Here is a 57,671-nt window from a genome sequence, read left to right on the forward strand (position 1 = left end):
TACAAAATGTGCCGAACTAGCCAATAAATTAGGACTTGGTGTTAATGCAGGACATGATTTATCCTTAGATAACATACAATACTTTAAACAAAATATGCCTGGATTACTAGAAGTATCCATAGGTCATGCTTTAGTTTCTGAAAGTTTATATTTAGGAATAGAAAACGTGGTTAACATGTATAAAAATAAACTAAAATAAATCCATATGCTCTTACACTCAAATATTATTGGAGAAGGAAAACCATTTGTAATACTACATGGCTTTTTAGGCATGAGTGATAATTGGAAAACTTTAGGTAATCAATTTGCTGAGCATTTTCAAGTCCATCTTGTAGACCAACGTAATCATGGTAGAAGTTTTCATGACGACAATTTTTATTATGAAGCTTTAGCTGAAGATTTAAAACATTATTTTGACGCTAATAATATAAAGGATGCCATATTATTAGGACATTCCATGGGCGGAAAAACAGCTATGCTTTTTGCAACGCAATATCCAAAACTTGTAAGCAAACTTATAATAGCAGACATATCACCACGTTTTTACCCAATACATCATGACGCTATACTAGAAGGTTTGAATAGCCTAGACTTAAATGTCATAAAAAGCAGAGGTCAAGCCGACAAACAACTAGCAAACTATGTGTCAGATTCTGGGACAAGACAGTTTTTATTAAAAAATCTATATTGGATTGAAAAAGGAAAATTAGCACTAAGGATGAATTTAGATGTTTTAACCGAAAACGTATCCGAAGTTGGAGAGGCATTACCAATACACGCTAAATTTGAAGGAGACACACTGTTTTTAAGAGGTGATAAAAGCGAATATATAGGCAATCAAGACCAAGCAATTATTAAAAATCACTTTCCAGAAGCCAATATTATTACCATCAGTAATGCTGGACATTGGTTACATGCAGAAAACCCAGAAGATTTTTATAATGCTGTAACAAATTTTGTAAATTAAGGTCTAATAACTAAAACATAAATTATGAATTTAATTTTAAGATTACTACTTAACGCTATAGCTGTATTTGTTTTAGCACATATATTAAACGGAGTTGTGGTAGAAAGCTATCTAACTGCAGTAATTGTTGCCATAGTATTATCTATTTTAAACCTATTAATCAAACCTATACTTGTAATACTAACCTTTCCTATAACCATCTTAACCTTAGGGTTATTTTTATTTGTTATTAATGGTTTAATAATACTATTAGCAGACAAATTTATTGATGGCTTTGCTGTATCAAGTATTTGGACAGCCATATTATTTAGTATTCTACTATCAATTTTACAATCCCTATTACAATCCTTTTTAAAATCAGATACTAAAACTAAGTAAAACTTAAAAATAGTCTGTAACACAACATGTTAAAAACTTTGCAATACTATAAAAAAGTAGTACTTTTGCACACCTTTTTAATTAAAAAAAACTAGTGTTAAATGCCCTTTTAGGGCTTTATATCATTTATAAATGAATATTACAAGAGAAAACATTGATGCATTAAATGCTGTAGTAAAAGTAGAAATCGTTAAAGAAGATTATAACGATAAGGTTGAAAAAATCTTAGTAGACTACAGAAAAACAGCTAACATCCCAGGATTTAGAAAAGGTCAAGTACCAATGGGAATGGTAAAAAAACAATACGGTAAAGCAGTATTAGTTGATGAAGTAAACAAATTACTTCAAGATGCATTAAACAAATATTTAACTGAAGAAAAATTAGATGTATTAGGGCAACCATTACCTAAGCAGCAAGAAGAAATAAACTGGGAATCTGATTCTTTTTCATTTGAATTTGAATTAGGTCTAGCTCCAGAATTTAATGTTGATTTAAAAAGCAAAACAGCCATTACACATTACAACATCGTTGCAGATGACAAAATGATTGATGAGCAAGTTGAACGTATCCAAAAACAATACGGTAAAATCACACCTGAAACGGAAGTTACAAAGGATAGCGAAATCACTGGTACTTTTAAAAACGAAGAAAAAGAAATAGATAACACAGTTACTATTACTTTAGATAAGTTTAAAGGAAAAGCAACAGAAAAGAAATTTATTGGTGCTAAAGTTGGTGATGTAATTACATTAAAAACTAAAGGATTATACGAAGACGATCATGAATTAATGAACGCTTTAAAAATCCAACACGATGATGCTCACGGATTAGATATAGAAGTTACTTTTACTATAACAGAAATAAACAGACGTGAATTAGCAGATTTAGACCAAGATTTATTTGATAAACTTTTTGGAAAAGACGCAGTTAAATCAGCATCAGAACTTAAAGCTAAAATCAAAGAAGATGCAGAAAAGCAATTTGTACAACAATCTGATCAAAAGTTATTAAACGACGTAACAGAATACTTAGTTGACAACACTAAATTTGATTTACCAGCAGCATTCCTAACAAAATGGATGCAATCTGCAGGTGAAAAAGAAATGGATGAAGCAACAGCTAAAGAAGAATACGAAAAGTCAGAAAAAAGCTTACGTTACCAACTTATCGAAGGTAAATTAATGTCGGACAACGACCTTAAAGTAGACTTTGAAGACGTTAAAACAAATGCCAAAAACATGATTAAAATGCAAATGGCACAGTTTGGACAATTAAATCCTTCTGAAAAAGAATTAGATGACATCGCAGCACGTGTATTAGGAAACCAAGACGAAGTAAGACGTATTTCTGAGCAAGTAGTAAGTCAAAAATTACTGGACCTTTACAAAGAAAAAGCAAACATCAAGACTAAAGAAATGTCTTATGATGCTTTTGTTAAAGAAGTGTATGGTGATAAATAATAAATCTTCCCAAATATTTTTATCAATTTGATAAGAATGTATTAGGAACGGTTTAACAAAATAATCATTATCTTTAGGCGTTGTTTAGCAAGACTAAACAGCGCCTAATTTTTTCAATTAAAATAACATTTAAGCAGACTATGGATTACGGAAAAGAATTCGAAAAATTCGCTATAAAAGATCAAGGTATAAGTAGTACGTATTACAACAAAATTATAAGTAGTATGTATCCTACTAACTTAACGCCTAATATTATTGAAGAGCGTCAAATGAACATTGCTATATTTGATGTGTTTTCGCGTTTAATGATGGATAGAATTATATTTTTAGGAACAGGTATCAATGATCAAGTTGCTAATATTATTCAAGCGCAATTATTATTTTTAGAAAGTACAGATGCTAACAAAGACATCCAAATATACATTAACTCTCCAGGAGGAAGTGTTTATGCAGGATTAGGTATCTACGACACCATGCAATTTATTAAACCAGATGTTGCTACAATTTGTACAGGTATGGCAGCCTCAATGGGAGCAGTATTATTATGTGCAGGAGAAAAAGGTAAACGTAGTGGTTTAACGCACTCTCGCGTAATGATCCACCAACCTTTAGGTGGTGCACAAGGTCAAGCTAGTGATATAGAAATTACTGCGCGTGAAATTTTAATCCTAAAAGAAGAGCTTTATAAGATTATTAGTAAGCATTCTGGACAAGATTATGATAAAGTGTACGAAGACAGTGATAGAGATTACTGGATGAAAGCTGATAAAGCTAAGGAATACGGAATGATTGACGAGATTTTAGCTCGTAACTAAATATTTAAATTAAAGGGTCATGTTAATTATAAGTTTTAAATCAATTTATAACTTATAATTAACCTTTGGCTTTTAAACAAAAAAAATGGCAAAGGAAGAATTAGAATGTTCGTTTTGTGGTAGGAAAAAGCCAGAAACCAATTTATTAATTGCTGGTTTAGATGCACACATCTGTGATAGATGTATTGAGCAAGCACATGGTATTGTTGTTGAAGAATCTAAAGAAGAAGACACTAAAGATCTTTCAGCAGAATTAATGCTGAAGAAACCGCAAAAAATAAACAGCTTTTTAGATCAGTATATTATAGGGCAAGAATATACCAAAAAAGTAATGTCTGTAGCAGTTTACAACCACTACAAACGTTTATTACAACCGCCAACTAATGATGATATTGAAATTCAAAAATCAAACATTATAATGGTTGGGCAAACAGGTACAGGTAAAACATTAATGGCTAAAACCATTGCAAAAATGTTAAACGTACCTTTAGCTATCGTAGATGCAACTGTATTAACAGAAGCTGGTTACGTTGGTGAAGATGTAGAAAGTATTTTAACACGATTATTACAAGCTGCAGATTACAATTTAGATAAAGCACAAAAAGGAATTGTGTTTATAGACGAAATTGATAAAATAGCACGTAAAAGCGATAATCCATCAATTACAAGAGATGTCTCAGGAGAAGGTGTACAACAAGCTTTACTAAAACTTTTAGAAGGTACTGTAGTTAACGTTCCGCCAAAAGGTGGTCGTAAACATCCTGACCAAAAGTTTATTGAAGTCGATACCGAAAATATTTTATTTATTGCTGGTGGTGCTTTTGATGGTATTGAGCGTGTCATATCTAAACGATTAAATATGCAAGCTGTAGGATATAGCGCTTCTATAAAAGAAGATGTTGTAGACCATAATAATTTATTACAATACATTATCCCAAAAGACTTAAAAGACTTTGGTTTAATACCAGAAATTATTGGACGTCTACCTGTTTTAACTTACATGGATCCTCTTGACGGCAAAACGTTAAGAGCTATTTTAACAGAGCCTAAAAACGCCATAATCAAACAATATAAAAAGCTGTTTGAAATGGACGAAATAGAGCTGAGTATGACTGATGGTGCATTAGACTTTATTGTTGACAAAGCTATAGAGTATAAACTTGGTGCTCGTGGATTAAGAAGCTTATGCGAAGAAATCCTTACGGACGCTATGTTTGAACTTCCTGGTAGCGATACTAAAAAACTAAACGTAACAAAAGCTTACGCTGAACAAAAATTAAGCAAGACTACTATTAAAAAATTAAAAGCAGTCTCATAAATTATAGTTTACGCAATTAAAAAAAGCCACTTTAGACAGTTGTTTAAAGTGGATTTTTCTTATAAATTTAATATTTAATTATAGGGTCTCAGTTTTAGTGCAATTACTATTTGATATTTTACACTCTGTACAATAACCGTCTCCACTACTATCGCGTTTTGGATTACAACCTCGTCGACATCCTGCACATACTACACTAGATATAGGATCTTCTACTCTATAACTATAACCCTTTTCAAGTTTTAAAAGATCAAGTCCAACGCTTAAGACCTCTTTTGATTGATTACAATAGCCTTTAACTATTAACATTGGATAACCATTATTATCGTTAGCTTTTAGTAAATCAAATTCAGAAATCACAATATCATAACCTGTGAGTAGTCCCACACGTTTAGTTTGAAGAGAAATTAGTTCTTTAATGTTTTCATCTTTAAAAACAAAACCATTATTGTCTTGACCTATTATTAAGTCATTACTTAATTCTAATTTTTTTTCGTTCTTAAAATTTTTAATTTTAATATCTAAATCTTTAAGAGCTTCTCTAAATAAAAATTTAGATTGTATTTCATTACTATCAATGATATCGGTTGGTGCTGTCTTTGTTTCGTGTTCTGAGGAACAAGCAAAAAACAACATTGCTAATAATAGATAAGTAACTTTTCTTAGCAGAGTCATAATGTTTTGATTTTTAATTAATTACTCTAAATTAAAATTATACAAATTTTTTATACATTTATTTTAATAATCTAACTTTGTAATAAATAAAAACCACTTTAGACAAATCGTTTAAAGTGGTTTTTCTTGATTAAATTCAATATGACTTCCCTTAAAGCCAGATTAATAGCAATACTAATATATGTTTTATTTGTTTGATAACCAAATAAATAGACTGATTTATTTAAACTATGATAATTACAAAATAGACATTAGCTAAAAAGAACAGCACATAACGCCAACTATTACCTATGTATTTAAAAGTATTAGCTCGTCCATATATTGACGCGTATTAGATAGTCTTGGGACTTTGTGTTGGCCTCCAAGCTTATTATTTTGCTTTAACCAATCATAAAACAACTGCTCTCTAGCTATGTGTATTTTTGGTTTATTTAATGTCATATTATTATAACGTTTAGCTTCATAGTCTGAGTTTAGACTTTTAAGTGCATTATCAAACAGCTCATTAAAATAATTAATATCCTTAGGAGGCGTTTTAAACTCGATTAACCACTCATGCGCACCTTTTTCTTTACCATCCATAAATATTGGAGCTGCTGTGTAATCTACAATTTCTGACTTAGTCTTTTTACATACTTTTTTTAAAGCATCTTCAGCGTTTTCAATAATCAACTCTTCGCCAAAAACATTAATATGGTGTTTTGTGCGTCCTGACACTTTTATACGATATGGACTGATAGACACAAACCTTACGGTATCACCTATCATATAACGCCAAAGCCCAGCATTAGTTGTAATTACAACTGCATAGTTTTTATTAAGTTGTACCTCACTTAATGGTATTACTTTTTGGTCTTTAGTCCCAAATGTATCCATTGGGATAAACTCGTAAAAAATACCATAGTCTAACATTAACAATAAATCTCCAGAGTAATTTTGATCTTGGATTGCAAAAAACCCTTCCGATGCATTATAAATTTCGTAATATTTAAAATCTTTTTTTGGTAGTATATTTCGATATTGCTCGATATACGGATTAAAGCTTACACCTCCATGAAAATACACTTCTAGGTTAGGCCAAACGTCAAATAAACTTGTTTTATCAGTTTTATCCAATACGTTATTAAGTAAAACTAACATCCAACTTGGTACACCTGCAAGACTGGTAACATTCTCGTTTATAGTCTCATTAACTATAGCAGCCATTTTGGTTTCCCAATCACTCATTAAACTAACCTTACTACTTGGTGTACTACTAAACTCTGCCCAGAAAGGCATATTATCTATTAAAATAGCGCTTAAATCTCCAAATGCTGTTCCGTTTTCTTTGTACAGTTCTTTACTACCTCCCAACCTTAAGCTTTTACCCGTAAATAATTGCGAATCTTCATTATTATTAAGGTACATACATAATAGGTCTTTACTTGCTGCATAATGACAATCCTCTAGACTGTCAAAACTAACAGGAATAAACTTACTTTTAGCACTAGTTGTTCCGCTAGATTTTGCAAACCACTTGATTGGTTTTGGCCAAAAAATATTATTTACACCTTGTCTTGAGCGTTCAATACTATCCTGTAAATCCTCGTAAGTAGATATAGGTACACGATCCGCAAAGGTTGCATAGTTTTTTATTGAAGCAAATTCGTGCTTTTTACCAACCTCAGTGTCTTTAGCAATATCTAGTAAACTAAATAATAGCTCTTGCTGCACCTCATTTGGATACTTTAAAAACAACTCTATTTGATGAAAACGCTTCTTCAAAAACCATGAAGCAATAGAATTAACAAGAGGAATTGGCATAGTTATTTGTATCTTTAAGTTTTAAAAATAATACTTTTTTTTATGACCTACCAAGGTGTGTTGACAAAAATGCAAACCGAGTTTTCTAAACCTATAAATTACTATATGGTTTTTAAAAATGACTTTATTAATATTAACCAATTATTAGACAAAACCTTAACGTTTAGTTTTGTAAAATACGAGTGTCTAAATTGCCATTTAGATAAGCCTATTTACCGTCAAGGTTTTTGCAAAAGTTGCTTTTTTGAGATTCCGCAAGCAGCAGATTGGATCATGAAACCCGAGTTAAGTCAAGCCCATTTGGATATTGAAGAGCGCGATTTAGCCTATGAAAAGCAAGTACAACTACAACCACACATTGTCTATTTGGCCAATTCTAGCAGTGTAAAAGTTGGTGTTACCAGAAAAGGTCAAGTCCCAACGCGTTGGATTGATCAAGGTGCACATGAAGCTATTGAGATTGTTGAAGTCCCTAACAGGTATCTAGCTGGAATTACAGAGGTTGCTTTGAAGGATTATGTTGGTGATAAAACTAATTGGCGTACCATGCTTAAAAATGATATTAAGGATGAAAATTTAATTGAATGGCGTGATAAGCTAAAACAGTATATTCCTGATGAAGCAAAACAATATTTTATTGAAGACAATCAGGAAACTAATATTGAATTTCCGGTATTACAATATCCAACAAAACCAAAGTCTTTAAATTTTACAAAGACACCACATTACACAGGTGTTTTAAAAGGTATCAAAGGACAATATTTAATTTTTGAAGATAATACCGTTTGTAATATTAGAAGTAATGAAGGTTTGGTTGTAAACATTAGTATTACTTAATTTTATAAATAAATTAACGAGTCGCATAAAACATATCTCTCTAGTTTTTAGTAAATTGTAAATAAAAAATTATGAAAACGCCTGCAATGTTTTGGGTGGCTATTACCACCTTGTTGTTAATTACTGTTACCATTATGGTAGCAATGAATATGTCTTTTAGTTGGGTCTTTTACCTAACTGTTATTGGTCAAGTATTTGTTGCTATTATGGTTTACAAGGTATTAAAAGACCATTACTTTACGGATAAAACATTTGAACATTTTTACGAAGACAAACCTTTTAATTACAGAAAGTAATTATTTTAATTGTTTTACGACTTAGTGTATATGACTACACTAGTATTTGTTTATAATGCCAAATCAGGTTTTAAAAACCTAGCACTAGATATTGCGCATAAATTATTTAGCCCTAAAACTTACGCTTGTAATTTATGCGCTTTAACGTTTAATACCTTTACAGAAAACACAATTTGGAAAGATTTTAGAAACAGAACTCCTTTAGATATTGAATTTTTACATAGTGATGCGTTTGAAGCAAAATTTAAAGCTAAAAATTTTAGTTATCCAATTATATTATCCAAAACCAATAACACGTTACAACCCTTTTTGTCAAGCAAAGCTATTGCGTCCTTAACATCTGTGGAAGAACTAATTCTTACCATTGAGTCTAAGTCTTGCGATAGGTTGCGTTAGCGGTAGTAATGACATCCTTTTTTTGCTGCCATATATGGCAAAAAAAGATATAATGGATGACGCGACCCTTGTGGTAACGCCCAAAAATTACTCTTTAAACCAGCCTGAGTATTTAACGTAATTATCGGCAATACGATTTATTTCGCCATGTATTAACTCTTCGCTAATGTCTTTCACTTTTTTTGCTGGCACACCTGCATAAATGCTTCCTGATTGGACTATTGTATTTTGGGTTACGACAGCTCCTGCTGCTACAATGCTGTTACTTTCTACTACGCAATTATCCATTACGATGCTTCCCATACCAATTAACACGTTGTCGTGAATTGTGCATCCATGGACTATAGCATTGTGACCAATGGATACATTATTACCTATTATGGTTGGGTATTTTTGATAGGTACAATGTACGACTGCTCCATCTTGGACATTGACTTTGTCTCCTAATTTTATATAATTTACGTCACCACGTAGCACTGCATTAAACCAAATGCTGCATTGTTTGCCTATTTGAACATCTCCTACTATGGTAGCGTTTTCTGCTATGTAACAGTCTGCTGTAATTTGTGGTGCTTTACCATTTACTGGTTTTATTATTGGCATGTGTTGTTTATTTTTAAATTTTTTGCTAGTTTCTCTAAAACTTCCGAATAGAGGTATTGGGTTATTTAAAGTAAGATAATAAATCTGATTTTTTTGAAGCAGACACCATAATTTCTTGTCCGTTACTAAGTATAACACTTCCTCCTTTTCCTTTAACGTATTTAACGACTTCGCTTACATTAATTAGGTAGCTTTTGTGTACACGAGCAAATCCTGATGGTGTTAAAGCGTCTTCAAAATATTTTAGTGTCTTACTGACTACTTTCTTTTTATTGTTGTTTAAATAGATCTCAGTATAATTATCATCTGCTTTACAATACAAAATATCTTTAGTATTTAACACCTCAAAACCGTCTTGCTGTGGTATGGTTATTTTACCTGCTACATTATTGGTTTTAGGTATTAATACTTGGTCTTGTAATGCGTCTTCTTTTAACTTAATTTCGGATACATAGTCAACTGCTTTAATGAGCTCGTCAATATCTATTGGTTTCATTAAATAATAAGATGCGTGTGCATTTAGGGCATCCATTGCGTAATTGTTATATGCGGTTACAAAAATGGTTTCGAAATCACGATCACCAACTTTGTCTAATAAATCAAATGCGTTACCATATGGCATCTCTACATCTAAAAACACTAGGTCTAAATCTAAGGTGCGTATTAACTCTAAGGCTTCGTTTATGTTTTCTGCCTCGCCAATTATATTAACTTTTGGACAGTATTTAGTTAAGTAGTTTTTTAATATGGCTCTACTTTGTGCTTCGTCTTCTACTAATATTGCGTTTAGTTTCATATACTATTATATTTTTAGTCTTCCTTTAAAGTTAATCGACTTTTTTTTAATTTCCATTGACCACAAATGGTAGAATAAATAATTAATACTCTTTTACGCTTTCCATTTATCTCTGGAGCGTTTGGATCTTTTACAGATTGTGCACTTACTATTTTATTTTTACTATTATTAAATATTAATTTTTCCACAAGGTCCTGACTTGCTACTTTCCCATCTAACACAATTATACTTATTTCGCGTTTATCGTTTTCAGCAGTAACTAACTCTGTGAAAGAATTAATATTTAGAGGTGATTTATTAATTATATTTTTACATGGCTCTTCAATTTTAGAAGATTTACAACTTAAAATCAATACTAAAAATACTAAGCTAGCCAAAATGGATTTCATTTTTAATCTTTTTTGATTGTCAATACTACTTTTGTCCCTACATCTCCTTCTGTTCCATTATCGTCTATAAACACATCAACTTTGTCTTTATACATTTGGTTTAAAATAGAGACTCGCTTTTTAATATTTCCTAATCCTTTAGAGTTATGTTTTTGTTGATTTTGGGTCTTTAAACTTTTAGATTTAGTACGTCCAATACCATTATCTGCAATTGTTATTGCTATCACTCCTTTTTGTTTTTTGGTTATTGAAATTTCTAACAATCCCATATCATTTTTATAACGTAGTCCATGCCATACTGCATTTTCTATGTAGGGTTGTAGTAACATAGGCGGAATCTGATAGGCTTCGATATCTATAGTTTTGTCTATATTAATGGTGTATTCAAACTTATCCTTAAACCTGAAATGCTCCAACTTTGTGTATAATTCTATAAGTTCAATTTCTTTTTGAAGCGGAATAAAATCTTCTTCAGAATTCTCTAAAACTGCACGCATTAATTTAGAAAAATCGGATAGGTATTTGTTTGCAGTCCTCTCGTCATTAGTCGCAATAAAACTGTTTACCGAGTTTAGTGCATTGAAAATAAAATGTGGATTCATTTGACTACGTAAAGACTTTAATGCCAATAAATTGTTTGCCAATTTTTGTTGTTTTATATATTTAAACATTAAATAAGCTGCTACTGCCAACAGGAATAAACCACCTATTAATGAGTATATTATTAGCTGTTGACTTTTATTTTTTTCTTCAGATAATTCAACTTGACTTAGCGTTAACTTTCGGTCTGTTTCTAGAGTTGTGATTCGGTTTTGCTTTTCGGCTATACTTTTATTAAATCGTGCTGCTTGCGATATTTCTTGCTCTTTTTTAATGTATAGTTGATCAACGGTTTTCACATACTCGTCAAACATTAATTTAGCTTCGCTAAAATTACCAGACTCGACATACACATCTGTTAGTTTTTTAGTCGCATCTTTTTTTACTATTAAATCTTCTTTTTTATCTGCTTCTTCAATACTTTTTTCTAGGTATGGAATGGCTTCTTTATATTCCTTTTGAAGGAAATACGCATTACCAATTTTATAGTTTTGTTTTTGCTTAGTTATGTTACTCTCGTTAGCTATTATGGAGTCTTTTTCAATAACAGCTATATCTTTAATGATCTCTTTTCTGGTTTTAATTTCTTGATCGTAAGATTGATTGACATTTTGAAAATCTGCAAACTTAATTTTTTGTTCTACCTCTCTTGTTTTATTTTCTTGAGCAGCAAGCGCTACAGAGTTTTCTAGTAAAACTTCGGCTTTAGCCTTTTTACCTTCTGAATTGTAAACCTCTCCTAGTTTAGAATTTAAGTCTGTAACTTTAGGCAAAATTTGATTAGTAGTTGCTTCTTTTAATCCTTCTGTATAAGCTTGCGTTGCTTTACTGTTTTGATTGATTTGAGCATACACATCACCTAATCCTTCGTAACGTATTACGTTTTGCCAATTAGACAAATCGCTATTTTTTAAACTATTATAAATGGCTAAACTCTCCTGGTGGTTTTTGTTTTTAAAATAGGCTTTAGCTAATTTTAAATTAACGTCTGTTGAGTTTACATTATTTAAACTTATACGATAGTTTGTTACCGCTAAATCGTATTGTTTCCAATACATATAGATGTCTGCTAAGACCTCAAAAGCTTCGGCATTTTGCTTAACAGATGTACTTTTTGGAATACTTTCAGTTATAAACTGTATACTTTTTTCTGCTGAAATTTTCTTGTAAAAAACAGCTGAATCAATGGTACTTTTAAAAGTATTAGATTTGGTTTTTATCTTTTTAACATAGGCATCCTCGATTAAGGCATGGACTTCTACGGTTATATCGTCATCGGATTTTACGGTGTAATAAATAGTCTCAAAATCCTTGTGACTAATCATAATCTCATCTCCTATTTTTACATTAATTCTAAATTCGCCACTTAAACTGGTACTAGTGTAAGATCCTCCATTAACTTGGATGTTAACATCAACTATTGGATTATAAGTATCCACCTCTCTAACTAACCCTTTTACAGTAAAAGTAGCCTCTTCAGATTTATTTAACTGATGTTGCGCTTGCATGATTTGCTGTGCTGTTAGACACAACAAAATAGTTAGTAGTATGCGTAGGTTTTTCATTTATTAAATTATAGAATATAAACTTACGCACTTTAGCCCATTAAATAAAATGTACTTTTTTCAATTTGATAAGTAAAATAACCAAAATTATAGTCTTAACTCATTTATATACCAAACTGACTCATTTATGTTGTTAGTTTACTCAATCTAGCTTTTGTTTTAAATATGTTGCCTATAGGTTTACCAAAATTAAAACTTAAAGCAATTATGAAATATTCAAAATTATTTGCCCTATTCACTTTACTATCTATTAACATCCAAGCACAACACATGGGAAATCTTAATCAAGGCATTTCCAGACAAAATATAACTAGCGGAAATGCTATTGCTTATGGTAACTCACTTAGACAAGTTACACCTAATTTAAATCCTAACAGTACTATTATAATTGACGTTAGAGCGTTGCAAAATGTAAAAGCAACTACCTACACTGCTATTTTTAATGTTACTCAAATTGGAGAAACTGCTGAAATCACTAATACCCTTTTAAATGATCGTATTGCAAATATCAAAACAGAGTTAACGTCAATTGGAATTTTAGAAAAGGATATTGCTATTGACGTGATATCGTTTGTTCCTGTTTATGAGGTAGAGGTCACTAAAAAGCTATTTAGCAAAACGTATACTGAAGTCCCTAAAGGATTTGAGCTGCAACAAAACATACACATCCAATTTACTAAGACACAACAATTTGAAAAAATTCTTACTGCTTGTGCTAAAAATGAAATTTATAACTTGGTAAAAGTGGATTATTATATTGAAAACATTGCTGATGTGTATAAGAATCTACAAACTAAACTTTTAAATTTAATTACCGAAAAAAAAGAATATTACAATCTACTAGGTTTTAAATTAGAAAACTATAATGCTGTCATGGCTGATCAAAAATATTGTTACTTCCCAAAAGATTTTTATCAAAATTATCAGGCATTTAACAGCATATCTTTCCAAGCTTTAAAACAGGATAAAGGTGTTACTGAAGTAAAAAAACAAACCTCATATTACTACCAACCTTTGTCTTACGAGAACTATGATATTGTAATTAATCCTTCAATATTAGAGCCTGTTGTACAAATTGGTATGGAAATAAAACTACATTTTAAACCAAAACCAGCTGAGCAAAAACAAGACCCTATTGTTAAAACAGAAATCAAACATAAATACTTTGTTATATCACCTGACGGAACCATTGACGTTAAAGAGTTAAATACTAACCACTAATTAAAGCCATAAAAAAAAGCCTCATTATAATGAGGCTTTTTTAATAAATTATATATTGACAATTAGTTAATTGCAGGACAATTACAACTGTATCTTTCTTTACCACAGTTAAAGTTAAACCCTAATGTTAATTGGTGGAATCCACCATTATTAAATACTACAGAGTTTGCTTGGTAGCTATAGTTGTAAGCAAACACAAAGTTGTTTACTTCCACACCTAATATTGGTGTAATATATTGTAGTTTTTGGCTACTTACTCCAGATCCATCTCTAAATTCTGCACCATCTAAAGATCGTCTGTAAGATAATCCTCCCCAAACCTTACCAAAGTCCACGGATTTGTATGCTTTTATGTTAAGGTCAAAGGATGCTTCCTCTGTAGCATCTCTATACATAAACATAGCAGAAGGCTCAAAACTCCATTCGCTACCATAGCTTCCAAAGGTATTTCCTACAGATACTAAGTAAGTTCTTAAATTGTCATAGCTTATACCTTGCTCATTAAAATTAATACCATCATTTTTCAGTAAGTTTTTTACTGTTGCGTGTGCATAAAAATCATATAAGAAGTAAGAAAAACCAAAGTCTACATTAAAATTAGTAGCAGACTGCTCTATTCCAGCAATAATAGGATCAAATCCATCAGCTAAAAAGCTAGTTTCATCTAACTTATATTGTATCGCTCCAACACTTAAACCAAAAGATAATTGGTTTAGGTCAGTAGTACTTCTTGAAAACATTAAATGGTGTGCGTAAGTAAAATAAGCACCAGTTTGAGAGTGGTATCCATTTTTATCACTATACACAATAGCTCCAATACCAGATTGCGAGTCTCCAATTCTACCATTTACACTAGCAGTAATTAACTTTGGAGCATCATCATCTCCAAACCACTGCTGTCTTCCTGTAACCCTAAGTTTAGCGCAATTTGCTGCACCAGCCATAGATGGGTGAATCAAGTAGTAGTTATCAGTTAAATAATCTGAGTAGATTGGTAATCCCTCTTGGGCTTTTGAAAATTGAGTGCCAAATAAAGCAACAATTGCTATTAAAAATATGTTTTTTAATCTCATAATCTCTTATTTCGAGGTAGACAGGTCTATAAAATAGCTACGCTATTGGGTTTATAACTAACTTTTAACTTAAAATTAAAAGTGAGTCTCAAATATATAAATTTACAACGTATAATTTCAATCGTAAAAGTTAAAGGTTCAAGATAAAAATGTTTTATCAAATAAACCTCAAAAATCGTTAAATTTTATAAAAATCAAATATAATAGATATCTATACTTTTCTTTAGTATTTTTGCAAAAAAAAAGTAACAATGAGTGATTTTAAAGTTTCAATACAAGAAACCTCTAACCCTACCATAATTAAATTCGAATTAAACCAATTTATAACCAAGCACCAAAGCTTTGAATTTAACAACATTGACGAGGCTAAAGACTCACCTTTAGCACAACAATTATTTTATCTTCCTTTTGTAAAAAAAGTTTACATATCTAGCAATTTTATAGCTATTGAAAGATATAATATTGTAGAATGGAACGATGTTAAGACTGAAGTAGCAGAACAGATTGAATCCTACCTAAACGATGGTGGAATAGCTGTGTCAGAAACTGCTGTAACAAAAAAGGTTGCTGTAACCGTTTACACGGAAAGCACGCCAAACCCATCAGTACTAAAATTTGTTTCAAACAAAAAATTAGTTACCTCTTCTTATGAGTTTACCTCAATCGAAACAGCTAAGCCATCACCTATGGCTACAGCATTATTTCATTTTCCATTTGTTAAAAGCGTCTTTTTTGACGAAAACTATGTGTCAATCACAAAATATGATATCGCAGAATGGAATGACATTTCTTTTGAATTAAGAGAGTTTATAAAAAATTACATAGAGGATGCTAAAGAAATAGTATCACCTAATGCACCAGAAGTTGTTGAAAAATCTGTAGAAAAAGTAGAAGCACACTTTGAAACATTAGATGACACCTCTAAGCAAATTGTAAACATTCTAGAAGAATATATTAAGCCTGCTGTTGCAAGTGATGGAGGGAACATCCAATTTGAATCCTATGATGAAACTACTAAAACCGTAAAAGTAATTTTACAAGGTGCATGTAGTGGTTGTCCATCTTCAACATTTACATTAAAAAACGGAATTGAAAATATGCTTAAAGAGATGTTAGCAGGAAAAGTAGAATCTGTTGTAGCTCTAAATGGTTAATTTCAACCTATAAAACACACTGTTTAACCCGACTACTATATTGTTAGAAGATTTAAATCATCAATTATTGTATTAAAAGTTGTAATTTTAAGAAACAAACAATAATTAAAATTTAAATATTATGGCAGTATTAAAAGTAATCGAAGTATTATCAAACTCTGATAAAAGTTGGGAAGATGCAACTAAAAAAGCTGTAAAGCATGCGTCTAAAAGCGTTAAAAACATTAGATCTGTTTATGTACAAGATCAAAGTGCTAGCGTTAAAGATGGTGAAGTTGTAGACTTTAGAGTTAATCTTAAAATTACATTTGAGGTTAATTAACACCTTTTTAAAATATAGTATTATAAAAAAAGCCTGAACATTTGTTCAGGCTTTTTTATTGGTGTTATTTAATCTTGCTTAATTACCTTTTTAAAGTAAAGTGGGCTTTAAATTGTTTTCTTGTATTTGAGGTATCGTTTAGCTCTCTATACTCAACCGTAAACCAGTAGTCACTAGTTGGCATTGGATTACCATTATACGTTCCATCCCATCCTAGTCCACTTGGGCTTAATTGTTTTAATAATTTACCGTAACGATCAAAGATGTATATCTCGGCATCTAATTGGTCTTCTATTCCGTAAATGTTCCAAGTGTCGTTAAACCCATCGTCATTTGGTGTAAAGAAATGTGGATAGTCCATTACCATTACTGGTATACTTGCTTCTCCACAGCCATTAATGTCTCTTACTGTTATTATATGCTCTCCTGCTCCTACGTCTGTAAACATATACATGCCATCATTTGGTGTATTTGTTTCCCATGGTCCATCGTCTATACTAAACTCGAAGATTGAAACGCCACTTCCTGTTGCTGTTACTGATATGTTATGTACTTCTGCAAAGGCTGCTGTGGTTACTTCTGCGGTGATTACTGGTGGCTCACTTTCTTCTACCGTTGCAGAGTCGTCATTAGTACATCCTGTAACTGCATCTGTTACTATTACTGTATACAAACCACCTTGTGTTGGTGTTAAGCTGCTTCCTGTTTCTCCTGGAAGGGTTACGCTTTCTAATTGCCACTCAAAAGTGTAGTCTGTCGCACTTAATCCTGTATCTAATACTGGTGTGTTTACCACTTCGGTTCCGTTTGTATTAACACATAATAAATAAGTGTCATCTAAATCAAACTCTGGTAATGGGTTAACTTGTAATGTGATTTCGGCAGTGTCATAACATACTGAGCTGTCTGCTTGATTATCTAACACACCATCGCCATCAATATCTACTGCATCTGCAATACCATCGCCATCAATGTCTATTTCATCAATTAAACCATCTGCATCTGTATCTGTTCCGTCTGATAGTCCATCGCCATCAACATCTATTAGGTCAAAAACGCCATCTAAATCGGTATCAATTGTATCAATCGTTCCGTCGCCATTAAAGTCTATTCCTGTTGTCCCTAATCCTGCTAGGTCGATAGCCAATGGTAATACAGTCATGGTATTGTTATCTACACGTACATAAATGACTTGTGGATTAACACTGTTTTCATATAAAAATGGTAACGCATCTGTTGCTGCATCGGCATCTGCTTGTGTGGCATAATAGCTTACAATGTAATTCGCTGGATCTTGTCCATCTAATACTTCTGGATTTAATGTTAATAAATCAAATTGTGCGCTATCATCAGTTGTGTCTCCATCGGTTTCCATATTGTCATCACATATCTGGTATACGATTGGTACTAAGTCTGGATTGGCTTGTGCTGCTTCCTGAACTTCGATATTAAATGTAGTGGTCGTATCACATCCTGTTAGGGTATTGGTAATGTTAACGTATATGGTTTGTGGGTTACTTGTATTGGTATATGGACTACTTAATGCATTCATTGCCATATCTGCTTCACCTTGTGTTTCATGATACGTTACAGTAAAGATTGTTCCGTCTTGTCCGTTTAGGATTTCTGGTGTTTTACTTTCTAAATCAAAGCCATATTGACCATCATTAAATAATTCGCAATAGATATAATCTTCTATTGGGCTAACCTCTGGTAATGGATTTACTGTAATGTCAAAACTTACTATAGTATAACATCCTGTTCCTCCTGTTCCTGAGGCATCTGTTCCGTTTGTTACACGCATGTAAATCGTCTGCGGATTGATTGCTACGCCTGGATTATCTGGATCTTCATTACTATGTGCTGTTGGATCTACTATTTGATTAGTTCCCATTAAGGCATCATCTAAATCCGTATAGTAACTTGCGCTTACGCCTAATTCTCCGTTTATTGTGGTTACTTCATTTGTGGTTAGGTCAAAGATTTCTATTAAATCATTTGGTCCTACAATATTCACATCATCACATAATTCTAAATCTGTAGGGTTTTGTAATGGTGTTGGGTTTGGTAACACACGGATGGTTAATGTTGTAAATGAGAAACATCCTGTATCTGCATCTGTGACTCTAACATAAACTGTTTGTGGGTTAGCTGGATTTGTTCCTACCATCATATTAGTATACATGGTTGGGTCTACTATTGGACTAACATCGGCTTGTGCATTGGCTTGTGTTTCGTAATAGGTTACAATCCAACTAGGATTACCTGCGGTAATTTCGTCGTTTTTAACCGTTAGGTCAAACGTTGCCATATCGTCATTGTTTTCGTAATAATCTGCATCTAACTCATCGCATATTGCTAATGGTGTTGGTTGCACAATTACTGGTGGAAACTCAACTCGGATTATAAATGAGCCTGTTGTAACACATCCATTTACGTTACCTTCTAATCTAACATAAATTGTCTGTGGGTTAGTAACATTAGTATAGTTACCTGTGTTAACTATTGGGCTAGTTCCGTTGTCTGCTGCTATTTGTGTGGTGTGGTACGTTAATGTAAAATCTGCTGGATCTTGTGTCCCTAAGATTTGTGGTGCCATTACTGTATCAAAATCAAATTGGCTAAACCCATCATCGTTATCATCACATACAATATAATCATCGATTACTACTGGTACTACTGGTGATGGTTGTACTTGTAATGGTAATACGACTATTGTAAAACATCCTGTGATATCATTTTCTGCACGCACATATATCATTTGCGTGTTTGCAACGATATTTGTGTATGGACTAACTAAGGCATTTAAATCGTTTGTCGCATCGGCTTGTGTTTCGTGATAACTGATGCTTACGTCTGGCTCTCCATTTAAGATCGTTGTTGTTTGACTGTCTAAATTAAAGGTTGTAAATCCGTCGTTATCGTCATCACATTCTATTAAAGCTACTGGACTTGCTTGTGGTGATGGGATAGGATTAACTCTTAAGTCTAATGTAATTGTGCTGACACAGCCTGTTACATTATCCACTGCTCTTACATAAACCGTTTGTGGGTTTACAATATTAGTGTATGGACTAAATATTTGGTCCGCTGCTGTAGCATTGTCTGCTCCGGATTGACTAATATAGTAGGTTAAGGTGATTCCGGTTTGTCCTGCTAGAATTTGTGCATTGGCATCTTCTAAATTAAAGGCTTCTACTTCGTCTCCTGGATTGTTATAATCACATAAGGCTATTGGATCAGGTTGTACTAATACTGGTAATGGGTTTACAATTAAATCCATTGGTGTTACTGTAGAACAGCCATTAGCGTTATCATCCACGCGTACCCAAATAATTTGTATATCTGCGGTTGTGTTTGTGTAAGCATTTGGTGTTGCTATTGCATTTGTTGGCACATTAGCGTTGGCTTCTGTTTCGTAAAATGTTATCGTATAATCTGCTGCTGCTAAATCGTTTGTTGTATCTGAATCTAACTGATTTAATATCTCTGGATTGTTTAATTCTAAATCAAAAATTGCAAAACCGTCTGCATCATTATCACAAACTTCTAAAGCACTTGGGTCTGTTATTTGTGGTGTTGGGTTTACTATTAAAACCAAGTCTACAAACGTTGCACAGTCTGTTGAGATTGTTGCACTTTCTACGCGTACATAAATAACCTGTGTATTTGCTACAATGTTATTATATGGACTAACTAATGGGTTTACGTTATTTGTCGCATCACTTGAGGTTTCGTGATAAGTAACCGTTAATCCTGGTGCGCCTCCTGTGATTTCTGCTGTAGCATCACTTAATGTGAAGACTCCAAAGCCATCACTGTCTGGATCACAATACTCTAAAGCGGTTGGTGTAAATGCTACTGGTGCTTGTACAACATCTAATTGTAATGTCGTTGTTGTAAAACAGCCTGTAGTCACATCTTCTACTCTTACATAAACTATTTGTGGGTTAGAAATGTTTGTATATGGTATGGCTAATGGACTAGTTTCTGTTTCTGCATCTAATTGCGTTAGGTAATAACTTACCGCATAGTCTGGGTTACCTCCACTAATCTCATTGTTTTTAATACTTAAATCTATACTTGTAAATCCGTCTGGTATACCATCATCACAAACTTCTAATGGTGTTGGTGTGATTGATGTTGGTAATGCATTTACTATAAGATTAAAAGTTGTAGACCCATAACATGTTGGATTAATATTATCGTTAACTCTAACATATACAATTTGTTCTGGCGAATCTATATTTTGATAAGTAGTTGAATTTAAAATAGGATTAGTTTCTGCATCTAAATCTGTTAAGTTTTCATAAAAAGTAACTGTATAGTTTGCTGGATCTTGACCTCCAAGAATTGTAGTTTCTTGAGTTGTTAAATCAAAAATCTCAAATCCATCTTCAGAAACATCATCACATACTACCATGTTAGAAGGTTGTACAGCTATAGCATTTGGATTAACAATTAAGGTAAATCCTCCGTTTGGTAAGGTAGTAGCTGTATAACAGTCTGAATCAATTAAGCTTTCGATACGAACAAAAATATATTCACCATTGCTACCATTATATGGACTAACTAATGGGTTATCACCTGAATCAGCATCTGCAAATGAGTTATGATAGGTTACTGTATATTCTGAAGCTAGTTGCGTACCTAAAACTGTTGCAGTCTGTAATTCTAAATTAAACATTTCAACTCCATCATTAGACACATCATCACAAACCTCCATGTCTGGTGCTTGGTTAAGAACCGAAGTTATCACATCTAGATTAAAAGTATCAACATCTGAACAAGTTCCTGATGCCACATCTTCAATTCTGATATGAATAATTTCTGGATAGGTTTCATTTCCAATATAGTTGGCTGGATCCGCAATAGGATTAAGTCCCAATTGTGCATCTGACAAACTATTATGATAACTAATAGTTACGTCTGCAGCGATTTGACTTCCTATCGCTTCGGTATCATTAACCGTTAAATCAAAAATTTCATTTCCGGAAGGATTATTACATGTAATAATATCAATGGTATTTTCCACCATTGGTCCTGGAATAAATTCTATTAAAACAGAATCTGTCGCTTGACATGTAGCAGAAAAAACAACATCAACACTATAAACACCATTTTCCGTTGCGTTTAAAGTAGATCCCGTTTCTCCTGGTATAACAACTCCGTCTAAATACCAAGTATGAGTTGCTGTAGGTAAGTTTGTATCTAAAGGTACAGAACCTCCTGAACATATTGCTGTACCAGCATCTATGGTAACATCATCTCCTAAATCTCCTCCTAAATTAAATGTTCCTGCTCCTAAAAACACTGCTGCATTATAGGCTGTATCACCATCATCCGCAATAACTAGTTTAATGTTATAAGTGTTACCAGGCGTTACATTAGAAAAAGCAGTCATAGAAGTTGTATAACCTCTAAAATCGATTGGAGAATTTCCTGGAGGCAATCCTCCTGCTCCATAATAAGAGTCGAAAAAAGTTGGATTAACCGATGGACAACTTGCATTATACGCATTGTCTCTAACCGTAAACACAGAAACAACATCTGTTGTTCCTGGCACGATTGCCAAATTAGTAACTGCAGTCGTTGATAAATCCGTTAATAAAAATGCAAAAGCATCTGTAAATCCACATTGGAAACCTCCATACTCTTCTGATGCGAATAAGAAATCAAAACTTATACTATTAGCAATTGGCACAAAATTAAACTCGATAAAAGAAGCATCATTAGAATCTCCTGGGTTTAATGCTGGTATTGCATTTTCTAAATCTGCATCTCCTGGCCATCCACCACTACTTTGTGTTCCTGTTTCAGGTCCTTCAGCTTCCATTGCATCACCAGAATTTAAAACAATACCTGCTTCAAATGGAAATGCACCTGGAAGTGCTGTAAAATATCCAATCCCATTTTCTTGCCCAAAATTGCTTCCTGTACTCCAATTAAAATTAGAAACTGTAGCACATGGGCTATCAATTAATACATCCTCTATTAATTCTGGAACTGTATAAGTTGTTTGATTTACAGTAATATATGGACTTAAAACTTCTACTTCAATAGTTGTCGAAGCAGAACATCCTGTTGGATTGCTATCTGTTGCTGTAAATGTTACAGTAAACGTCCCTAAATTGTTAAATACATGACTTGATGATAGTCCTGTTGCTGAAGATCCATCTCCAAAATTCCAGTTATAAGTTGCTCCTGTTCCGTCATCTTCAAAAATTGCACTACCATCAAAACTAACAGTACCACCTAAAGGAATTTGAATAACACCTAAACCATCAGCTACTGGGTTTGTAGCATCTATAGTAGGTGTAATTGTTTGACAGGATTGTAAACATGAAATATTAGCAGCCCAACCTGAAGTATTTGCTGCTGCACTACTTACAAACTCTATTGTAATACAACCTGTTGCACTAGTTGTTGATGCAGAAATTGTACCTGGATTATTTGCTGCTCCACCACCAGAATATGTACCAATTACCGCAGCACTTGTATCATCACCATCATAGATAGTCATTACGTCGGAACCTAGTTGTGTACTAAATGTTGTAAATTGTATTTGAATAAATTGATCTGGTCCATCTGGACATAGCGTTAAAACAAAATTCTCGTTATCAGCATAATTAGCCGATGCTCCTCCTGAATCATAAAGCACACCTGAACATTGGGAAAACGTTCCGTTTTGCATCAAAACATCTTGAGATTGAGCAGTGAATAAAGCACCTAGAAAAGTAACAATAAGTAGAAATTTTTTCATTTCTTATTTAGTAAAAGGGTTGAATAATTGGTTAATTTACAATTATACTAAAATACTGCCTAATAATTTGATAAAATTCATCTTAAAAAATGATAAGAATTGCTCATACATAGATCAATTGATACGCATTTTTATAATAAAAACAGACAAAGTTGAATAGTATATATATTAAACAGTTACAATTCAAAAACTCCTACCCAACACTAGAGTTTGCAAATTATATCTATATTTGTTTTAACTTATAAAATCATACAATGGAATTACAAAAATGGATAGACAAAGGGTCTGAAATTATTATTGAATACACGCCTAAAATGTTAGCTGCAATAGCTATCTGGATTATTGGTGCTTTTGTTATCAAACAAGCTCTAAGAGCTTTGAAAAAATTAATGCTAGTTAGAAATTATGATGAAAGCTTACAAAAATTTTTAATAAACCTATTACGTTGGGTTTTAAAAATTGTACTAATTATAATCGTACTAGGGACGTTAGGCATTGAAACTACATCCTTTGCTGCGATATTGGCTGCAGCAGGTTTAGCAATTGGATTAGCTTTACAAGGGTCTTTAGCTAATTTTGCTGGAGGTGTATTAATTATGTTATTTAAACCTTTCAAAATTGGCGACTTGATAGAAGCACAAGGTCAAGTTGGAGTTGTAAAAGAGATCCAAATTTTTACGACTAAACTTACAGGATTATCAAACAGAGAAATTATTATCCCTAATGGCTCTTTGTCCAATGGAAATATTATTAATTTTTCTACTGAAGGTACGCGACGTGTAGATTTGGTTTTTGGCGTTGGGTATGAATCTGACATTAAAAAAACAAAAGAAGTTTTAATGTCTGTATTAACCGCTAACCCTAAAGTGTTAGAAACACCTGCACCTACGGTAAATGTGATTGAATTAGCAGATAGCTCTATTAATTTTGCTGTAAGACCTTGGTGTAAAGCTGAAGATTATTGGGCTGTTTATTTTGAGACAACCGAACAAACTAAAGAAGCACTAGATGCTGCTGGTATTGACATACCTTATCCACATAGTGTTGAAATACAAAAACAGGCTTAATTATTTTTTAGATTTTATTGCTACAAAATCTTTTAAGTAATACGGTTCAAAATAAGCGACATCTTCGGTGTCGCTTTTTTTGTATTTATTAAAACTTAAAGCGCTCATTTGATCTGCAGAAGGTAATTTGTTTTCAATAAACACTGCATTGTTATTATCTAATAACGCTTTAGTTTTAGCCACACCATCACCAATAAAGTAGACTTTATTTTCTGACAAATAAGATTGAAATGACGTCTCATCAAGGACTTGCGCTTCAATTGCTCTAATGCTATTAAACTGAGTATCAAAAATAGCAGAATACACCTCTAAACGTCTAGCGTCTAACATTGGTATAATTAATCCAGAATCTGCTTTTACTTGATGCGCTAAGGCTTCTAAAGTAGATACTGATATTAATGGTATGTTTAAAGCAAATGCTAAACCCTTAGCTGCAGACACACCTATACGTAATCCTGTATATGATCCTGGTCCTTTACTTACTGCTATGGCATCTAATTGTAATGTTGAAATCTTTGCTTCTTTTAACACCTCATCAACGTAAACGTGGAGTTTTTCTGCATGAGAATAACCATTTCCGTAATCTTCTTTTAGCACCAAAGTCTCTCCTTTATGAGAAAGAGAGACTGAGCAGTTAGTTGTAGACGTTTCAATATTTAAAATATATGCCACTTTTATTCTGTTATTGGTTTATCAAGATAAAAATCTAACACTTTAGTTTTAAAAACGTAATTGTATTTTGCGTTTAAAAAAGACGATTGTGCATTTATTAGTCGGTTACGAACTTGTTCTAATTGAAACGATGTACTGACACCTAAATCGTATTTATCTTGTTCGTTTTGAAAAGCTAACTCTTGGGACTCTAAAGATATTTTAGATGCTTCATATTGAATTAATGAAGCCTTAGCATCAGCAAAAGCTTGCTCTACATTGGAAGTTAGCGTTTGTTTTTCTTGCTCTAAAGCTAAAACGATTCGATCTTTACTAATCTCTGCTCTTTTAACACTTGCGTCTGTTCTAAATCCATTAAAAATTGGCACGTTTAAACTAAAACCAACATTGTATCCAAGGTTATTTTCAATTTGCTCTGCAAATCCATTTTTTTGTAATTCAATAATAGCTTCTCCAGACGTTGCATCAAATCCTGTAACTATAGGTAAAACATCATCTTGTCCTTGTAAATGTTGGTAAGACGTACTTGCACCAACACCAAAACTTAAAGAAGGTAAATAGGCACTTCTAGCAATTTGATAGTTTAATTCAGCATTATCAATATTAAGTTGTGCACCTTTAATTTCTGGACGATTATCTAACGCGTAGGATAAAATTTCGTTTGAATTGTTGTAAGCTAAGACTGCTTCCGTTAAATCAATATCTACATTTTGAATGTCAAACCCTTGCGATGGTATTTGTAATAACTGTGATAAATTTAATAGTGACAATACCACATTGTTTTCTGCATTAACTAAGCGCTCATTATCTGAAGCTAATTGCGATTTAGAGACTAACAAATCTGCACTTGCTCTAGCTCCTGCATCAACAAGTTCTTGCACTTGCTCTAAACTTTTTTGGCTAATTGCCACTTGCTCCTCTGCTTGCTTTACAGCTTCGCGATTAAACAATATATTTAAATACGCATTTACTACATTTAACGAGATATTATTTTTTAAAATATCTAATTGAATCTTACTACTTTCAATACCTAGTTCTGCTTGCTTTTGAAGATTTGTGTTTCTAAAGCCATTAAATAAGGTAACACCTGCATTTAAACCAAATCCATTACCTCTAGAATCTCTTGAAATCCTACTTCCGTTTTGATCTATAAACGAACCAAAATTCCAATTTTGAGAGGCACTTGCATTTACTGTAGGTAAAAAGTTTCCTTTTGCAGATTTTAAATCTTGTTCTGCAATTTGTTGATCTAGCAGTGACTGTCTAACGGTTATGTTGTTTTGCAATGCGTAATCAACACTTTCTTTTAATGACCACTTTTTTTCTTGAGCAAAAGCTGTGAAGCCTACTAAGAATACTAATGTGAATTGTATTATATTTCTAGTTTTCATCTTCGTTATCTTCTTTTGATGCTTTGTTCCACACTTTAATTTTTTCTCCTTCTTTAACACCTTCTGTGATTTCGACATTAATACCATCAGACAATCCTATTTCCACATCTCTTTTTTCAAAAGTACCTGGAGCTGTTTCAATGTCAACAAATGGTTTTTCAGTAATTCTGTTAAACTGTAATAATGATTCTTTAATTACTAAAATACTGTCCTTACTTTCCATTTCAATTTCAGCGTTAGCACTGTAACCAGCTCTAATTTTAGTTGAAGGTTCTACCGTTACATCTGCTTTAATAGTAAATTGCACTGCTCCATTCTCTTCCATACCTTTTGGTGCAACAAATGTAAGTTTAGCAGGAAACACTTTTTCGTTAATCGCACCTAAAATTACTTTAATATCTTTTCCTTCTTCTAATTTACCAACTTCAGCTTCATCCACTTTACCTTCAAAAATCATTTTGCTCATGTCTGCAATAGTCGCGATTGTAGTACCAGCATTAAAGTTATTACTTTCAATAACCTGATCACCTTCTCTTACTGGAATCTCTAGAATTGTCCCAGGAATTAAAGCGATAATATTTGTATTTGCAGATCCACCACCAGACAATGATCCTCTTTTAATAATTTGGTAATTATTTTGAGCTTGATTTAAGGTTTCTTGTGCTTGGTTTAAAGACAATTGACTGTTTTCAAAATCTTGTCTAGATATAACCCCTTTTTCAAATAAAGCTTTATTACGATCGTATAATGTTTTAGCATTATTAAACGATAGTTTTGCTGTAGATATTTGTCCACTTGCACCAACCAAACTTTGCTCGTTTGGTACGACTCTAATTTTAGCAATCACATCTCCTTTTTTAACGATGTCACCTTCCTCGACTAAGATTTTATCGATAATACCTGAAATTTGAGGTTTTAACTCTACTTCTTCCTCTGGATTTAATTTACCTGTAGCTACCGTTTTAGTATTTATTGAGGTATAAAAAGGCTCAGCTGTTTTAAACTCTTCCACTGATTTAGAACTTGAGTCTTTAAAGTATTTTAACACCATTAAAAGCGCTATTACCAAAGCAACAATTACAATTATTTTTATTACTTTTTTCATTTTTATATAGTTTACTCGGTTGATTTTAAAAGTTTTTTAGACTTTATTTTAATTATATTTAATTGATAAAATTATTCTTCTCTTAATGCCTCGATAGGCTTAATACTTGTTGCTTTAAAAGCTGGTATTAGTCCAATTAAAGTCCCTAATACTACTAAAATTATTAAGGCAATAAACACTACTGCTATAGATACTGAAGCGTTAACAATAATAGCTTCTGCACCTTGACCAAACTTACTATCCAAGGCTATAAGTATCCAGCCACCACTAATTATTCCTAATAGTCCTGCCACTAAGGTTATAGATACAGCTTCCACAACAATTTGTCTTTTAATCTCATAAGGTGTGGCACCTAAAGCACGTCTTACACCAATCTCTTTTGTTCTTTCTTTGACCGTTATAAGCAATATATTACCAATTGCAAATACACCTGCAATTAAGGTTGCTATTCCAACAAACCAAGTTAAAAATTGCATTCCTGTTAAAAATCCAGTGATTTTTGCAAACTCTTTACCTAAATTAAAACTACCAAATGCACGAGTGTCATCTGGATGCACTTTATTTAAGTTTCTTAAAATTAGTTTGGAGTCTGCTTCAATTTGCGAAATATCGTATTCTGGTTTACCAGTAATCATCATCCAACCAATATTTTCACCCATATTATATATTTGTTGAAAAGTGGTGAAAGGAATATGAATATCACTAGAAGGTCCCATATTAGCATTACCAGTTTCAAACATACCAATAACTTTAAAATTCATTCCGTTTAACAGAATGTATTCGCCTATCATTTCTTCGTCCTTTTCAAAAATTTGTTTGTAGATTTCTTCTGAAATAACGACGACTTTCCTATTTTCATCAATATCAGTTTGATTGATAAAACGTCCACGAATCATTTTCTTTTTTTGAACTTGATCTAATAAAGGGTAATCACCATTTACACCAAAATTACCAGACAGAAAATTACGTACTACCAAAGCAGAACTTTGATTTCTTGGTACCACAAACTCAATACCTTCTACATTTTCTTCAATTTTTTTAGCGTCACTTATTTTAAGTTGTACTTGTCTACCTTCCTGAAACCCTTTAAAAGGTTTGCTGGTACTTTGTGCCCAAACAAACACACTATTTGTAGCAAAATCACCAAATAATCTATTAAAAGAATTTTCTAACCCTTTTGCTGAACCAAGTAATCCGATAAGTAGTAAAATTCCCCACCAAACACCAACCATAGTTAATGCCGAACGTAGTTTGTTTTTACTTAAACTATCGTAAACTTCTTGCCATGTATCTCTTTCGAATAAAAACATTATAATTTAATCATTTCTAAGTGCGACAATTGGTTTAATCTTGGAAGCCTTTTTAGCTGGTAAATAGCCTGCAATACCACCAGCTACAATAAGAGTTATAGTTGCTGCAACAACAACGCTTAAACTTACTGTTGGGTCTTTTATAAAATATTTTTCTAGCATTGGTCCTGCAAACTCTACGACTGTCATCCCAATGAGCAAGCCTACAAATCCAGCAATAACTGTAACTAAAATAGACTCTAATAATATGATAGACACTATTGATTTTGGTGAAGCTCCAAGTGCTTTTCTTATCCCAATCTCTTTAGTACGCTCTTTAACAATAAAAATCATCATGTTACTTATACCAACAATTCCTGCTATTAATGTCCCAAATCCAATAACTAATACCATGACACCTAAACCTCCTGTCATTTGGTTAATGGCTTTAGACTCATTAGCCAAGTTTCTAACCCTTATAGCACGTTGGTCATTTTGAGAAACTGAAAAACGATCTTTAAGTTTTCTGGTTAACGCAGTGCTAAACCCAATAGCTTCGTCAAAATTCATGCTTGGGTTATAGGTTAAATTGATTTGATCGATATAGTCATTGTTACCATAAATTTGTTGTGCTGTAGACACTGGCATATACATGTAACGCTCTTCATTATCTCCACCATCATCACTAAACACACCAACCACTTTATATTGGATCCCATTTAAATTAATGTATTTACCAATAGCAGTTGTTTTTAAAAACAAATCCTCTTCTACTAGTCGTCCAATAACAACTACTTTAGTTTTATTGTCAACGTCTAATTGATTGATATAACGACCGTATTCTACTTTAGTATTTTCAAGATACTGATGGTCTGGGTGAACAGCTCTAACACTGTAGCTGTTTTTTTCGTTTCTAAACGAAGCATTTACATTTCTATATATTCTTGCGGTTATGAATTGTACTTTGTCACCAAACTCGTCTTTAATATACTCATAATCCTCATTAGTAAACTGTATTTGTCTACCAGCTTGTAATCCTTTATGTGCTTTTGAGGTTTGTCCAGAATTTATAAAAATAGAATTAGCAGCATCATCCACAAAAGCGGTATCAAATGTATTGACTAATCCATTGACTACTCCAAAAAGAATCGCGAATAACGATATGGCAAAAGCTACGGTAAAACCAGATAATACACTTCTGGTTCTATTCATGTTTATACTCTGAAATATTTCGCGCCAAAGGTCTCTATCAAACATGTGCAGAAGCTCTTTCTTGATTAATAAACACATCTTCCATAATAACACCATCTTTTAATCGCACAATACGCTTACACATATTGGCAATATCCTCTTCGTGTGTTACCATTAAAATGGTTTTACCCTCATCGTTTAAAGATTGGATAAAGTCCATAATCTCGTAGGATGTTTTGGTATCCAATGCTCCTGTAGGCTCATCGGCTAATAATAATTTTGGATTTGCAGCTAAAGCACGTGCAATTGCTACACGCTGTTTTTGTCCACCTGACAACTCGTTTGGTAAGTGAGTAGCCCAATTAGCTAAGCCAACTTTTTTAAGGTGAAACATTGCTTTTTCAATACGCTCTTTACGTTTTAAGCCTTGATAATACAATGGTAATGCAACATTTTCTACTGCATTTTTGTAATTTATTAAGTTAAACGATTGGAAGATAAATCCTAAAAATTTGTTTCGGTATATCGCTGCTTTCTTTTCGGTAAGATTTTTAATAGGGACACCATCAAGTATATACTCGCCTTCATCAGCTTCATCTAACATTCCAATAATATTAAGTAACGTCGATTTTCCAGAACCTGAAGAACCCATAATAGCAACCATTTCGCCTTCTTCAACAGATAAATCAATACCTTTTAAAACATGAAGACTAGAATCGCCAATTGGATAAGACTTATGTAACTTATTTATTTTGAGCATAATTGATGGTTTTTTTGATTGATGATTAACTCAATAACAGTTAGACTACAAAGGATACAATTTGTTACAACATTTATTGAAAAATTTTGTTAAATATTGATTTTAAAGGTTTTTAATAAGATGCTTTTTTTCATTCTTTATTCATTTGTAAATAAAACATCTGCGCCAATCATAACATTACCTGTCCTATTATCGTTTTTGTAATCAAACTTAACAATGCCTTTTTTCCATTCTTTACCTCTATATTTAGACCAAGTTAGATTTTCTTCTGTAGCATAGGTAAATCTATACATAGGACCTATAACATCATATTTTTTGGACTCGTTATTAGGATCAATAAATTCAATTCCAATACACATACCTTCTTCTGGCATGAATATATCCATATCTTTTAGATTAATATTCAAAGTGTATTTTTTGTTCTTTGGTTTTACTACTAAGTTTTTGGTGTAAAGTTCATATCCAGGTTTTTTATTTTTGGTATCATAACTATAAAATTTAATATTTAAAGATGCTGTAAAAACAGCATTATTTCTTTTTTTAAATTTTATATAAAAATTTTTTAACTTTCCTTTTTTTTCCAATGGATTATTTAATAACACGCATGTTTCGTAACCTATTAGAGAACTCACTCCAGCATTACCTACTTTATCTTCACCAATGGTATGTTTTTTATTGTATTTTTTCTTTTTAAAATCAATAACAACTTCATCTAACTCTGTAATTTTTTCAGAAAGCTTAATATCTAACTTTACATTTATCTGGTTTTTATATTGACTTAAAACAATATATTTAGAATTATACCCAATTGAAGACACCTTTAAAGTATCATATAAATGATTTGAAATTTCAAAGCTGTAAGACCCATTATTATTTGAATAAACACCTTTATTTTTAGTCATTAAAGTAATATTTACAAGCTCTAAAGGTTGTTGACTTATAGAGTCTAAAACTTTACCTTTTATGGTTTGAGAATAAGAATGGTTAATAATTAGTAGTAAAACTATATTAATAATGTATTTCATACGATAAAATTAAAAAACTCCAAGCAATGTAACATTATTTGGAGTTTTTATTAATTCTATCAATATATAGTTTAGCTTTTTTTTACTTTAAAATATTTCCAATAGATAAAGAAGCCTAAACTAAAAACTATGATGTATGGAATGGACATTAGATAGACAATACCATCGTTAATACCTTTTGCTGCAGCTTGACCTTCTTCGTTTTCTAGAACAGCTCTACACATAGCGCATTGTGCATTAGTCTGTAAAAATGAAACGATTAAAAATAGAAATAAAAAAACTTTAGTTTTCATAATTGTAAGGTGCTTAATAAAGCTTTAAATAGCTGTTACACGTAATAAGGCGAAATCATTAAATACACAATCACACCAGTAACTGCAACGTACAACCATAATGGAAACGTAATTCTAGCTATTTTTTTATGACGTTGTATATTGTTTGTAATTGCCCTAACATAAGTTATTAATACAAAAGGAATGACTACTACCGATAATGCAATGTGTGTTATTAAAATGAAAAAATAAATAGACCTAATTGCGCCTTCTCCTCCAAATTCAGCAGAATCACTTGTCATGTGATAAGCGACATACATTACTAAAAATAATACTGATAAAGAGATTGCAAACTTCATTAAATTTTCATGAAGTTGACGTTTATTATTTTTAATTGCCCAAACGGCTACCAATAATACAAATGCTGTAATACCATTTATTGTCGCATAAATAGGTGGTAAAAATGTTAAAGGCTCTACATTAAAACCTAGGTCCTTTAATTTAACTGTAAACAAAGCTGCAACAGCTAAAGGGATAATAATAGATAGGATAACAATCCACTTATTATACTTTTGTTCGGCGTTTAGTTTTCTTGTACTCATAATTGTAATAAATAGGTCTGGCTAGATTAGGATGCGTTAAATTTACTCTTGTAATAGTTTTGCAATGTCTTCTTTTAAGATTGTAATTTCTTGTTCATTACCATCTTCATCCATTTTTTCTTGCTCGCTAATTACACCTTTATAAAATATTTTAGGATTACCAAAAGCATCTGTTCTAGATCTTAAGTATCCTTCTTTATCTACTAAAGCAAAATCTCCTGAATGTTCAAAGTTTTCAATATTAACAAAGATATTAAAACCCATATTTGATAATTGGTAAATAGCCTCTTTATCTCCTGTCATTAAATGCCAATTTGGGCTAGTAACACCATAATCTGCAGCATAAGCCTTTAGGATTTCTGGAGTGTCGTTATCTGGCATGATACTAAATGATGCAATACCAAACTCTGGATTATCTTTAAATGTGTTTTGTATAGATGCTAAGTTAGAGCTCATTCTTGGGCAAATGGTAGGACACGTTGTAAAAAAGAAATCCACCACATACACTTGACCTAAATAGTCCTTGTTAGTTATTGTTTTACCATCTTGATTAGTAAAACTAAACTCTGGTACTTTTTTACGCTCTTCATTAATCACTAAATAGCCTACATCTGATTTATTTGGCGCATCGCTTTTTGGATTAACAATAACACCTTTGCTTCTACTCTCGTCCGTACGGTTAATATCTTTATTACTTACTCTATCAATAATTTTAGGAATAAAAATAATACCGAATAATAATATAATGAATGAAATACCTACGTAAGAATAATTTGCTTTTTTACTCATGGTAATGCTATTAGTTTGTGTCTCCTTTTAAATCGTCTGCACGTCTAGAGGTCGAGTTAAACTCGCCTTTACGTTTTTGTCTATACTCAGTAAACAAAACACGTAAATCATCTGCTCCCATAACATTTTTAAGCTGTGCAACTTCTGATGCATTATAAGCAGTAAGCGGATAGGCTTGTTTACCTTGTTCTATTTCTTTTTTGGTTCTGTTATCTAAACGTCCACGCTGATTTAATTCCTTATCAACAATATATACTTTGTTAGTTGCTAAATTAAAGTCTAAGACTTCACTTGATCTTAAGCTATTAAACATTTTTTTAGTATCAGAGTCATCCAACTCAACAAAATGCCAATATTTAAGCTCTCCGTATTTAGTTAATTCTTTTTTAAGTCTATCTGTAGCGTCTGTTGTAGATTTGGACACCAACATAATAACTTGAAACTTTTTAAAACCTTGAAACTTATCGTAGATTAATTCTTTAAGATTAGAGGTTTCAACAACTTTTGATTCTGGATCTTTACCTAAAAAACCTAAAACTGTGATATGATTTTCTAGTTGTAAGTCTGTTGTTGCTGAAGACAAGTTTTGAAAATCAAGGACGTTATTTTTAACAACTTCTAAAGGATTGTAGTTATTAGTAGAAGGATATAAAAACAACAAAAAGATTACTGGTAAAAAAAATAAAGCACCTAAGGTAATTCCTTTTTTCAATTTCTTTTTATCCATAATCTCAATGCTTTTTTTTAATTATACAAAAATAAAAAAGGTGGCTTTAATAAACCACCTTTTAACTATATTTTATATCGATTTCTTTACTTAGAAATCTCTTTTGATAAATCCTTTGTCGTATACATCAAAAACGTAACCTCCTTCTTGTAATAATATAAATACTAAGTAACAAATAAGGAATATTCCTGTCCAAACAACAGCACGTCTTAATCCAGGTAATTCATCACGCATGTGCATGAAATCCCAAGTAATATAATATGCTTTAACAATTGTTAAGATGATAAAAATCCAGTTTAAAAGTTTCATCCCTAACACAACGTTGGTTCCCCAAGATGGTTTGTAGATACCTAAAACAACCTCTACAGCTGTAATGATAGATAACAAGATTAAAACTCCCCAAATTTTTTGAGTATTAGATTTAAACTTAATTAATCCTCTAAATATTTCTAATTTATGTGCGTCTGCCATGATATTTCTTTTCTATAAAATTATTAAACTAGGTAGAAGAATGTAAATACAAATACCCAAACTAAATCTACAAAGTGCCAGTAAAGACCAACTTTTTCAACCATTTCGTAGTTTTTACGTCTGTCATATGTACCGATAACAACATTAAAGAAAATAATGATGTTAAGCACAACTCCTGAAAATACGTGAAATCCGTGAAATCCTGTAATAAAGAAAAAGAAGTCTGCAAATAATGGCGAACCATATTCGTTTACATGTAAGTTAGCACCTTGAACTACTAATTTACCATTTTCTTTAATTTGTTTTAAAGATTGCTCTCTTGTTAAGATTGTTTTTTCACCTTCTTCGTTAATGATTTGCGTTCTAACTAATACATTAGGATTAGCTTCCATACCTTTAACGATATCGCTTACTTGATAAGCTGGTAAAGTACCTTCTCCAACAAACCAAAGTCCATTTTTACGCTCATGCTCTACTCTGTCTGTAGGTGCAGCAGTAGCAAAATCTGCTATAGATAAACGTTTAAAAGTTTGTTCACCATCCACAGTTACATTTTCTCCAAACTGAAGGATGTTACCACCTTTTGTTTGTACAGCACCAAAGTCTCCTTTAATAAAAGTATTCCACTCCCAAGCTTGAGACCCAACAAATATTAAACCACCAATAATGGTTAAAAACATGTACCAAGTCACTTTTTTCTTGTTTAAATGGTGACCAGCATCCACTGCTAATACCATTGTCACTGAAGACATGATTAATACAAACGTCATAAACGCAACATAAATCATTGGATAATTACCATGGAAAAATGGTACGTGAGTAAAAACCTCGTCTGCAATTGGCCAAGCATCAATAAATTTGAATCTTGAAAAACCATAGGCTGCTAAAAACCCAGAGAATGTTAATGCATCTGATACGATAAAAAACCACATCATCATCTTACCATAACTTGCTTTTAATGGTTGGTTACCACCTCCCCAAGTCTTTCCTTCTGTATCAGTAGTTGCAACTGTAGTATTCATAGTGTTAAATTAGTTGTTAAAATGTGGCACAAAAATAATCATTTTATTCAGTTAAAAAAATACCAAACTCTAATTTTATAGTATCTAAATAAGGTTTTGGTCTTATTAGATCAATATTTTTTTAGTTTAGAAAAAAGTATAAGAAAAAAAACAGGTAGATCCATAGCAAGTCAACAAAGTGCCAAAAGGTTTCTGCTAATTCAAATCCAACCATATTATCTTGAGAATATTTACCTCTTAAGTGATTGATTAACACCACTAATACCGGAATTAAACCCACTAGCACGTGTACTATATGCACTACTGCAATTAGGTAAATATAAGTTACTGTAATATTACTTGTTGGTCCTGTAAAGTTAAATCCTAAGTCTATAATTTGATTAAAACCTACAAATTGATTGTAAACAAAAAATAACCCTAACACAAATGTTAAAGTTAACATTGCAGTAGTTAATCCATTTTTACCTTGCTTTAATGCTCTTTTAGCGATTATAAAAGTAATACTACTTATTACCATTATTATAATACTAATCCAAAATGGCTGAGGCATTTCAAAATCATTAAGCCAATCTGGTCTAGAACTACTTACAATAAATGCACTAGTCCATCCTGCAAAAGACATAATTAAAGACGCTATACCAAAGTACAACATCATTTTTTTTGCGCGTCCTGTTTTTTCTTCTAAAGTCCCTTGAGTTAAATCCATTTTATCTTATAAATTTATCAATAACGTATACAATCTGTATTAGTGTAATATATAGTACGCTTGACAACATTAATTGTTTTGCTGCTTTTTCAGTCATTTTTTTATACAATTGAATAGCATAATACAGCATGACTAATCCTAAACTTAAAACTATTATTGCTGCAACGATAGATAATTTTAATTGTCCAGTTACACCAAATACTGGAACAATAGACACTAAAATAGTCCAAACCGTGTATAAAATGGTTTGCACTGCTGTACCTTTATCTTGTTTACCTGTAGGCAACATAAAAAAGCCTCCACGTTTATAATCTTCAAATAAAAACCATCCAATTGCCCAAAAATGAGGGAATTGCCAAAAAAATTGTAAAGCAAATAAAGTTCCTGGTTCAATACCAAAATTATCTGTTGCTGCAACCCAACCTAACATAAAAGGAATAGCACCTGGAATAGCACCAACAAATACAGATAATGGTGTTTTTGTTTTTAAAGGCGTGTAAACGCTTGTATATAAAAATATTGAAATGGCTCCAAACATTGCTGTTTGTGCGTTTATTGAATATAAAATACCAATACCTAAAATAGTAAAAACACAAGCTATTAAAAAGGCTGTATTAACCGTCATACGACCAGAAGCAACAGGTCTGTTTTTGGTACGATGCATTAAGGCATCTAAATCTTTTTCAATAATTTGATTAAAAGCGTTACTGGCTCCAACCATAAAATAACCTCCTAAAGCTAGAAATAAAACAATTTTTAGGCTGATAGTATCTGCTCCTAAAAAATAACCAGCAACTGATGAAAACACGACGCTTAAAGACAAGCGCATTTTAGTGATTTCTTTAAAATCTGATAATGCTGTATGTTTAATTGTAGGGGTTACAGTTGTACTCAAACCAACGCTATTTTTTTTGCTGATGCAAAGATACTGCTAAAAAGGAATTTGGCATAAAAAAACCACAAGGTTTTTGGGCTTGTGGTTTTTTATGATTTAATAACATCAGTTAAAATAATAATTACTATCAACTTCTTTAAATACTGTTTCCCATTTTGATTCTGTTTTTTTTAATAAATAAATTTTACTGATAACAAATTGACCCTCATGAATTGTTTCATATACTATTGCCTTATCCTTTTTTAAATTATAAACAGGAACAGAAATGTCTAACTTTTTGTTTGTATCATAATTAGTAAAAACTATTTTATGGTTTGCTTCTAAAGCCCATTTTTTTGTGACTTCCTTTGTGTAATTAAATGAATCTTTTAAAAATGTTTCTGCCAATTTATTTACACTTTTACCCATTTTAACATAGTAGTCTCTAATAATTGGTTTTTCATATGAAATAACTGAATCAATTTTATAGTAAACTGAGTCGCTTAGATTAGTTTCTTTACCCTCTTTATAGGCATACTTAAACACTGTGTTTTTTGTATTTCTATATCTAAAAAATTCTTTTATTCTTTTATTGTTAGTTTCTAAATTAAAAAATAAAGAATCAGATTCAGAAAAGTTGCTTTCTGATAAAATTGAACTTAGAATTTTTTCATCTTCGCTCTTTTTCTTACAAGAAAAGATAGTAAAAACTGAAATAATTACTAAAAATAATTTAGCAGTCATCTCCTTATGCATTAAGCGTGTTATCTTGTTCTTCTGTGTATTTATTGTTAAGCTCTTCAGCTGTATTATATCCAGTATCTATTAATAACATAGAAGGTGTGTTATAAAAAGTGAATTAAAAAAAAGTAAAATTGAAACTGATTTTCAGTTTAAAAAGACTAAAAATCAACTTTTACAAATCAAAATACCAATTAAATAAGTCTGTTCTAATCCCAAAATTAATCCAAACTGTACTGTTGTTATAAACCGAAGCTGTTTGTGCTTCTGGATTAAAATTACGATAACTTAAATTTACAAATGCTTTTAAATTAGAGGCTGGATTAACTAAATAGCCTAATTGTGTACTTGCGTTTACAGATGTTGTTTTTATACCTTGACTTATTGTTACTCCTGTATCAAATGGTCTATCGTTATAATCTTGATAGACATCGCCACCATAACTAAAATTATCCATACCATCGTTTACATCAAACCCTCTAATACCTGTTACTAATTTTGCCTCTCCAAACCAACGGTCTTTTTGATAGCGTCCAATTAACACCAACTCTCTAAAATTTGCTCCCCAAAGGTGAGCCATAGGCTGATTGTTGTGCGCATAGTTTAATACTATGGTATTATGAGAATAGGTATATGGTCTTACTTGATTGTATTCTGCTTGAAGCATTAAGTTTTTAACTTTAAAGGCATTGTAATATTTTGCACCTAATTGGAAACCAAATTTGTTTTTCCAGCTTTTGTTTCCTCCTGTGACATCGTTTAATGAAAATTCGTCTAAAATAAATTGACCATATACATTTGCATTATCACTAAGTTTATATTTACCTGATGCTCCTAATATTGCATTACCTGCACCTTGACCGGTTTCAAACTCTATAGCTCTAAAAAATATTAATGGGTTTAGGTAATTGATATCAAAACCTCTGTCATTAGTATTTTCCCAGATTACAGACTCAAACAAACCTAGATTAAAACGTTTGGATACATTCCAACTTAAATAATGGTTTGCAATATATTTTGTTCTGAATGCTTTATCCACCACTGCTGCATCACGCACATCTTTTAACCAAGTCCACGTGTTGGTATATTTAATTTTCCAGAAGGTCGTGTTTAATTTTAAAAAAGGGTAAGGACTTGCCACATCACTTTGCAATAAACTTCTATAACCATCACCTATAAATTGTTTGCCATGTCCAAACTGGACGTTTAAAAATTTAGCAGGTGTATACGATAAATAGGCTTCTGCTGCAGGATAGTCATAAGCATCCTCTTTAAAGCGTTTGGCAATACCACGACCTGGTATAATTGCAGGATCTGGTCCAAATGCTTTTAAACTTTCGGCATATTGATTATAATATTGTGCAAAACGTCCTTGACTTTCAAAAACTGAAGCAGAAAAACTAAGTTTACTTCCTAAACCTCCTTGTATGTACAAGCCTCTAGTATTATTATACGTTGTACCAAAATCTGCATCCGTATCTTTTCCTAATTGTAAATCAAGAATAGGGTCTACTGTAAACCAATAATCTTCGCCTTGTATTTGTGCCAAATGCTCATTCCAAAGCTTACGACCTAACCATGACTCAGCATCTTTTTGAAGCTTTAAATTTTCAGCAGAAAAATCGTAATAATTTGACACATCTTCATAACGATAAGGTTTTGATGCTGTATGACTATTAGTTCCTATCCTATTAATATCCTGATCAAATCTAAAGTAGTTTTCATGAGAAAAAGGAATATTGATTTGACTTGTATAAGCTTTATTGGTATACTTAGTTGTTGCTTTTTGCACACTATCAAACTCTTGCTTTGCTTTTTGTTGCAAATCCGTTAATTGCGCAATTTGATTTAAGTCACTATTATTATCTGTTTTAACATCAGTAATACTAGGCAACACTTGAGGTGTGTTTTTCTGATTTAATGGAAAATATAAATTAAAACTGTATTGCTTAAACGTTGGATTACCATTGTAAGTGGCTGGTTGGATAGTAGGAAAAGCTTCAAAAACACGTTTAGCTTCTTCTTTTAAATCTTTACTGTGTGCATCAATATAAATAGTTTTAAAGTTACCGTCTTTGGCGACTTCAAAAATTATTGCCATTTGACCAATGTAGTTTTTATCAATACTATCCGGAAGTTTAAATTCTGAATATATTAGTTTATATACTTCTTGATTAAAGCAATAGTCTAATTGTTTTACCTCAGCATCTTGACAATTCTCAAAACGAGGTGGGATTTGATAATCAGTTGCATCTTGAGCGTACATTGCAGCTGAAGCACATAAAAATAGTCCTAAAATGAACGTCTTCATATTTAGATTGAGGTTTTAATTTAGCCGAAAGATACTGCTTTTTATTAACGCTTTAAAATAGAAAAGTCGCTACCATTAACTAGTAGCGACTTAAAAACTATTATTTATATACTAATACTTAACCTGAAAAGCAATTGGCAAAGTATATAATACTGAAACCGGTTTACCACCTTGTAATCCAGGGGTCATTTGTGGCACTTTACTAACCACTTTTTCTGCTTCTTTTTCTAATCTTTGGTGTGGTGCTCTTGTTTGCACTAACTCAGCTTCTCCAAACTTATTAATTCTAAATTGGATATAAATTTTTTGAACACCTTCCTTTAAACCCAATTCTGCTCCTAATCCAGCATCAAATCTACGTTTTACAATTTTTGTAAGGTTATCAGACATACATTTACGTCTTTCGTCATTTGTCGTTGCACTTTCACAACCTGGAAAAATAGGCATAACTTCGACCTTCTCAAATGGTAATTCCATATCTGGATCTACTTTTGGAGGATCCAAAGCGCCTAAATCCACTGTAACATTACCTTTTGGTTTTGTTGGCTTTACTATTTCTGTAATCAAATTATCTGTCTCCTTTTTATCAGGCGTATCGTTATCAATAATTTCGGGTTTGATAATATGAACTGGTTTGGTTTTTACAGGCTCAGACGTTTCTATAGCATCAGGCTCTACTAAAACTGAAGGCGCAAACATAGCATCATTTTCAGAATCTACGTATGCTGTTAGTGGTATAATGTAATCATTAGACTGAAAACGCATTTCTAATGCTCCATAGGCAGCCAATAGACACATAATTAACCCAATCTGGAAGTACAACGATGAGTTTTTTTGTAAATTTACATCATGCTTTTGTGATTTTTGCACGTTTTTCTCATTTTGGCGAGTGAGATCACGAGATTCTTTCGAATTTTTCATAATATATATAGTTTAAATGTTAATGTTATGACAAAATCACAATAAGCATACCAAAAACAAAAATCCCGTTACTTAATTGCAACGGGATTTTTAATATATATGGAATATGTATTACTCTACTTTGAAAGTAATTGGTAATCCGTAAGGTACATTTACTGCTTTACCTCTTTGTCTACCTGCTTTCATTTTAGGCAACTTACCAATAACTCTTTTAGCTTCAGCTTCTAATTTAGGGTGTGGTGCTCTTGCTTGAATGTTTACAATGTTACCAGTTTTATCAATTTTAAAACCAACATTTATTCTTTTAATACCACTATCTAAACCTAACTCTTGTGCTAAGTCATTGTTAAAATTCTTTCTTACAAACTTTCCGATTTTCTCAGACATGCATTTTTTCTTTGCATTGTTGTTAGGCTCTCCTTCACAACCTGGATATACTGGTACATTTTCAATAATTGAAAATGGTACATCTACATCTTCTTCTACTGCTTCAACCTCAACATCTGCAATTTCGATCTCAACTACTTCTTCTTGAGTAGTTTCAGTAGATTCTATAATTGTTTCTTCCACATCCTCTTCATCTTCAACAACCTCAATTACTTCTGGAGCTGCAGGTGGTGGTGGTGGTGGTGGTGGTGTGTTAAGCATTTCTGTAATTGGAACATCATCATCATCTTCGTTATCAAAAACTAATTGTCCTATATCAATATCTGACTTATCAGTTGTTGTATAATTGATTGCTGAGTAAGATAAAAATAGCATTAATGCTAGTCCTACTGCTACGTAAAGAGAACTATTACGTCCTACATCTGCTTTTGTATTTTTCTTAGATTCCATATCTGTAAATTTAAACTGAATGCTAAAATAACTATTTATTTGTCAAAAAAACAAGGTATTAGTTGTTTTTAACTTTCAAGTTTGTAATTAAATTAATTAATAACACTGCTAATAGTGTTCCTATAACATTTGCTATAACGTCTTTGTAGTCTGCTTGTCTAGTTTGTGTTGTCACCTCTTGTAATATCTCAATAATTATGCCAAATGCTATGGAAAAAATTACTGTTATCTTAATGGCTTGAGGTTTACTTTTTTTAAAGGTTGTAAAAAAAGTATAAAACCATAAGCAAGTAAAAACAAAATAAGCAGCTGCATGAATTACTTTATCATTATTGTTTGGCATTTCTATAACACCCTTTACCGTTATCAAACATGATACTAGTAAAGCAATGCTATAACCAATACTAATGACAGGAAGTAATTTACGCACCAATTAAAGCCTTATAGTCGTCTGCTGATAATAACTTGTCTAATTGAGAGGCATCAGATACTTTTACTTTAACCATCCAACCGTCACCATAAGGATCTGTGTTTACTTTTTCTGGCTCATCTTCCAACGTATCGTTAAAAGCTACAATTTCTCCAGATACAGGTAAAAATAAATCTGAAACTGTTTTTACAGCTTCAACTGTACCAAATACTTCATCAGCCTCAAGAGTTTCATCTAACGTTTCTACTTCAACGTAAACGATATCTCCTAATTCGCTTTGTGCAAAATCTGTAATTCCAACGGTAATTTGGTCTCCTTCAATTTTAACCCACTCGTGGTCTTTAGTGTATTTTAATTCTGCTGGTATGTTCATTATATATTTATTAAGTGAATTGCAAATGTATCTAAATGACTATTAATTTCAAACAATGCTTTCTTAATTTCCAAAATTATATCGTAACGTTAATCCTGATCTAATAGTTGTTTGAGGAAACGCTGTTGAAATTGCATATTCAGAGAAAGAATAATCAAAATAAAACACACCTGTTAGGTTTTTACTAAAGGCATATTCTGCATTGTATTTAAGACCCCAAATAGTTTGACCGTTTGTAATTTGATTATTTTCTAGGTCTAAATAACGTATGATGGTTTTATTATCTCTTACAGATAAATCTGCAGACATAATTAAATCTGAAACGATCGCTTTTTTAGGACCTGCTAAATTAGATTTAATACGTAAATCTTTAATACGATATCCTAAACCAACAACGTACTCGTTACCTGCTATTTCTGTCATTAAATTATTATCAAAACTTAATGATAGCATTCTATCTTTTCTCATTTCTAATAATATTCTAACCGAATTTTTCATTTCCATGTCAAAACGGAATAACGGACTAAACATCTCTGTAAGGGTTACGCTACTATATAAGTTTTCACTTTTAAAATTTCCTGCTTGATCTAAATCTTCGCTAGGTTGTAAGTCATAATCTAGTCCATAGTCTATACCATCAAAATCTAAATTTGTTCTAAATTGTCCTATACTATAACTTGATCTATAACCATGTGTTAAAGAAAAACGTTTGAAACGCTTTTTAAACCATTTCATTTTCATGAAACCAGAATACTTTACGTCCCAGTTTGGTATTGGCACATTTCTTAATGCTCCAAGTTTAGTTTTGCTTGTATTTTGACCTGTATAGGCACTTACAAAAGCAGGTAATAAGACTTGTTGACTTGTTTTTCCAAATCCTTTAGGATAACCGTCAGCATCAACATCGTTTGGATCTGACCCATTTTGTACTGCTAGTCGTCTAGCTATGTCTAACCTATTGCTTCTAAAGTCATCAAAAGCTTGAGAACTAGTCTCGTCACTCTTACCAAAGGCAGTTGGCAATGTAAAAGATGAAATACTAAAATTACCAAATGTATTAGGCGTTAATGATACGTATTGTCCGTTTTCTACTCTGTAATTTTCTGTATAATTTTCTGCGTAAGTCCTAAATCCGACTAAATCTATTTTAAGATCACTAAATGGCTCAAGGTTAGCTGAAAGATCTAATTGCTTAGTTTGGTTAGTAGTATACTGTTGGTTAAAATCAGGAAAAGCAGTTAACCAACCATTTCTGGCAGCTAAATCTCTAACATCACTTTGACTTCCAAAAGTATAACCTATAGTAGGTTTTGCTGTTCCTAAAAACCCTGGAGTTTGTAAATAACCTGGTAAAAAAGTACCATTTGTCTCGCTATATACTGCTTGAATACGTTTTATTGAGGTTAATAATCCGATACCAAAATTACCTAATTTAGATCCTATCCCATCACCTGCTTTTTTAGCCTTCTCTTTTTCTTTATTTGCAATACCTGGAGGTCCAGCAGTTCTAGATGTTCTAGAAACTTTATTTCCTCTAGATTTAGCTTTAGCAGAAATTCCTAAATATTTATACAACTTATTCATGTCTAAAGTTGAATTAATATTATGTGTGTTTCCGTTTGATATTGTGTTTCCTAAATTATAAGTCAAACCATCGTTACCAACTAAATTACCAAATAAGTCAGACCCTTTTTGCCACTGGAACAATCCTGAGTATGAATAGGTTGCTTTTAAAAAGCTTAAAGTTGGTATTTTACTAAGTGGAATCTCATAATTAATTCCAATTTGTTGTTGTTGTCTATTTGGGTCTCCAAAATCAAAGAAACCATCCCATACATCTAATAATGGATCTGGCTCTCCGTTTATAATATTATCCTTAAAGTAATTTCTAACAATATTATTATTTGACGAAGAATAATTTACCTGAAGCGATTTTGTCAAATTCCAATTAAGATTGTATTGGTAGTCAAAATTATAATTACGTCTGTACAACTCTTCTAAACCAATATTGTTTCCTGTTAAATCTAAATCTCTAAATTTTTGACGATTAAATTGTCTATTTAAATCTGTATTTATAGTAAAACTAGCAGGTAATACATTAAAGTTTAATTCTTTTAAAAATTTCCAATACTTACCAGTAAATAACGAATCGTTTTTCTTGAAAGGTTCAATTAACTTAGGTTCAAAATTATAAGCGTAATTTACACCTGCTCTAACCTGTTTGTCAACAGATCTTTCAATCTCAAAGTCACGATGCTCCATTTTGTTATAAGAATAATTTAGAGTTAAGTTTTCTACATCATAAAAACTTGGTTTAGCCTCTCCTGTTCTATTCTTTTTAACACCAATAAAGTTTATACTTTTACGCTTTGTGTATGTTTCCGATTGTTCTAAAATCAAATCTCTTTCTGCATCATCAACAGCAGCATCCAAACGTGTGTCTAACTCAATATCTTCGTATTGTTGATCATACTTTGGTGTAATAACTTCCACTCCTTGACCGTAATTAAACGGAATTTGAATTCCCCATTTTTTAGGCAGTAATTGACCAACATTTACATTAGTTACTACATCATATTGTTTACTATCTTCAAGACTACGCTCATTTGGTCCTTGGTTTACATTTCCAAATCCAGCAGTACTCATTCTACCAGTTGCACTTACACTGGCAAAATCTGCTAATTGCGTATCAACCGTAACAATTGCTGCCCAACCACCTTCGTTTTCTAGTTCTGACAAACGCAATTCGTTAAACCAAATCTCTCCACATTGTAAGTTATTTGTACCATTTTTGACACCAACCATTAATGTTCTAACATCTCCAAAATTAGGATTTCCTTTTATAGCAACACGTTGTTGTCCTAAAACATAACCTCCATATTGATCTATAACTGGGACTAAATCTCCACCAACTACATCATAAAAATTTGCAGTACCATCCGTTAATGTTTGGTTGCTTATCCCTAAAGACTTTATACGTTGTAAAATTTCTAATTCTATATTAATTTCATTCTCTTCTGGCCAATACGCTTCGGCAGATCCACCTCCATTATACACTTTTAATGGTACTTCTATTTGATAGTAATTTTCTGTAAGGTCATTACCCATTCTAATAAAACCTACTAAATCAGAATCTGTAAGTCCAGGTGTTTCTCCATCTCTAGCATGCATAAACATTCTCAGTTTTTTGTACTGACGCATATCTACACTAATATTTTTAAATACTGCTCTGGAGTCTTTAGCTTTAAGATCACAAACATCTACGACAAGTGCTTGTTCATTTTGTCTAACAATAGTGTTGTTATTGTTAAGCTGCTCTGGCACTACACTTGGTGGCGAAACATAACTTCCGTCATTTTCTTGCGTACTTACAGCACCAACAGTAAAGGCTGTATCATCAAAATCTAAAGGTGTTGCACCACCATCTAATGACAATTGAAAACGTCTCCAATCACTACGAACCAGCTCTAATGTTCCAAATCTTAATGTTGTTTGTTGCTGAAAATCGTTAAGGTACATTCTAGAAAATCTTATAGAACGTAAATCCGTAATACCATTTACAACAAACTCGTCATCTGTACGAATAGGAATTCTAAACTGATACCATCTAGGATATTCAGTCTCTCCATTAGGTAATACTCTTGGATTGTTAGTATCTGTTACGTTTTTTGTATCAACAATATACTCGTTATTAATATTTAAAGATGCTGGAGTTATATCAATTTGATACTCAAAATAACTATCAATAGTATTCATGGTATTATCCCTATTGACATCTTCTACATCTGGTTGCGTTGTTGACCCTCTATTGGTATCACTAAATGCATCTGGAGAGTTACCATCTACACCATTATATAATTTGTATCTGTTAAATACATCACCTTCTGCATTTAAATAATAGTCATAATTATCTTTTGCAGGATCTGCTAGTCCAGAAAAACCTGAGGGAAACTTAGCAGCTTCCTCAACATCATCATATCCATCAAATCCAACATCTTGATTGGTTCTTTCTTGACCTGTTGTATCAAACGCATAAATTAAGGCTTGATTTTGTGGCACTACAGATTGAAACACCGTTTCTGGTAGCAAACTAATATTTCCATCTTGAGGTAAACCGTTTTCATATTGTTTACGTCCATCCTTAAGCACATCTTCTGATATATTACCTAAGTTGATAAATAATTTTCCACCTGGATTTCCTGGGTTTTCCTGAAATGGATCCTGTAACCAAAACTCGATATATTCAACATTTGCTTGTTCAAAATCCGTAGATGTAATCTGTCTTGTTATTCCAGCCCAACTACTTTCCGGGTTTGGTATTACACCACTTTCTGTACCTGGCTCAAAGTTATATGGACCTCGTTCTTGAGGATAATATGTTAAATCTAAAGTATTTAAAACTGATGTTTGACCTTGAGCAATATCCTGTTGTGGAAACAACTCGTTAACAAAAACACGACTAGTATATAATCCTGACATATCATCATCTGATATTCCTGATGGTCTTTGGCTACCATAAAATATAGGATCAATAGTATACCAGTTAAGCATGGCTCTACCATAACCGTTTTCTATTCCGTTATTATCTAACGCTGTAGAATTATTTACATTAAGTGGTCTACTTGATAAGCTCCAAGATTGTGCAGATTTAAGGTCTATTCCGTTTTGTGTACCTTCAAAATCATCGATATAAGCAGTCGCTTCTCCATTAAAATCTGTTCCTTTTGGCGCACCTGGCAATAAGTATGCAAAATCACCTCTAACTGAAATATTAGATGGTGCATCGGTATCAATATTAGGTAATTTATTAACTAACCTAGATAAAAACGGTACTTCCGAAGAATAATTAGCATTAAAACCAAAAATGGTATTATTTATAGGCTCATTAGCATAATTAGCTTTTTGAGTAATTGGACGCTCATTTAAATTAATATATGTACCTCCAATTACAAAATTGTCATTAAACTTATGTTCTACATTTAATCCTGTATAACGTTTAGTTTGCTGTCCAAAAATCGAATTATTTTCGGTTGATACTTCAATTGGGATGTTGGATGCTTTTAAACCTTCATCAATAATATAAACACGTCCTAATTGGTAATTAACTGTATAATCTTGTCCTTCTACTAAAACACGTCCTCCAGCTGATACACGAACGGATCCTCTTGGTACATTAAATCCTCCAATTGGGATTCCGTCTCCACCTGAAGATTTATAACGTCCTTTAATTTGGAATTTATTTTTTTGACTCTCGTCTAATGCTGCTGTTTTGGTTGCTTTATAAAGTAAATCATAGACATACTTTTCTTGATTGGCATTGGTATATATATCTGCTTCATAATCCGACGCGTTATTACCTGTATTACCGTCGTTATCTAAAACATCAAATAAATAACGTCCAAAAGGTTCTACTTTAGTAAATACAATTTTACCATTTTGCGGAATTACAGTAATGCCTGAAACAAAGTCAAAAAAACCGTCTCCATTAGTTTGTGGATCGTTATTGTAATTTAATCTATCAAAATTAAATAAGCGTAATAATGTGGTTTGATCTATAGGTTCGCCTTCAAAATCAGTTCCGAAAGGCGTACCTTCTACAGCAGTAATATAGTTTACAGGAGCAGATTCGTTATAAAAAATATTTAATTTAAAATCTTCTTGGGTTAATTGAAAAGCGTCTGTATCGTAAACGTTTTTCATCATTAAGTCCCAAATAGGTTGACTTGTACTTGTAATTGCACTTTTAAGAAGCTTAAGAATTAAACCTTGAGGGATTCCATTTAAAAGAACTACATTGTCATCAATTCCATCTGCATTTATATCTTCTCCTCCTGTTTGATCTACATCAGCATTGTTAGTAATACCGTCACTATCTGTATCATCACCATTATCAAACGTACCATCACCATCTACATCTACATCAGCAATATTTGGTATCCCATCATTATCATAATCTAAGGTCGTTCCTGTTGAGTTAACACCATCATTAGCAAACTCTCCTACTTGGTATACTTGACCACCAACTGTATATTGATAGGCTACTGCTAAAACCTCGTCATTATTTAAACGCTGATTTAAGGATATGTAACCTAATTGAGTATTAAGTGTGTATTCTTGACCTTCTAATAGTTTTCTACCATTCTCTTGCTTTACAAAATCAAAACCTTCATTAAACCCTGAAATTGAAATACCAGATTGAGCTGTAGCATTATCTCTGACTTGCTCTGCTAATTGCGAACCAGCATTACCAATATTTGTTGGGTCTAATCCATTGTTTCCGTTATCCGGAAATGCATTAGGTCCTCCTGTAACTGAAACGCCTGGATTACCAATGATACTAGTTTCTCCTAAATCTTGGAAAGCGACAAAGTTTCTAACATTTTCAGTACGATTACTTCTGTTAGTTATCCAAACCTCTATTCTTGTTATTTGAATATTATTATTAATAAAAGGGTAATTAGATAGTGCTTGATCGTAGTTATTACGGAAGTATTGTCCTAAGAAAAAGTGACGATTCTCATCATAATCTCTAATAAAAAACTCAAACTCGTCTAATGTTCCACCACCTTGAGCAGTTACTGACCTAGCGTCAGAACGCTGATCAGAGAATACTCCTGTAATTGTTGTTTTACCAAATTTTAATTGTGTTTTTACACCAAATAGACTTTGTGCTCCAGAAATTAAAGAGCTATTAATTGGCATACTAACGTTACCAACTTCAATTTTTTGAATGATATCATCTTCGGTTGGTGTGTATTCTAACTTAATTAAATTTTGAAAATCAAAAGTAGATTGTGTATCGTAATTAGTTGTTACTTGTAATCTTGATCCTACTTTACCAATCATACTTAGACTGATACGTTGGTCAAAATCGAATGAAAAATTACGTCTGTTTCTAGGAGAAAACGATGGATTATCCTGTTTAGTAAATAGGACACCTAAATCCATTTCAACAGTACCTTGTGGTATTATGGATATTGGTCCTTCACCAAAAATACTTTCAAAAAAACTAGAGTTGACATAAAACTCTGGTATTAAGTTTTTCTGAGCTTCTTTTACATCTCCTTTTTTACCGTCGTAAGCATCAATCTTATCCTTATAATACGATTTTAAATTCTGGCTTGATACTAATTCTAAATACTCATCTGGTGTTAAAATTACTGGATAATTAATATTAAACTCTCCAACTGTCTCAGTATATATGTATCTATCCGTTACAGGATCATAGGTGTATTTAGATTGTATACTTGATGGATTTTGCATTTGGATATTCCCTAAACTAAAACCTGTTTTGGTACTATCTTGTTCTACTTCATTTTCTTCTTGAGCAAAAGAAAATACCGAGACTAACAATGCAAAAGCAGTTAGTAAAAAATGTTTAAGGGATTTATAAAAGCTAAGTTGACTTGTATTCAAAATAAATTATAAATTTTTTAGGGCTAGTTTGATAATTGTTTCTACGTTAGCTTCTGGTTGGTCTTTGACAATTTTATCCAGTACTTTTTCTGCTTGTTTTTTAGCAAAACCTAATACTTCTAAAGCAGATAACGCTTCATCTTTGTTAGTATTGCTTTGACTTACAGAAACTTCGTCTATATCGTAAATTTTTAAGATTTTATCTTTTAAATCTATTATTACTCTTTGTGCTGTTTTTATCCCTATTCCTTTAATAGACTGAATTAAAGCAACATCATCCACAGCAATACCTTCTCTAATTTGTTTTGGCGTTAAAGATGATAACATGGTTCTTGCTGTATTTGCTCCAATACCACTTACAGAAATTAAAAGTCTAAATAATTCTCTTTCTGATGTTGAAGCAAAACCATATAAAGTATGCGCATCTTCCCTTATTTGAAGATGCGTATACAACTTTAAATTTTCTTGATTAGGAATTTGAGAATAGGTATGCAATGATATATTTAGCATATAACCCACTCCGTTGCAATCGATGACTACATCTGTTGGATTTTTCTCTACTAACTTTCCTTGTATGTGTGTAATCATAAATTTTTGTTAACTCTCCAAATGTAAGAAAATTATCTTTACATTAATTTAGTTCTTGTTTTCTAAGTTTTTTTCCCACTTTTCTTTTTGTTGCGCATCTATTACTGCTATTGCTGTCATGTTTACAATTTCGTCAACACTTGCGTGTAGTTGTAAGATATGGACAGGTTTACGCATTCCCATCATAATTGGTCCAACGGACTCTGCATTATTAAGTTCTTTTAATAACTTATAAGTAATGTTTGCTGACTCTAAATTAGGGAAGATTAAAGTGTTTACTTTTTTACCTGCTAGTTTAGAAAACGGGAAACTATCTGTTAACATTTGACTATTTAAAGCAAAATCTGTTTGTAACTCTCCATCTACTAATAAGTCAGGATGTCTTTTATGTAAATAGGATACTGCCTCTCTAACTTTAGTTGCTGTTTGGTCTTTTGATGATCCAAAGTTAGAATAAGAAGTCATTGCCATAATTGGTTCCATTCCAAACATTTTAACCACTTTAGCAGTCATTTGCGCAATTTTAGTTAAATCTTGAGCTGATGGGTTTATATTTATTGAAGTATCACTTAAAAACATAGGACCACGTTGGGTCATCATAACATTTGTTGTCGCAATTCTTGTAGATCCTGGTGCTAATCCTATTAGCTCCAACATTGGTTTTACAACCGAAGGATAACTACGAGAGTACCCAGAAATTAATGCATCTGCATCACCTTCATTAACCATCATTGCTGCATAGTAGTTACGTTCTCTCATTAACTTTTCAGCTAATAACAACGTTACTCCTTTTCTTCTGCGTTGTTCCCAATATATTTTTGCGTACTTATTTTTTTGTTCAAGTTGCTCGTCAGATTTAGGATCAATAATTAGTACATCTGCATCAAACTCTAGCTCTTCTTTTAAACGTTCAATTTCTTCTTTTCTACCTAATAAAATTGGTATAGCAACACCTTCTTCGTAAACTATTTGGGCTGCTTTTAATACATCTAAAGAATCTGCTTCTGTAAAAACAACACGCTTTGGATCTAGCTTAGATCTGTTTAATAATAATCTTACAATCTTATTATCGTTACCTAATCTATCTAATAATTGCTCTTCATATTTTTTCCAATCTTCAATTGGCTCTTTAGCCACACCACTTTCCATTGCAGCTTTTGCTACAGCTGGTGGTACCGTTGCTATTAATCTTGGATCAAATGGCTTAGGTATAATATACTCTTTACTAAACGTCAGGCGAGTTTCGCCATAAGCAATATTTACTTGTTCTGGTACAGACTCTTTAGCTAAGTCAGCTAATGCTTTTACAGCTGCCATTTTCATGGCTTCGTTAATTTTAGTGGCTCTAACGTCTAAAGCTCCTCTAAAAATAAACGGAAATCCTAGTACATTATTAACCTGATTAGGATGGTCACTTCGTCCTGTAGCCATAATAATATCCTTACGCGTTGCAATTGCCAAATCATAACCAATTTCTGGGTCTGGATTAGCCATAGCAAATACTATAGGGTTTTTAGCCATAACTAATAACATGGCAGGCGTTACAATATCCGAAGTTGATAAACCAACAAATACGTCAGCGTCAATCATTGCTTCATCCAATGTATCAATTTTACGGTGTGTTGCAAATTCGGCTTTTTGTGATGTTAAATTATCTCTGTCATCTCTAATTACACCTTTACTGTCTAACATGACCACGTTTTCACGTTTAGCACCAAATGCTAAATATAAACGCGTACAAGAAATTGCTGCCGCACCTGCACCACTTACTACTATTTTAACGTCCTCTATTTTTTTATCAGAAAGCTCTAAGGCGTTTAATAATGCTGCTGCAGAAATAATTGCAGTACCATGTTGGTCATCATGCATCACAGGAATATCAAGCTCTTCCTTTAAGCGTCTTTCTATTTCAAAAGCTTCAGGCGCTTTAATATCTTCTAGATTAATACCTCCAAAAGTTGGAGCTATCATTTTTACTGTTTGAATAAATTCTTCAACATTTTCAGTATCCACTTCAATATCAAAAACATCAATATCTGCGAAGATTTTAAATAATAAGCCTTTACCTTCCATTACAGGCTTAGAGGCTTCTGGACCAATATTACCCAATCCTAAAACTGCGGTACCATTAGTTATTACTGCTACAAGATTACCTTTAGCTGTATATTTATAAACGTTATTAACGTCTTTTTCTATTTCTAAACAAGGTTCTGCAACACCTGGAGAATAAGCTAAGGCTAAATCCCTTTGGGTTGCATATTTTTTTGTTGGAACTACTTTTATTTTACCTGGAGTTGGCTTTGCATGATATACTAAAGCTTCACGACGTCTACTTTGTTTGCTCATAATTTCACTTTAAGTTTTAGTGAATTACAAATGTAAGTTTTTAAGACGTTTGAACATAAAAAAAATGAGAGAGACTTTGAATAATCTTTGAATAATTTTAAACTAATAATAACACGATTTTGTATTATTATCTTTTATTAGAAGTATTGAAAACAAAGGTTATATAGCGTTACAAAAGCTTAATATTTTATTTTACAAACTCAATATTACGTTTTAAACCCTCAAACTTTGTGCGTTTTACAGCACTTTTTTGAAACACTTTTTTAAACACCTCTTCAGTAATGTCTTCCCAATCTTGTTTTGTCATAGCTAACATATCAGGATGTGGATTAAAAAGTGGCTCGTTATGAGGTTTTGAAAACTTATTCCATGGACAAACATCTTGGCAAACATCGCAACCAAACATCCAATCGTCAAATTTACCTTTCATTGCGGTTGGTAACTGCTCTTTAAGTTCTATAGTAAAATAACTAATACACTTACTACCATCAACAACGTAAGGCTCTGTTATGGCTTGCGTTGGACAAGCATCAATACATGCTGTACAAGTACCACAGTGATCGGAAACAATGGAATCGTATTCCAAATCTAAATCAATAATTAACTCTGCAATAAAATAAAAAGAACCCACTTGTTGGGTTAATAAATTACTATTCTTGCCAATCCAACCTAATCCAGATTTTGCTGCCCATGCTTTATCTAAAACTGGTGCAGAATCTACAAATGCACGTCCGGAAACATCACCTATTTCTTGATGAATAAAATGGGTTAATTCTTTAAGTTTTTCTTTAATTACAAAATGATAGTCCTGTCCATAGGCATATTTAGATAATTTTGGAGCTTTTTTGTCTTCCTGAACTTGAGAAGGATAGTAATTTAACAATAATGATATTACGGATTTAGAATCATCGACAAGTTTGGTTGGATCTAAACGTTTATCAAAATGGTTTTGCATGTAACCCATTTGACCATGCATATTTTTATTCAGCCAGTTTTCTAGTCTTGGTGCTTCTTTTTCTAAAAAACCTGCTTTACTAATACCACAAGATAAAAAGCCTAAGCGTTTAGCTTCGGCTTTGATTTGTGTTGTGTATTTAGATTTGTTATCAAGCATTATTATCTTATATGAAAACTAAGCTGTGCATTTTTAGGTTTTAAAGTAATTAAAGGAGTAATCTTAATATTTTCAAACTCAGGTTGAATTTTAAATTTTTTGACTAAAGCGGTAACAGCTATAATCATTTCAAACATAGCAAAATTGTTTCCAATGCATTTTCTTGGACCTGCTCCAAAAGGAAAATATTGGCTAGAAAACTGTCGTCCACCATCTGCAAAGCGTTCAGGTAAAAAAGATTCTGGATTATCCCATAACTTTGGATGTCTATGGATTTCGTAAACCGAAAACAGCAGATTACTACCTGGTTCAAATTCCATTTCATTAAAAACATCCTTCTCTATATTTACTCTGTCAATAAAATATGCTGGAGGATATAATCTCATGGACTCTTCAAGCACTTGTTGACAAACTTTAGACTGTGATATTCTAGTCATCAAATCAGCTTTATCACCACCAAGCTCAATAAACTCATTATAGATTTTATCTTGCCATTCAGGATGTTTTGCTAATAACTGAAATGTAAAAGTTAAAGCATTGGAAGTGGTTTCATGACCTGCAGTAAAAATTATTAAAATTTCGTCAATTAATTGGTTTTCTGTCATACCTTGACCATCCTCATAGCGAGTTTCCAATAGCATATCAAGTAAATCGTCATAACGTTTACCTGAAGTTGTACGTTGATCAACTATGCGTTTTAGTATAACTCTAGCTTCTTCTGATAAATCTAAATGCTTTTTTAAAGTGCCACCAATTTTAAACCACCATCCTAGATAAGGTTGCCTTAACTCTTTAACTAGCATGCGTTGATTTGCTTCGGTTATATACTGTAACCGCTCCATATCCTTATTGTTGGCTGCTTGAGTGAACAAAGATTTAACTACTGTTTGAAAAGCTACATCATTAAGAATTGGAAAAAGATCTATGGTTTTATTACTTTCAATCTTATTAAATTCTGAAATAATCGTCTGCTGCATACCATCAAGCAAATTTTGCAATTGCTTTTTATGAAAAGCTGGCTGCATCATCTTACGTTGTTTTTTCCATTTTTCGCCTTCAGACGTTAAAAGACCTTCTCCTACATATTTTACTAAATCTTCAGTTTGAATTTTTGATTTTGTATAGTTTTTTTGATTTTTTTGAAGCACATACTGCGCAAAAGCAGCGTCTCTACAAAAGTATATCTTAGTATTAAAACCTACATTAAGTTTAAACACATCACCTAACGCTTGAAAGTTTTTATTATGAAAAGGCAACGGATTTTTAAGAATCTCTAATGAATGCTTAATAAATTTTAATAATGAAACTTCTGGAATCTTTTTCATTTATCTAAATAAGAGATTATTATATATGTCCAAAGTTTTAGTGTTTAACATCAAAGTTTATTAAAACAAACCTCCTTGAATTGGACCTTTAATTTTTCCTAAATGTTTGTAAGCCAACTCTGTGACCTCACGACCTCTTGGTGTACGCATTATAAAACCTTGTTGTATTAAAAAAGGTTCGTAAACCTCCTCAATAGTCTCAGTACTCTCACTAACTGCAGTCGCAATAGTACTAATACCAACTGGTCCTCCCTTAAACTTTTCTATTATAGTAGATAGAATTTTATTATCCATCTCATCCAAACCATAGGCATCAACATTAAGCGCTTCTAAGCTATACTTTGCAATTTTAATATCGATACTTCCATTACCTTTTATTTGAGCAAAATCACGGACTCTACGCAGCAGTGCATTAGCAATTCTAGGTGTACCACGACTACGACCTGCTATCTCAATTGCTGCTTCCATAGATATTGGAACATTTAATATATCTGAACTACGTTGTATGATAGTAGTTAGTAATTCTGTATTATAATATTGTAATCTGCTTTGTATACCAAACCTTGCTCGCATAGGAGCTGTCAATAAACCTGATCTGGTTGTCGCACCAACAAGTGTAAATGGGTTTAGGTTAATTTGAACCGTTCTTGCATTTGGGCCAGACTCAATCATAATATCGATCTTATAGTCTTCCATTGCAGAATATAAATACTCTTCTACAATAGGACTTAAACGATGAATTTCGTCTATAAAAAGGACATCTCTTTCATCTAGATTGGTTAATAAACCTGCTAAGTCTCCTGGCTTATCCAATACAGGACCTGAGGTAACTTTAATACCAACACCTAACTCATTTGCTAATATGTTTGCTAAAGTAGTTTTACCAAGTCCTGGAGGACCATGAAATAATGTGTGATCTAACGCTTCATCACGACCTACAGCTGCTTGAACAAAGATTTGAAGATTTTCTAATACCTGATCTTGACCTGTAAAATCTTCAAAAGATAGAGGTCTTAATTGTTTTTCGACATCAAACTCTTCTGGAGTAAAATTATCGCTAGTTGGGTCAAGGTTATCGTTCATGTTAATGTTCCGCAAAAGCGGTAAACTTATAAATTATATAGCTTAAATAAAGCTAAGGAATAATATAAGCAAATATAAAGAAAAAGCCTTTCTGTTTTTACAGAAAGGCTTTTCAATATGATATTAGATTTAAAATCTAGTGTTGTAATTCTTCTTCTCCTTCTTTTAAAGGAATAATTTGCGGAACAAAATCATCGTCATGTCCTGGTTTGCTATAGTCATAAGCCCATCTGTGAACTTCTGGTATAGCACCTGGCCAGTTACCATGTACATGTTCTACTGGTGTAGTCCATTCTAGAGTATTAGATCTCCATGGATTTTGAACAGCTTTCTTACCGTAAAATATACTTGAAAAGAAATTGTAGATAAATACGATTTGGAAAATACTACCAATAATAGCAAATAAAGTAATAACAACGTTTACACTAGCTAAATCATCAAACAAAGGAAAGTTAGTGTTTGTATAGTAACGTCTTGGTAAACCAGCCATACCTATAAAATGCATTGGAAAAAATACTCCATAAGCACATACCGCAGTTATCCAAAAGTGTACATATCCTAAATTTTTGTTTAACATACGTCCAAACATTTTAGGGAACCAATGATAAACACCTGCAAAGAAACCGTAAAGTGCAGAAATACCCATCACTAAGTGGAAGTGAGCTACTACAAAGTAAGTATCATGTACGTTAATATCTAATGCACTATCTCCTAAGATAATTCCAGTTAATCCACCTGTTATGAAAGTAGAAACTAACCCAATAGAAAACAACATTGCTGGATTCATTTGA

Annotated in this window: 49 protein-coding genes (2 of these 49 cut by a window edge); 13 read left to right on the plus strand and 36 right to left on the minus strand. The window is 32.3% G+C overall.

All coding sequences use genetic code 11. The annotated features are described in order from the left end of the window. The 6 genes from JM82_RS10780 to clpX form a co-directional block, all read left to right on the plus strand. On the plus strand, positions 1 to 199 hold the end of the coding sequence (locus tag JM82_RS10780; RefSeq protein WP_145003509.1) for a pyridoxine 5'-phosphate synthase. 515 nt of this gene lie to the left of the window's left edge; the window shows 199 of its 714 coding nt (coding positions 516-714); its start codon lies off the left edge, out of view; its stop codon occupies positions 197 to 199. Between the two features lie 6 nt (positions 200 to 205). Beyond that, entirely contained in the window at positions 206 to 967 is a 762-nt protein-coding gene (locus tag JM82_RS10785; RefSeq protein ID WP_145003512.1) for an alpha/beta fold hydrolase, read from the plus strand. Positions 968 to 991: 24 nt separating this feature from the next. Next, on the plus strand, positions 992 to 1,345 hold the full coding sequence (locus tag JM82_RS10790) for a phage holin family protein (protein WP_145003515.1): 354 nt from the start codon (positions 992 to 994) through the stop codon (positions 1,343 to 1,345). Positions 1,346 to 1,477: 132 nt separating this feature from the next. Further along, complete coding sequence (tig, locus tag JM82_RS10795) at positions 1,478 to 2,806, plus strand: trigger factor (protein ID WP_145003518.1); 1,329 nt, start codon at positions 1,478 to 1,480, stop codon at positions 2,804 to 2,806. Positions 2,807 to 2,946: 140 nt separating this feature from the next. Continuing rightward, positions 2,947 to 3,621, plus strand: coding sequence for an ATP-dependent Clp endopeptidase proteolytic subunit ClpP (gene clpP / locus JM82_RS10800; RefSeq protein WP_145003521.1), 675 nt, complete (start codon positions 2,947 to 2,949; stop codon positions 3,619 to 3,621). Between the two features lie 85 nt (positions 3,622 to 3,706). Further along, positions 3,707 to 4,939: an ATP-dependent Clp protease ATP-binding subunit ClpX gene (clpX, locus tag JM82_RS10805; protein WP_099568831.1), complete on the plus strand. Its 1,233-nt coding sequence runs from the start codon at positions 3,707 to 3,709 to the stop codon at positions 4,937 to 4,939. 78 nt (positions 4,940 to 5,017) lie between these two features. Here the strand turns inward: clpX and JM82_RS10810 are convergent, their stop codons facing one another. Further along, positions 5,018 to 5,614, minus strand: coding sequence for a hypothetical protein (locus tag JM82_RS10810; protein WP_145003524.1), 597 nt, complete (start codon positions 5,612 to 5,614; stop codon positions 5,018 to 5,020). 288 nt (positions 5,615 to 5,902) lie between these two features. Further along, positions 5,903 to 7,417 carry a GH3 auxin-responsive promoter family protein gene (locus tag JM82_RS10815; protein WP_145003527.1) on the minus strand — a complete coding sequence of 505 codons (1,515 nt, stop codon included), beginning with the start codon at positions 7,415 to 7,417 and terminating at the stop codon, positions 5,903 to 5,905. 42 nt (positions 7,418 to 7,459) lie between these two features. On the opposite strand from JM82_RS10815, the gene JM82_RS10820 reads away from it, so the two are divergent. From JM82_RS10820 to JM82_RS10830, 3 genes are all read left to right on the plus strand, one after another. Beyond that, the gene (locus JM82_RS10820; protein ID WP_145003530.1) at positions 7,460 to 8,254 is read left to right on the plus strand and encodes a DUF2797 domain-containing protein; all 795 of its coding nucleotides are present in this window, start codon (positions 7,460 to 7,462) and stop codon (positions 8,252 to 8,254) included. Between the two features lie 71 nt (positions 8,255 to 8,325). Beyond that, positions 8,326 to 8,550, plus strand: a complete 225-nt coding sequence (locus tag JM82_RS10825; RefSeq protein WP_145003533.1) for a hypothetical protein — start codon at positions 8,326 to 8,328, stop codon at positions 8,548 to 8,550. A gap of 30 nt (positions 8,551 to 8,580) precedes the next feature. Then, complete coding sequence (locus JM82_RS10830; RefSeq protein WP_145003537.1) at positions 8,581 to 8,946, plus strand: GTPase; 366 nt, start codon at positions 8,581 to 8,583, stop codon at positions 8,944 to 8,946. An 87-nt stretch (positions 8,947 to 9,033) separates the two neighbouring features. On the opposite strand, the gene JM82_RS10835 is transcribed toward JM82_RS10830, so the two are convergent. From JM82_RS10835 to JM82_RS10850, 4 genes are all read right to left on the minus strand, one after another. After that, on the minus strand, positions 9,034 to 9,549 hold the full coding sequence (locus JM82_RS10835; RefSeq protein WP_145003540.1) for a gamma carbonic anhydrase family protein: 516 nt from the start codon (positions 9,547 to 9,549) through the stop codon (positions 9,034 to 9,036). A 61-nt stretch (positions 9,550 to 9,610) separates the two neighbouring features. Then, positions 9,611 to 10,345, minus strand: coding sequence for a LytR/AlgR family response regulator transcription factor (locus JM82_RS10840; protein ID WP_145003543.1), 735 nt, complete (start codon positions 10,343 to 10,345; stop codon positions 9,611 to 9,613). A 14-nt stretch (positions 10,346 to 10,359) separates the two neighbouring features. Continuing rightward, positions 10,360 to 10,734 carry a hypothetical protein gene (locus tag JM82_RS10845; RefSeq protein ID WP_145003546.1) on the minus strand — a complete coding sequence of 125 codons (375 nt, stop codon included), beginning with the start codon at positions 10,732 to 10,734 and terminating at the stop codon, positions 10,360 to 10,362. A 2-nt stretch (positions 10,735 to 10,736) separates the two neighbouring features. Further along, on the minus strand, positions 10,737 to 12,899 hold the full coding sequence (locus tag JM82_RS10850) for a histidine kinase (protein WP_145003550.1): 2,163 nt from the start codon (positions 12,897 to 12,899) through the stop codon (positions 10,737 to 10,739). Positions 12,900 to 13,106: 207 nt separating this feature from the next. Between JM82_RS10850 and JM82_RS10855 the strand changes: the two genes are divergently transcribed. Beyond that, complete coding sequence (locus JM82_RS10855; protein WP_145003553.1) at positions 13,107 to 14,120, plus strand: SIMPL domain-containing protein; 1,014 nt, start codon at positions 13,107 to 13,109, stop codon at positions 14,118 to 14,120. A gap of 62 nt (positions 14,121 to 14,182) precedes the next feature. Here the strand turns inward: JM82_RS10855 and JM82_RS10860 are convergent, their stop codons facing one another. Continuing rightward, positions 14,183 to 15,193, minus strand: a complete 1,011-nt coding sequence (locus tag JM82_RS10860) for a type IX secretion system membrane protein PorP/SprF (protein ID WP_145003556.1) — start codon at positions 15,191 to 15,193, stop codon at positions 14,183 to 14,185. Positions 15,194 to 15,444: 251 nt separating this feature from the next. Here JM82_RS10860 and JM82_RS10865 point away from each other — a divergent pair, with 251 nt between their 5' ends. Together JM82_RS10865 and JM82_RS10870 are read left to right on the plus strand one after the other, a co-directional pair. After that, positions 15,445 to 16,347 (plus strand): NifU family protein, encoded by a 903-nt coding sequence (locus tag JM82_RS10865; RefSeq protein ID WP_145003560.1) that lies wholly within the window; start codon positions 15,445 to 15,447, stop codon positions 16,345 to 16,347. Positions 16,348 to 16,468: 121 nt separating this feature from the next. Continuing rightward, on the plus strand, positions 16,469 to 16,669 hold the full coding sequence (locus JM82_RS10870) for a dodecin family protein (RefSeq protein ID WP_099568818.1): 201 nt from the start codon (positions 16,469 to 16,471) through the stop codon (positions 16,667 to 16,669). 82 nt (positions 16,670 to 16,751) lie between these two features. Here the strand turns inward: JM82_RS10870 and JM82_RS10875 are convergent, their stop codons facing one another. Then, positions 16,752 to 23,432, minus strand: coding sequence for a choice-of-anchor L domain-containing protein (locus JM82_RS10875; RefSeq protein WP_145003563.1), 6,681 nt, complete (start codon positions 23,430 to 23,432; stop codon positions 16,752 to 16,754). Positions 23,433 to 23,686: 254 nt separating this feature from the next. Here JM82_RS10875 and JM82_RS10880 point away from each other — a divergent pair, with 254 nt between their 5' ends. Next, positions 23,687 to 24,499, plus strand: coding sequence for a mechanosensitive ion channel family protein (locus JM82_RS10880; RefSeq protein WP_145003566.1), 813 nt, complete (start codon positions 23,687 to 23,689; stop codon positions 24,497 to 24,499). On the opposite strand, the gene tsaB is transcribed toward JM82_RS10880, so the two are convergent. From tsaB to JM82_RS11020, 28 genes are all read right to left on the minus strand, one after another. Next, positions 24,500 to 25,171: a tRNA (adenosine(37)-N6)-threonylcarbamoyltransferase complex dimerization subunit type 1 TsaB gene (tsaB, locus tag JM82_RS10885; protein ID WP_145003569.1), complete on the minus strand. Its 672-nt coding sequence runs from the start codon at positions 25,169 to 25,171 to the stop codon at positions 24,500 to 24,502. It lies immediately after the preceding gene. 2 nt (positions 25,172 to 25,173) lie between these two features. Then, positions 25,174 to 26,562 (minus strand): TolC family protein, encoded by a 1,389-nt coding sequence (locus JM82_RS10890; protein ID WP_145003572.1) that lies wholly within the window; start codon positions 26,560 to 26,562, stop codon positions 25,174 to 25,176. Next, positions 26,552 to 27,667, minus strand: coding sequence for an efflux RND transporter periplasmic adaptor subunit (locus tag JM82_RS10895; RefSeq protein WP_145003575.1), 1,116 nt, complete (start codon positions 27,665 to 27,667; stop codon positions 26,552 to 26,554). The genes JM82_RS10890 and JM82_RS10895 overlap by 11 nt, the downstream gene beginning before the upstream one ends. Positions 27,668 to 27,738: 71 nt before the next feature. Next, complete coding sequence (locus tag JM82_RS10900; RefSeq protein ID WP_145003578.1) at positions 27,739 to 28,980, minus strand: ABC transporter permease; 1,242 nt, start codon at positions 28,978 to 28,980, stop codon at positions 27,739 to 27,741. A 3-nt stretch (positions 28,981 to 28,983) separates the two neighbouring features. After that, the gene (locus JM82_RS10905; protein ID WP_145003581.1) at positions 28,984 to 30,213 is read right to left on the minus strand and encodes an ABC transporter permease; all 1,230 of its coding nucleotides are present in this window, start codon (positions 30,211 to 30,213) and stop codon (positions 28,984 to 28,986) included. Next, a complete protein-coding gene (locus tag JM82_RS10910; protein WP_028283412.1) occupies positions 30,206 to 30,907 on the minus strand; it encodes an ABC transporter ATP-binding protein in 702 nt (233 codons plus the stop codon). The genes JM82_RS10905 and JM82_RS10910 overlap by 8 nt, the downstream gene beginning before the upstream one ends. A gap of 137 nt (positions 30,908 to 31,044) precedes the next feature. Beyond that, positions 31,045 to 31,932, minus strand: a complete 888-nt coding sequence (locus tag JM82_RS10915; protein ID WP_145003585.1) for a carboxypeptidase-like regulatory domain-containing protein — start codon at positions 31,930 to 31,932, stop codon at positions 31,045 to 31,047. 71 nt (positions 31,933 to 32,003) lie between these two features. Then, on the minus strand, positions 32,004 to 32,225 hold the full coding sequence (locus tag JM82_RS10920) for a hypothetical protein (protein WP_145003588.1): 222 nt from the start codon (positions 32,223 to 32,225) through the stop codon (positions 32,004 to 32,006). A gap of 35 nt (positions 32,226 to 32,260) precedes the next feature. Then, positions 32,261 to 32,806 (minus strand): DUF420 domain-containing protein, encoded by a 546-nt coding sequence (locus JM82_RS10925; RefSeq protein ID WP_145003591.1) that lies wholly within the window; start codon positions 32,804 to 32,806, stop codon positions 32,261 to 32,263. Between the two features lie 42 nt (positions 32,807 to 32,848). After that, a complete protein-coding gene (locus JM82_RS10930; protein ID WP_145003594.1) occupies positions 32,849 to 33,595 on the minus strand; it encodes an SCO family protein in 747 nt (248 codons plus the stop codon). Positions 33,596 to 33,605: 10 nt separating this feature from the next. Then, positions 33,606 to 34,322, minus strand: a complete 717-nt coding sequence (locus JM82_RS10935) for a hypothetical protein (RefSeq protein ID WP_145003597.1) — start codon at positions 34,320 to 34,322, stop codon at positions 33,606 to 33,608. Between the two features lie 90 nt (positions 34,323 to 34,412). Next, on the minus strand, positions 34,413 to 34,793 hold the full coding sequence (locus JM82_RS10940) for a cytochrome C oxidase subunit IV family protein (RefSeq protein WP_028283407.1): 381 nt from the start codon (positions 34,791 to 34,793) through the stop codon (positions 34,413 to 34,415). A 23-nt stretch (positions 34,794 to 34,816) separates the two neighbouring features. Further along, positions 34,817 to 35,815, minus strand: coding sequence for a cytochrome c oxidase subunit 3 (locus JM82_RS10945; RefSeq protein WP_145003600.1), 999 nt, complete (start codon positions 35,813 to 35,815; stop codon positions 34,817 to 34,819). A 121-nt stretch (positions 35,816 to 35,936) separates the two neighbouring features. Beyond that, on the minus strand, positions 35,937 to 36,521 hold the full coding sequence (locus JM82_RS10950) for a heme-copper oxidase subunit III (protein ID WP_145003604.1): 585 nt from the start codon (positions 36,519 to 36,521) through the stop codon (positions 35,937 to 35,939). A 1-nt stretch (position 36,522) separates the two neighbouring features. Then, positions 36,523 to 37,416, minus strand: a complete 894-nt coding sequence (gene cyoE / locus JM82_RS10955; RefSeq protein ID WP_145003608.1) for a heme o synthase — start codon at positions 37,414 to 37,416, stop codon at positions 36,523 to 36,525. Positions 37,417 to 37,521: 105 nt separating this feature from the next. Further along, positions 37,522 to 38,151 (minus strand): hypothetical protein, encoded by a 630-nt coding sequence (locus JM82_RS10960; RefSeq protein ID WP_145003611.1) that lies wholly within the window; start codon positions 38,149 to 38,151, stop codon positions 37,522 to 37,524. Between the two features lie 160 nt (positions 38,152 to 38,311). Continuing rightward, positions 38,312 to 40,447 (minus strand): gliding motility protein RemB, encoded by a 2,136-nt coding sequence (locus tag JM82_RS10965; protein ID WP_145003614.1) that lies wholly within the window; start codon positions 40,445 to 40,447, stop codon positions 38,312 to 38,314. Between the two features lie 111 nt (positions 40,448 to 40,558). Continuing rightward, positions 40,559 to 41,368, minus strand: a complete 810-nt coding sequence (locus tag JM82_RS10970) for an energy transducer TonB (RefSeq protein ID WP_145003617.1) — start codon at positions 41,366 to 41,368, stop codon at positions 40,559 to 40,561. Positions 41,369 to 41,479: 111 nt separating this feature from the next. Continuing rightward, the gene (locus tag JM82_RS10975) at positions 41,480 to 42,205 is read right to left on the minus strand and encodes an energy transducer TonB (protein ID WP_145003620.1); all 726 of its coding nucleotides are present in this window, start codon (positions 42,203 to 42,205) and stop codon (positions 41,480 to 41,482) included. A 58-nt stretch (positions 42,206 to 42,263) separates the two neighbouring features. Continuing rightward, positions 42,264 to 42,635, minus strand: coding sequence for a VanZ family protein (locus JM82_RS10980; protein ID WP_145003623.1), 372 nt, complete (start codon positions 42,633 to 42,635; stop codon positions 42,264 to 42,266). Next, positions 42,628 to 43,008 carry a glycine cleavage system protein GcvH gene (gcvH, locus tag JM82_RS10985; protein ID WP_145003626.1) on the minus strand — a complete coding sequence of 127 codons (381 nt, stop codon included), beginning with the start codon at positions 43,006 to 43,008 and terminating at the stop codon, positions 42,628 to 42,630. The genes JM82_RS10980 and gcvH overlap by 8 nt, the downstream gene beginning before the upstream one ends. 63 nt (positions 43,009 to 43,071) lie before the next feature. After that, positions 43,072 to 50,424, minus strand: coding sequence for a cell surface protein SprA (sprA, locus tag JM82_RS10990; RefSeq protein ID WP_145003629.1), 7,353 nt, complete (start codon positions 50,422 to 50,424; stop codon positions 43,072 to 43,074). Positions 50,425 to 50,430: 6 nt separating this feature from the next. Beyond that, positions 50,431 to 51,012, minus strand: coding sequence for a Holliday junction branch migration protein RuvA (gene ruvA / locus JM82_RS10995; protein WP_145003633.1), 582 nt, complete (start codon positions 51,010 to 51,012; stop codon positions 50,431 to 50,433). Between the two features lie 48 nt (positions 51,013 to 51,060). Continuing rightward, a complete protein-coding gene (locus JM82_RS11000; protein WP_145003637.1) occupies positions 51,061 to 53,358 on the minus strand; it encodes an NADP-dependent malic enzyme in 2,298 nt (765 codons plus the stop codon). Positions 53,359 to 53,545: 187 nt separating this feature from the next. After that, entirely contained in the window at positions 53,546 to 54,472 is a 927-nt protein-coding gene (queG, locus tag JM82_RS11005; RefSeq protein WP_145003640.1) for a tRNA epoxyqueuosine(34) reductase QueG, read from the minus strand. A 2-nt stretch (positions 54,473 to 54,474) separates the two neighbouring features. After that, on the minus strand, positions 54,475 to 55,797 hold the full coding sequence (locus JM82_RS11010; RefSeq protein WP_145003643.1) for a cytochrome P450: 1,323 nt from the start codon (positions 55,795 to 55,797) through the stop codon (positions 54,475 to 54,477). 60 nt (positions 55,798 to 55,857) lie between these two features. Then, the gene (ruvB, locus tag JM82_RS11015) at positions 55,858 to 56,880 is read right to left on the minus strand and encodes a Holliday junction branch migration DNA helicase RuvB (RefSeq protein WP_145003646.1); all 1,023 of its coding nucleotides are present in this window, start codon (positions 56,878 to 56,880) and stop codon (positions 55,858 to 55,860) included. A 136-nt stretch (positions 56,881 to 57,016) separates the two neighbouring features. Beyond that, positions 57,017 to 57,671, minus strand: partial view of a cbb3-type cytochrome c oxidase subunit I gene (locus JM82_RS11020; RefSeq protein WP_145003649.1) — the end only. It continues 1,136 nt past the right edge of the window; only the last 655 of its 1,791 coding nucleotides appear in the window; its start codon lies beyond the right edge, outside the window; its stop codon occupies positions 57,017 to 57,019.

Source organism: Olleya sp. Hel_I_94 (assembly GCF_007827365.1).
Classification (GTDB): domain Bacteria; phylum Bacteroidota; class Bacteroidia; order Flavobacteriales; family Flavobacteriaceae; genus Olleya.

Coding starts and splice junctions, on each gene's coding strand:
- JM82_RS10930 (WP_145003594.1), bottom strand. CDS start 33,595: ATGAGTAAAAAAGCAAATTATTCTTACGTAGGTATTTCATTCATTATA.
- ruvA (WP_145003633.1), bottom strand. CDS start 51,012: ATGATTACACACATACAAGGAAAGTTAGTAGAGAAAAATCCAACAGAT.
- gcvH (WP_145003626.1), bottom strand. CDS start 43,008: ATGAACATACCAGCAGAATTAAAATACACTAAAGACCACGAGTGGGTT.
- JM82_RS10895 (WP_145003575.1), bottom strand. CDS start 27,667: ATGAAAAAAGTAATAAAAATAATTGTAATTGTTGCTTTGGTAATAGCG.
- JM82_RS10875 (WP_145003563.1), bottom strand. CDS start 23,432: ATGAAAAAATTTCTACTTATTGTTACTTTTCTAGGTGCTTTATTCACT.
- JM82_RS10840 (WP_145003543.1), bottom strand. CDS start 10,345: ATGAAACTAAACGCAATATTAGTAGAAGACGAAGCACAAAGTAGAGCC.
- JM82_RS10835 (WP_145003540.1), bottom strand. CDS start 9,549: ATGCCAATAATAAAACCAGTAAATGGTAAAGCACCACAAATTACAGCA.
- JM82_RS10870 (WP_099568818.1), top strand. CDS start 16,469: ATGGCAGTATTAAAAGTAATCGAAGTATTATCAAACTCTGATAAAAGT.
- JM82_RS10945 (WP_145003600.1), bottom strand. CDS start 35,815: ATGAATACTACAGTTGCAACTACTGATACAGAAGGAAAGACTTGGGGA.
- JM82_RS10785 (WP_145003512.1), top strand. CDS start 206: ATGCTCTTACACTCAAATATTATTGGAGAAGGAAAACCATTTGTAATA.
- JM82_RS10860 (WP_145003556.1), bottom strand. CDS start 15,193: ATGAGATTAAAAAACATATTTTTAATAGCAATTGTTGCTTTATTTGGC.
- JM82_RS10880 (WP_145003566.1), top strand. CDS start 23,687: ATGGAATTACAAAAATGGATAGACAAAGGGTCTGAAATTATTATTGAA.
- clpP (WP_145003521.1), top strand. CDS start 2,947: ATGGATTACGGAAAAGAATTCGAAAAATTCGCTATAAAAGATCAAGGT.
- JM82_RS10815 (WP_145003527.1), bottom strand. CDS start 7,417: ATGCCAATTCCTCTTGTTAATTCTATTGCTTCATGGTTTTTGAAGAAG.
- JM82_RS10950 (WP_145003604.1), bottom strand. CDS start 36,521: ATGGATTTAACTCAAGGGACTTTAGAAGAAAAAACAGGACGCGCAAAA.
- JM82_RS10975 (WP_145003620.1), bottom strand. CDS start 42,205: ATGGAATCTAAGAAAAATACAAAAGCAGATGTAGGACGTAATAGTTCT.
- JM82_RS11010 (WP_145003643.1), bottom strand. CDS start 55,797: ATGAAAAAGATTCCAGAAGTTTCATTATTAAAATTTATTAAGCATTCA.
- JM82_RS10905 (WP_145003581.1), bottom strand. CDS start 30,213: ATGTTTGATAGAGACCTTTGGCGCGAAATATTTCAGAGTATAAACATG.
- JM82_RS10845 (WP_145003546.1), bottom strand. CDS start 10,734: ATGAAATCCATTTTGGCTAGCTTAGTATTTTTAGTATTGATTTTAAGT.
- ruvB (WP_145003646.1), bottom strand. CDS start 56,880: ATGAACGATAACCTTGACCCAACTAGCGATAATTTTACTCCAGAAGAG.
- JM82_RS10820 (WP_145003530.1), top strand. CDS start 7,460: ATGACCTACCAAGGTGTGTTGACAAAAATGCAAACCGAGTTTTCTAAA.
- clpX (WP_099568831.1), top strand. CDS start 3,707: ATGGCAAAGGAAGAATTAGAATGTTCGTTTTGTGGTAGGAAAAAGCCA.
- JM82_RS10915 (WP_145003585.1), bottom strand. CDS start 31,932: ATGAAATACATTATTAATATAGTTTTACTACTAATTATTAACCATTCT.
- JM82_RS10825 (WP_145003533.1), top strand. CDS start 8,326: ATGAAAACGCCTGCAATGTTTTGGGTGGCTATTACCACCTTGTTGTTA.
- JM82_RS10970 (WP_145003617.1), bottom strand. CDS start 41,368: ATGAAAAATTCGAAAGAATCTCGTGATCTCACTCGCCAAAATGAGAAA.
- JM82_RS10890 (WP_145003572.1), bottom strand. CDS start 26,562: ATGAAAACTAGAAATATAATACAATTCACATTAGTATTCTTAGTAGGC.
- JM82_RS10855 (WP_145003553.1), top strand. CDS start 13,107: ATGAAATATTCAAAATTATTTGCCCTATTCACTTTACTATCTATTAAC.
- JM82_RS10940 (WP_028283407.1), bottom strand. CDS start 34,793: ATGGCAGACGCACATAAATTAGAAATATTTAGAGGATTAATTAAGTTT.
- JM82_RS10935 (WP_145003597.1), bottom strand. CDS start 34,322: ATGGATAAAAAGAAATTGAAAAAAGGAATTACCTTAGGTGCTTTATTT.
- JM82_RS10830 (WP_145003537.1), top strand. CDS start 8,581: ATGACTACACTAGTATTTGTTTATAATGCCAAATCAGGTTTTAAAAAC.
- JM82_RS10910 (WP_028283412.1), bottom strand. CDS start 30,907: ATGCTCAAAATAAATAAGTTACATAAGTCTTATCCAATTGGCGATTCT.
- tig (WP_145003518.1), top strand. CDS start 1,478: ATGAATATTACAAGAGAAAACATTGATGCATTAAATGCTGTAGTAAAA.
- JM82_RS10965 (WP_145003614.1), bottom strand. CDS start 40,447: ATGAAGACGTTCATTTTAGGACTATTTTTATGTGCTTCAGCTGCAATG.
- JM82_RS10810 (WP_145003524.1), bottom strand. CDS start 5,614: ATGACTCTGCTAAGAAAAGTTACTTATCTATTATTAGCAATGTTGTTT.
- queG (WP_145003640.1), bottom strand. CDS start 54,472: ATGCTTGATAACAAATCTAAATACACAACACAAATCAAAGCCGAAGCT.
- JM82_RS10920 (WP_145003588.1), bottom strand. CDS start 32,225: ATGAAAACTAAAGTTTTTTTATTTCTATTTTTAATCGTTTCATTTTTA.
- JM82_RS10925 (WP_145003591.1), bottom strand. CDS start 32,806: ATGAGTACAAGAAAACTAAACGCCGAACAAAAGTATAATAAGTGGATT.
- JM82_RS10960 (WP_145003611.1), bottom strand. CDS start 38,151: ATGCATAAGGAGATGACTGCTAAATTATTTTTAGTAATTATTTCAGTT.
- JM82_RS10790 (WP_145003515.1), top strand. CDS start 992: ATGAATTTAATTTTAAGATTACTACTTAACGCTATAGCTGTATTTGTT.
- JM82_RS10865 (WP_145003560.1), top strand. CDS start 15,445: ATGAGTGATTTTAAAGTTTCAATACAAGAAACCTCTAACCCTACCATA.
- JM82_RS11000 (WP_145003637.1), bottom strand. CDS start 53,358: ATGAGCAAACAAAGTAGACGTCGTGAAGCTTTAGTATATCATGCAAAG.
- JM82_RS10850 (WP_145003550.1), bottom strand. CDS start 12,899: ATGAAAAACCTACGCATACTACTAACTATTTTGTTGTGTCTAACAGCA.